The sequence below is a fragment of the Nocardioides szechwanensis genome, assembly GCF_900103935.1.
In the GTDB taxonomy this organism is placed as follows: Bacteria; Actinomycetota; Actinomycetes; order Propionibacteriales; family Nocardioidaceae; genus Nocardioides; species Nocardioides szechwanensis.
Map to the genome: position 1 here is coordinate 1 of NZ_FNIC01000013.1, position 56,333 is coordinate 56,333.

54 protein-coding genes and 1 pseudogene are annotated in these 56,333 nt (G+C 71.1%); 27 read left to right on the forward strand and 28 right to left on the reverse strand.

All coding sequences use genetic code 11. From position 1 onward, the window contains the following. The first annotated feature begins 50 nt into the window (after positions 1-50). Positions 51-960, forward strand: a pseudogene (locus BLR90_RS20035) (IS5 family transposase). A gap of 34 nt (positions 961-994) precedes the next feature. Here BLR90_RS20035 and BLR90_RS20040 read toward each other — a convergent pair. From BLR90_RS20040 to lpdA, 3 genes are all read right to left on the reverse strand, one after another. Beyond that, the gene (locus BLR90_RS20040; protein ID WP_091027009.1) at positions 995-2,005 is read right to left on the reverse strand and encodes an SGNH hydrolase domain-containing protein; all 1,011 of its coding nucleotides are present in this window, start codon (positions 2,003-2,005) and stop codon (positions 995-997) included. 22 nt (positions 2,006-2,027) lie between these two features. Then, positions 2,028-3,422 carry an NAD(P)H-quinone dehydrogenase gene (locus tag BLR90_RS20045; RefSeq protein WP_091027010.1) on the reverse strand — a complete coding sequence of 465 codons (1,395 nt, stop codon included), beginning with the start codon at positions 3,420-3,422 and terminating at the stop codon, positions 2,028-2,030. A 126-nt stretch (positions 3,423-3,548) separates the two neighbouring features. Beyond that, positions 3,549-4,952, reverse strand: a complete 1,404-nt coding sequence (gene lpdA, locus BLR90_RS20050) for a dihydrolipoyl dehydrogenase (protein ID WP_091027011.1) — start codon at positions 4,950-4,952, stop codon at positions 3,549-3,551. Between the two features lie 37 nt (positions 4,953-4,989). On the opposite strand from lpdA, the gene BLR90_RS20055 reads away from it, so the two are divergent. From BLR90_RS20055 to BLR90_RS20065, 3 genes are all read left to right on the forward strand, one after another. Next, positions 4,990-5,442: a gamma-glutamylcyclotransferase family protein gene (locus BLR90_RS20055; protein WP_091027012.1), complete on the forward strand. Its 453-nt coding sequence runs from the start codon at positions 4,990-4,992 to the stop codon at positions 5,440-5,442. Positions 5,443-5,661: 219 nt separating this feature from the next. Beyond that, complete coding sequence (locus tag BLR90_RS20060; protein WP_091027013.1) at positions 5,662-6,486, forward strand: purine-nucleoside phosphorylase; 825 nt, start codon at positions 5,662-5,664, stop codon at positions 6,484-6,486. Further along, positions 6,486-7,151: a TetR family transcriptional regulator gene (locus BLR90_RS20065; RefSeq protein WP_091027014.1), complete on the forward strand. Its 666-nt coding sequence runs from the start codon at positions 6,486-6,488 to the stop codon at positions 7,149-7,151. The genes BLR90_RS20060 and BLR90_RS20065 overlap by 1 nt, the downstream gene beginning before the upstream one ends. Here the strand turns inward: BLR90_RS20065 and BLR90_RS20070 are convergent. The 6 genes from BLR90_RS20070 to BLR90_RS20095 all read right to left on the reverse strand — a co-directional run bounded on the left by BLR90_RS20070 (position 7,141) and on the right by BLR90_RS20095 (position 14,091). Then, positions 7,141-8,505 carry an HtaA domain-containing protein gene (locus BLR90_RS20070; RefSeq protein ID WP_091027015.1) on the reverse strand — a complete coding sequence of 455 codons (1,365 nt, stop codon included), beginning with the start codon at positions 8,503-8,505 and terminating at the stop codon, positions 7,141-7,143. The genes BLR90_RS20065 and BLR90_RS20070 overlap by 11 nt on opposite strands. 30 nt (positions 8,506-8,535) lie before the next feature. Next, entirely contained in the window at positions 8,536-9,930 is a 1,395-nt protein-coding gene (locus tag BLR90_RS20075) for an HtaA domain-containing protein (protein ID WP_091027016.1), read from the reverse strand. Further along, positions 9,920-10,996 (reverse strand): hypothetical protein, encoded by a 1,077-nt coding sequence (locus BLR90_RS20080; RefSeq protein ID WP_091027017.1) that lies wholly within the window; start codon positions 10,994-10,996, stop codon positions 9,920-9,922. Before BLR90_RS20080 ends, BLR90_RS20075 begins: the two co-directional genes overlap by 11 nt. Continuing rightward, positions 10,981-11,763, reverse strand: a complete 783-nt coding sequence (locus tag BLR90_RS20085) for a heme ABC transporter ATP-binding protein (RefSeq protein WP_091027018.1) — start codon at positions 11,761-11,763, stop codon at positions 10,981-10,983. The genes BLR90_RS20080 and BLR90_RS20085 overlap by 16 nt, the downstream gene beginning before the upstream one ends. Positions 11,764-11,830: 67 nt before the next feature. After that, positions 11,831-12,928 (reverse strand): FecCD family ABC transporter permease, encoded by a 1,098-nt coding sequence (locus tag BLR90_RS20090; RefSeq protein WP_091027019.1) that lies wholly within the window; start codon positions 12,926-12,928, stop codon positions 11,831-11,833. After that, positions 12,925-14,091, reverse strand: coding sequence for a heme/hemin ABC transporter substrate-binding protein (locus tag BLR90_RS20095; RefSeq protein ID WP_245715429.1), 1,167 nt, complete (start codon positions 14,089-14,091; stop codon positions 12,925-12,927). Before BLR90_RS20095 ends, BLR90_RS20090 begins: the two co-directional genes overlap by 4 nt. 78 nt (positions 14,092-14,169) lie before the next feature. Here BLR90_RS20095 and BLR90_RS20100 point away from each other — a divergent pair, with 78 nt between their 5' ends. From BLR90_RS20100 to BLR90_RS20120, 5 genes are read left to right on the forward strand one after another with little or no spacing between them, the layout of a single operon-like run. Further along, a complete protein-coding gene (locus BLR90_RS20100; protein WP_091027020.1) occupies positions 14,170-14,826 on the forward strand; it encodes a biliverdin-producing heme oxygenase in 657 nt (218 codons plus the stop codon). 54 nt (positions 14,827-14,880) lie between these two features. Next, positions 14,881-15,684 carry an NAD-dependent epimerase/dehydratase family protein gene (locus tag BLR90_RS20105; RefSeq protein WP_091027021.1) on the forward strand — a complete coding sequence of 268 codons (804 nt, stop codon included), beginning with the start codon at positions 14,881-14,883 and terminating at the stop codon, positions 15,682-15,684. 27 nt (positions 15,685-15,711) lie between these two features. Continuing rightward, positions 15,712-16,746: a hypothetical protein gene (locus BLR90_RS20110; RefSeq protein ID WP_091027022.1), complete on the forward strand. Its 1,035-nt coding sequence runs from the start codon at positions 15,712-15,714 to the stop codon at positions 16,744-16,746. Positions 16,747-16,780: 34 nt separating this feature from the next. Continuing rightward, on the forward strand, positions 16,781-17,188 hold the full coding sequence (locus BLR90_RS20115; RefSeq protein ID WP_091027023.1) for a MerR family transcriptional regulator: 408 nt from the start codon (positions 16,781-16,783) through the stop codon (positions 17,186-17,188). 9 nt (positions 17,189-17,197) lie between these two features. Beyond that, positions 17,198-18,202, forward strand: a complete 1,005-nt coding sequence (locus BLR90_RS20120; RefSeq protein ID WP_091027063.1) for an aldo/keto reductase — start codon at positions 17,198-17,200, stop codon at positions 18,200-18,202. A 16-nt stretch (positions 18,203-18,218) separates the two neighbouring features. Here the strand turns inward: BLR90_RS20120 and BLR90_RS20125 are convergent, their stop codons facing one another. Together BLR90_RS20125 and BLR90_RS20130 are read right to left on the reverse strand one after the other, a co-directional pair. Further along, positions 18,219-18,653, reverse strand: coding sequence for an SRPBCC family protein (locus tag BLR90_RS20125; RefSeq protein ID WP_091027024.1), 435 nt, complete (start codon positions 18,651-18,653; stop codon positions 18,219-18,221). Beyond that, a complete protein-coding gene (locus BLR90_RS20130; RefSeq protein WP_091027025.1) occupies positions 18,650-19,219 on the reverse strand; it encodes a HEAT repeat domain-containing protein in 570 nt (189 codons plus the stop codon). Before BLR90_RS20130 ends, BLR90_RS20125 begins: the two co-directional genes overlap by 4 nt. 23 nt (positions 19,220-19,242) lie before the next feature. Here BLR90_RS20130 and BLR90_RS20135 point away from each other — a divergent pair, with 23 nt between their 5' ends. Continuing rightward, positions 19,243-20,898, forward strand: a complete 1,656-nt coding sequence (locus BLR90_RS20135; protein ID WP_091027026.1) for a phospho-sugar mutase — start codon at positions 19,243-19,245, stop codon at positions 20,896-20,898. 3 nt (positions 20,899-20,901) lie between these two features. Here the strand turns inward: BLR90_RS20135 and BLR90_RS20140 are convergent, their stop codons facing one another. Further along, positions 20,902-21,519 (reverse strand): hypothetical protein, encoded by a 618-nt coding sequence (locus BLR90_RS20140; RefSeq protein WP_091027027.1) that lies wholly within the window; start codon positions 21,517-21,519, stop codon positions 20,902-20,904. A gap of 53 nt (positions 21,520-21,572) precedes the next feature. Here BLR90_RS20140 and deoC point away from each other — a divergent pair, with 53 nt between their 5' ends. The 5 genes from deoC to BLR90_RS20165 all read left to right on the forward strand — a co-directional run bounded on the left by deoC (position 21,573) and on the right by BLR90_RS20165 (position 26,611). Next, positions 21,573-22,562 carry a deoxyribose-phosphate aldolase gene (gene deoC, locus BLR90_RS20145; RefSeq protein ID WP_091027028.1) on the forward strand — a complete coding sequence of 330 codons (990 nt, stop codon included), beginning with the start codon at positions 21,573-21,575 and terminating at the stop codon, positions 22,560-22,562. A 4-nt stretch (positions 22,563-22,566) separates the two neighbouring features. After that, positions 22,567-24,009 (forward strand): aldehyde dehydrogenase family protein, encoded by a 1,443-nt coding sequence (locus BLR90_RS20150; protein WP_091027029.1) that lies wholly within the window; start codon positions 22,567-22,569, stop codon positions 24,007-24,009. 64 nt (positions 24,010-24,073) lie between these two features. Continuing rightward, positions 24,074-24,943, forward strand: coding sequence for an aldehyde dehydrogenase family protein (locus BLR90_RS20155; protein ID WP_091027030.1), 870 nt, complete (start codon positions 24,074-24,076; stop codon positions 24,941-24,943). A 7-nt stretch (positions 24,944-24,950) separates the two neighbouring features. After that, positions 24,951-25,619 (forward strand): pentapeptide repeat-containing protein, encoded by a 669-nt coding sequence (locus BLR90_RS20160; protein ID WP_091027031.1) that lies wholly within the window; start codon positions 24,951-24,953, stop codon positions 25,617-25,619. 167 nt (positions 25,620-25,786) lie between these two features. Next, positions 25,787-26,611, forward strand: coding sequence for a hypothetical protein (locus tag BLR90_RS20165; protein ID WP_091027032.1), 825 nt, complete (start codon positions 25,787-25,789; stop codon positions 26,609-26,611). Here the strand turns inward: BLR90_RS20165 and BLR90_RS20170 are convergent. Further along, the gene (locus BLR90_RS20170; protein WP_091027033.1) at positions 26,551-27,945 is read right to left on the reverse strand and encodes a DUF222 domain-containing protein; all 1,395 of its coding nucleotides are present in this window, start codon (positions 27,943-27,945) and stop codon (positions 26,551-26,553) included. The genes BLR90_RS20165 and BLR90_RS20170 overlap by 61 nt on opposite strands. Positions 27,946-29,057: 1,112 nt before the next feature. On the opposite strand from BLR90_RS20170, the gene BLR90_RS20175 reads away from it, so the two are divergent. Further along, entirely contained in the window at positions 29,058-29,876 is an 819-nt protein-coding gene (locus BLR90_RS20175) for a hypothetical protein (RefSeq protein ID WP_143016288.1), read from the forward strand. Positions 29,877-29,931: 55 nt separating this feature from the next. Then, complete coding sequence (locus tag BLR90_RS20180; protein WP_143016289.1) at positions 29,932-30,360, forward strand: hypothetical protein; 429 nt, start codon at positions 29,932-29,934, stop codon at positions 30,358-30,360. Positions 30,361-30,375: 15 nt separating this feature from the next. On the opposite strand, the gene BLR90_RS20185 is transcribed toward BLR90_RS20180, so the two are convergent. The 3 genes from BLR90_RS20185 to BLR90_RS20195 all read right to left on the reverse strand — a co-directional run bounded on the left by BLR90_RS20185 (position 30,376) and on the right by BLR90_RS20195 (position 32,200). Then, positions 30,376-30,969, reverse strand: a complete 594-nt coding sequence (locus tag BLR90_RS20185) for a hypothetical protein (RefSeq protein ID WP_091027036.1) — start codon at positions 30,967-30,969, stop codon at positions 30,376-30,378. 104 nt (positions 30,970-31,073) lie between these two features. Further along, a complete protein-coding gene (locus BLR90_RS20190) occupies positions 31,074-31,637 on the reverse strand; it encodes a hypothetical protein (protein ID WP_091027037.1) in 564 nt (187 codons plus the stop codon). Next, on the reverse strand, positions 31,634-32,200 hold the full coding sequence (locus BLR90_RS20195; RefSeq protein WP_091027038.1) for a hypothetical protein: 567 nt from the start codon (positions 32,198-32,200) through the stop codon (positions 31,634-31,636). The genes BLR90_RS20190 and BLR90_RS20195 overlap by 4 nt, the downstream gene beginning before the upstream one ends. Positions 32,201-32,261: 61 nt before the next feature. On the opposite strand from BLR90_RS20195, the gene BLR90_RS20200 reads away from it, so the two are divergent. Both BLR90_RS20200 and BLR90_RS20205 read left to right on the forward strand, forming a co-directional pair. Beyond that, positions 32,262-32,873 (forward strand): ATP-binding protein, encoded by a 612-nt coding sequence (locus BLR90_RS20200; RefSeq protein ID WP_091027039.1) that lies wholly within the window; start codon positions 32,262-32,264, stop codon positions 32,871-32,873. Beyond that, positions 32,870-33,406 carry a hypothetical protein gene (locus tag BLR90_RS20205; protein WP_091027040.1) on the forward strand — a complete coding sequence of 179 codons (537 nt, stop codon included), beginning with the start codon at positions 32,870-32,872 and terminating at the stop codon, positions 33,404-33,406. Before BLR90_RS20200 ends, BLR90_RS20205 begins: the two co-directional genes overlap by 4 nt. Here the strand turns inward: BLR90_RS20205 and BLR90_RS20210 are convergent. Beyond that, positions 33,403-34,503 carry an adenosine deaminase gene (locus tag BLR90_RS20210; protein WP_091027041.1) on the reverse strand — a complete coding sequence of 367 codons (1,101 nt, stop codon included), beginning with the start codon at positions 34,501-34,503 and terminating at the stop codon, positions 33,403-33,405. The two genes, BLR90_RS20205 and BLR90_RS20210, sit on opposite strands and share 4 nt — an antisense overlap. A 51-nt stretch (positions 34,504-34,554) precedes the next feature. Between BLR90_RS20210 and BLR90_RS20215 the strand changes: the two genes are divergently transcribed. Beyond that, complete coding sequence (locus BLR90_RS20215) at positions 34,555-35,010, forward strand: MaoC family dehydratase (RefSeq protein WP_091027042.1); 456 nt, start codon at positions 34,555-34,557, stop codon at positions 35,008-35,010. Positions 35,011-35,161: 151 nt separating this feature from the next. On the opposite strand, the gene BLR90_RS20220 is transcribed toward BLR90_RS20215, so the two are convergent. After that, positions 35,162-36,451, reverse strand: a complete 1,290-nt coding sequence (locus tag BLR90_RS20220) for a thymidine phosphorylase (protein WP_091027043.1) — start codon at positions 36,449-36,451, stop codon at positions 35,162-35,164. Positions 36,452-36,494: 43 nt separating this feature from the next. Further along, the gene (locus tag BLR90_RS20225) at positions 36,495-36,881 is read right to left on the reverse strand and encodes a cytidine deaminase (RefSeq protein ID WP_218029491.1); all 387 of its coding nucleotides are present in this window, start codon (positions 36,879-36,881) and stop codon (positions 36,495-36,497) included. A 218-nt stretch (positions 36,882-37,099) separates the two neighbouring features. Here BLR90_RS20225 and BLR90_RS20230 point away from each other — a divergent pair, with 218 nt between their 5' ends. The 4 genes from BLR90_RS20230 (at position 37,100) to BLR90_RS20245 (ending at position 42,409) form a co-directional block, all read left to right on the forward strand. Continuing rightward, positions 37,100-38,194 (forward strand): BMP family lipoprotein, encoded by a 1,095-nt coding sequence (locus BLR90_RS20230; protein WP_218029489.1) that lies wholly within the window; start codon positions 37,100-37,102, stop codon positions 38,192-38,194. Positions 38,195-38,299: 105 nt separating this feature from the next. Further along, the gene (locus BLR90_RS20235; RefSeq protein WP_091027046.1) at positions 38,300-39,814 is read left to right on the forward strand and encodes an ABC transporter ATP-binding protein; all 1,515 of its coding nucleotides are present in this window, start codon (positions 38,300-38,302) and stop codon (positions 39,812-39,814) included. Next, on the forward strand, positions 39,811-41,049 hold the full coding sequence (locus BLR90_RS20240; RefSeq protein WP_170254408.1) for an ABC transporter permease: 1,239 nt from the start codon (positions 39,811-39,813) through the stop codon (positions 41,047-41,049). Before BLR90_RS20235 ends, BLR90_RS20240 begins: the two co-directional genes overlap by 4 nt. 64 nt (positions 41,050-41,113) lie before the next feature. After that, positions 41,114-42,409 carry an ABC transporter permease gene (locus BLR90_RS20245; RefSeq protein WP_091027047.1) on the forward strand — a complete coding sequence of 432 codons (1,296 nt, stop codon included), beginning with the start codon at positions 41,114-41,116 and terminating at the stop codon, positions 42,407-42,409. Here BLR90_RS20245 and BLR90_RS20250 read toward each other — a convergent pair. The 5 genes from BLR90_RS20250 to BLR90_RS20270 form a co-directional block, all read right to left on the reverse strand. Then, positions 42,406-43,608 (reverse strand): amidohydrolase, encoded by a 1,203-nt coding sequence (locus tag BLR90_RS20250; protein ID WP_091027048.1) that lies wholly within the window; start codon positions 43,606-43,608, stop codon positions 42,406-42,408. The two genes, BLR90_RS20245 and BLR90_RS20250, sit on opposite strands and share 4 nt — an antisense overlap. Before the next feature lie 50 nt (positions 43,609-43,658). Then, positions 43,659-44,639: a methylmalonyl Co-A mutase-associated GTPase MeaB gene (meaB, locus tag BLR90_RS20255; RefSeq protein WP_091027049.1), complete on the reverse strand. Its 981-nt coding sequence runs from the start codon at positions 44,637-44,639 to the stop codon at positions 43,659-43,661. Beyond that, on the reverse strand, positions 44,632-46,821 hold the full coding sequence (gene scpA / locus BLR90_RS20260) for a methylmalonyl-CoA mutase (protein WP_091027050.1): 2,190 nt from the start codon (positions 46,819-46,821) through the stop codon (positions 44,632-44,634). Before scpA ends, meaB begins: the two co-directional genes overlap by 8 nt. Next, positions 46,818-48,560 carry a methylmalonyl-CoA mutase family protein gene (locus BLR90_RS20265; RefSeq protein ID WP_091027051.1) on the reverse strand — a complete coding sequence of 581 codons (1,743 nt, stop codon included), beginning with the start codon at positions 48,558-48,560 and terminating at the stop codon, positions 46,818-46,820. The genes scpA and BLR90_RS20265 overlap by 4 nt, the downstream gene beginning before the upstream one ends. An 84-nt stretch (positions 48,561-48,644) precedes the next feature. Next, complete coding sequence (locus BLR90_RS20270) at positions 48,645-49,373, reverse strand: ribbon-helix-helix domain-containing protein (protein WP_091027052.1); 729 nt, start codon at positions 49,371-49,373, stop codon at positions 48,645-48,647. Between the two features lie 48 nt (positions 49,374-49,421). Between BLR90_RS20270 and BLR90_RS20275 the strand changes: the two genes are divergently transcribed. Next, complete coding sequence (locus BLR90_RS20275; RefSeq protein WP_143016290.1) at positions 49,422-49,838, forward strand: hypothetical protein; 417 nt, start codon at positions 49,422-49,424, stop codon at positions 49,836-49,838. A gap of 84 nt (positions 49,839-49,922) precedes the next feature. On the opposite strand, the gene BLR90_RS20280 is transcribed toward BLR90_RS20275, so the two are convergent. The 4 genes from BLR90_RS20280 to BLR90_RS20295 all read right to left on the reverse strand — a co-directional run bounded on the left by BLR90_RS20280 (position 49,923) and on the right by BLR90_RS20295 (position 54,494). Continuing rightward, positions 49,923-50,705, reverse strand: coding sequence for a succinate dehydrogenase/fumarate reductase iron-sulfur subunit (locus BLR90_RS20280; protein WP_091027054.1), 783 nt, complete (start codon positions 50,703-50,705; stop codon positions 49,923-49,925). A gap of 10 nt (positions 50,706-50,715) precedes the next feature. After that, complete coding sequence (locus BLR90_RS20285; RefSeq protein ID WP_245715430.1) at positions 50,716-52,587, reverse strand: fumarate reductase/succinate dehydrogenase flavoprotein subunit; 1,872 nt, start codon at positions 52,585-52,587, stop codon at positions 50,716-50,718. Beyond that, positions 52,584-53,369 (reverse strand): hypothetical protein, encoded by a 786-nt coding sequence (locus BLR90_RS20290; protein ID WP_091027055.1) that lies wholly within the window; start codon positions 53,367-53,369, stop codon positions 52,584-52,586. Before BLR90_RS20290 ends, BLR90_RS20285 begins: the two co-directional genes overlap by 4 nt. A gap of 105 nt (positions 53,370-53,474) precedes the next feature. Beyond that, complete coding sequence (locus BLR90_RS20295) at positions 53,475-54,494, reverse strand: LLM class flavin-dependent oxidoreductase (protein ID WP_091027056.1); 1,020 nt, start codon at positions 54,492-54,494, stop codon at positions 53,475-53,477. A 128-nt stretch (positions 54,495-54,622) separates the two neighbouring features. Here BLR90_RS20295 and BLR90_RS20300 point away from each other — a divergent pair, with 128 nt between their 5' ends. Then, positions 54,623-55,675, forward strand: coding sequence for a glycosyltransferase (locus BLR90_RS20300; RefSeq protein WP_091027057.1), 1,053 nt, complete (start codon positions 54,623-54,625; stop codon positions 55,673-55,675). A 7-nt stretch (positions 55,676-55,682) separates the two neighbouring features. Next, complete coding sequence (locus BLR90_RS20305; protein ID WP_091027058.1) at positions 55,683-56,312, forward strand: MBL fold metallo-hydrolase; 630 nt, start codon at positions 55,683-55,685, stop codon at positions 56,310-56,312. The last annotated feature ends 21 nt before the right edge of the window (positions 56,313-56,333 follow it).

Sequence of the window (56,333 nt, forward strand, 5' to 3'; positions counted from 1 at the left end):
CTAGGGCGTGTCTCCAATGTTGAGCGGGCTTCGGGCTTGATGCTGAGCGCATGACGCGGATGGCGGTGCTCAGCGATGCGATGTGGGACCAGATCGAGGCAGTTCTGCCGCCGGTGAAGGGCGCGATGGGCAGGCCGATGCGCGATCATCGCCTGCTCGTCGAAGGCGCGATCTACCGATACCGGACCGGTGTTGCCTGGCGCGATCTTCCTTCGGACTTCGGCCCGTGGCAGACCGTCTGGAAGCGTCACCATCGGTTCTCGACGGACGGCACGTGGGACAAGGTTCTGACTGCGTTGCAGATTCAGGCTGATGCGCGTGGGGAGATCGACTGGCGACTCTCTGTCGACTCGACCTCGGCGCGGGTTCATCAGCACGGCGCGACCGCTGCGAGGTCCCAGGGCGGGCCCAGTTCCCACACAGGGGGCAGGGTCGAATCACAAGGATCGGGCACCTCGCGCAGTCGAGCCTGAGGATCACGCGATCGGACGATCGCGGGGCGGGTTGACGACCAAGACCCACGCCCTGGTTGACGGCAACGGATTGCCGCTGGTTATCGCCCTCACTCCGGGACAGGCCAACGACTCCCCGGCCTTGCCGAAGCTCCTCGCTGAACTCCGCGTTCCCCGAGTCGGACCAGGCCGGCCACGGACTACACCTGCGGCGCTCCGCGCCGACAAGGCCTACTCCGCACGAGGCCACCGGGCCTACCTGCGCTCGCGGGGAATCGTCGCGGTGATCCCTGAACCTTCTGACCAGATCAGGCACCGTAAGAACAAGGGCTCGCGCGGCGGGCGACCTGTCGCTTTCAACGCCTCGGACTACAAGCAACGCAATGTCGTAGAGCGCGCGTTCAACCACATGAAGAACTGGCGCGGCCTCGCGACGCGCTACGACAAGCACGCAGTGATCTATCGAGGCGGGGTCGTCCTCGCCGCGATCATGCTCTGGCTCGCATGACTTCGGAGACGCGCCCTAGCTCAGGCTCCTCGTCTCAGGGCAGGACGTCTGCGACCACGTCGGCGAACAGCGGCAGCAGGGTCCGCGACCGGGTCGCGGTCAGGTGCTGCTGGTCGAAGAACGTGTAGATGCCGTCGCGGCGCCCGTAGCACCACGAGTCGTCGCAGATCTCCCCGTTGGGGTCGATGTAGCGGGCGTCGCCACCCAGCGGCCGCATCGCGTCGCGCACCCACGCGTCGGTCGCGGCCTCCTCCCGCAGCGCGTCCGCGCGCGGCAGCTTGCAGACGTACGGCGCGGCACACGGCGCGGGCTCGGGCACGCTCACCGTCTGCGCGATCACGTCGGTGTCGATCCCGGCCCGGCCGAGGGCCCGGAAGGCCTGGGGGGTGAACTCCTCGAAGAAGCCGGCCTGCTGCTGCTCGTACTCGTCGTAGTCGCCCGGGGTGGCGAGCACGTCGAGGTAGAAGCGCCAGTAGGCGCCGAGCACCACCTTGAGCGGCCGGCCCTCCCGGTCGAGACGCAGGACGTAGTCGAGCGCCGCGGTGGCGTTCTGCTCGCACTTGGTGCCTTCGCCCAGGGGCAGGCCGAGGTCCATCGGCGGGCAGCTGCCCATGACGAACCCGACCAGGTTGACCGGCAACTCGTCGACCGCGAGGCGCAGCACCGGGATGTGCTGCCAGGCGTGCGAGTCGCCCCACAGCACCACGGTGGGCCGGCTCTTCACGAACGCGGTGAGGAAGCAGGCGCCGGGCAGCTGCGGGATCTTCTCCTCGCGGCTCGCGCACTCCTGGGGCAGGCGCGGGTAGTCCAGCTCCGGCGGGACCGGCGGCAGGGTCATCGTCGGCGACGGGGTGGGCGGCACGGTTGCCGGGGTGGGGCTCGAGGAGCTGCTCGTGGGCGTGGTCGTGGGGTCGGCGGCACCCTTGGGATCACTGTCGGAGGCGCCCCCCGAGGAGCACGACGCGAGCGCCACGACCAGCACGGCGGCGAGCGCGACGGCGAGGAGGTGGGCGAGCCGGCTCGACCGGCTCAGGCGAGAAGACATGGGCGAATCGTGCCGTACTGCGTCAGACGCGGTGCAGGCGCCTGGCGGCCTCGGCGACGGACCCGCTCATCGACGGGTAGACGGTGAACGCCTGAGCGAGCTGGTCGGCGGTCAGCGACTCCGCCACGGCGATGGACACCGGGTGGATGAGCTCGCTGGCCCGGGGACCGACGATGACGCCACCGACGACGATGCCGGTGCCGGGCCGGCAGAACAGCTTGACGAAGCCGTCGTGGACGCCCTGCATCTTGGCCCGGGCGTTGCCCGAGAGGGGCAGCATCACGGCCTCCGCCTGGATCTCGCCGGCGTCGACGGCCTGCTGGCTCCAGCCCACGGTGGCGATCTCCGGGGCGGTGAAGACGTTGGAGGAGACCTTCTTGAGGTCGAGGGGGTGCACGGTGTCGCCGAGGAAGTGCCACATCGCGATCCGGCCCTGCATGGCCGCGACCGAGGCGAGCATGAGTACGCCGGTGCAGTCACCCGCCGCGTAGACCCCGCGGGCCGACGTACGCGAGACGCGGTCGACGTTGACGAAGCCGCCGTCCTTGAGGATCACGCCGGCCTCCTCGAGGCCGAGGTCGGTCGTGTTGGGCACCGAGCCGAGCGCCAAGATGCAGTGGGAGCCCTGGATGCTGCGGCCGTCGGTGAGGGTCACGGTGACGACGTCGCCGTCGCGGGTGACCGACTCCATGCGCGACTCGGACAGCAGCTTCATGCCGCGGCGCCGGGAGACCTCCTCGAGGACGTGCGAGGCGTCGGCGTCCTCGCCGGGCAGCACGCGGTCGCGCGACGACACCAGCGTCACGGAGATGCCGAGGGCGAGGTAGGCGCTGGCGAACTCGGCACCGGTCACCCCGGAGCCCACGACGATCAGCTCGGTCGGCATCTCGGTCAGGTCGTAGACCTGTTCCCAGGTGAGGATCCGCTCCCCGTCGGGCTGTGCGGTAGGCAGGACGCGCGGCGCGGCGCCGGTCGCGACCAGGATCGCGTCGGCCTCGAGCGTCTGGGCGCCGACGACGACCCGGTTGGGCCCGTCGAGGCGGCCGCGGCCCTGGATCACCTCGACACCCTCCTTGGCCAGGCGGCGGGCGATGTCGGCGGACTGGTCGGCCGCGAGCTGCATGACCCGCTCGTTGACCCGCGCCAGGTCGACCGAGATCGCGGCCGCGGGGTCGCCCTCGTGGTCGTGGAAGTTGACGCCCAGCTCCGCGGCGCCCGCGACGTCGGTCATCACCTCGGCGGTGGCGATCAGGGTCTTGCTCGGCACGCAGTCGGTGAGGACCGCCGACCCGCCGAGGCCGTCGGTGTCGACGACCGTGACCTGGGCGCCGAGCTGGGCGGCCACCAGGGCGGACTCGTAGCCACCGGGGCCGCCCCCGATGATGACGACCTTGTTGGACTCTGGTCCGCCGCTCATCTTGAGGTTCCTTTCATCTCACTGGGTCTCGTCACACCGGTCGCGACTTCGTCCCTCAGTTGCGCGGCTGCTCGACCTGGCCGGGACTCTTCTCGACCGCGACTTCGTCGCGGGCGAGAAGCCGGCTCAAAAGTTGATCATGTGGCCGGCGATGCCGTGGATGGCTTCCTTCACGGACTCACCGAGCGTCGGGTGGGCGAAGATGTTGCGGGCCACCTCGTCGGCGGTGAGGTCCCAGGTCTGGGCCAGGGTCAGCACCGGCAGCAGCTCGGTCACGTCGGGGCCGATCAGGTGGCCGCCGATGATCTCGTTGTGCTCGGCGTCGGCGACGATCTTGACGAAGCCGGCGGTGTCGCCGAGGCCCTGCGCCTTGCCGTTGGCCGAGAACGGGAACGTCGCCGTCTTGACGTCGTACCCCTTCTCCTGGGCCTGGGCCTCGGAGTAGCCGAACGACGCGATCTGCGGCTGGCAGTAGGTCGCCCGCGGGATCATGTCGAAGTTGATCTCCTGCGTCTCGGCGTCGGCGATCGTCTCGGCCGCGACGATGCCCATCGCCTCGGCGGCGTGGGCCAGCATCATCTTGCCGGTGACGTCGCCGATGGCGTAGACGCCGTCGACGTTGGTGCGGCCGCGTGCGTCGACCGCAATCGCGCCGCGCTCGGTGAGCTCGACCCCGGCCGCGTCCAGGCCGTAGCCCTCGACGCGGGGCGCGAAGCCGATGGCCTGGAGCACCTTGTCGGTCTCGAGGACCTCGGTGTTGCCGTCCTTGGAGACGGTGACCTTGACCTTGTCGCCGGAGTCGTCGATGCCCTCGACCTTGGTGCCGAGCAGCACCTTCACGCCGAGCTTCTTGTAGTGCTTCGCGAGCTCCTTGGACACGTCGGCGTCCTCGGTCGGCACCATCCGGTCGAGGAACTCCACGATCGTCACGTCGACGCCGAAGTTCTTCATCACGTAGGCGAACTCGACGCCGATCGCGCCGGAGCCGGCGATCACGATCGAGCCGGGAAGGTTCTCGTCGAGGATCTGCTCCTCGTAGGTCACGACCCGCTCGCTGAGCTCGGTGCCGGGCACGAGACGGGTCTTGGCGCCGGTCGCGATGATCAGGTTGTCGCAGGTGTACGCCCCAACATCGACAGTGTTGCCGTCCACTGTCTTTTTCACGTCCACCGCCTTCGGGCCGGTGAGCGTGCCCCAGCCGTCGATCTCGGTGATCTTGTTCTTCTTCATCAGGAAGTGGACGCCCTTGACGATGCCGGCGCTCACCTGGCGCGACCGCTTGTGGGTCGGCCCGTAGGACATCGTCGCGTCGCCCTCGATGCCGAACTTGTCCTTCTCGTGCGTGAGCACGTGGGCGAGCTCGGCGTTCTTCAGCAGCGCCTTGGAGGGGATGCAGCCGACGTTGAGACAGACACCTCCCCAGTACTTCTCCTCGATGACCGCCACGGACTTGCCGAGCTGGGCCGCGCGGATGGCGGCGACGTAGCCACCGGGGCCCGCGCCGAGGACGAGAACGTCGAAGTGAGTCACCCCGCCAGAGTAGTGCGGCGGCAGTTAACCTTCAGCCGTGACCCTGTACGCCGCCTACGGGACCAACCTGGACCCAGCACGCATGGGCGAGCGCTGCCCCCACTCCCCCATGCACACCACCGGCTGGCTCCAGGGCTGGCGGCTGACCTTCGGTGGCGAGGAGCACGGTTGGGACGGCTCCCTCTCCACGATCGTCGAGGACCCGATCGAGCAGGTCTTCGTCGCCGTCTACGACGTCACCGACCCCGACGAGTCCGAACTCGACGGCTGGGAGGCCGCCGACAGCGGCCTCTACCGCAAGACCAAGGTCCGGGTCTCCACCATGACCGGCGAGCTGACGGTCTGGACCTACGTGCTCGACGCCTACGAGGGCGGCCTGCCCTCCGCCTCCTACCTCGGCGTCCTCGCCTCCGCCGCCGAGTCCGCCGGCGCCCCCGACGACTACGTCGCCGCCATCCGCCGGCGCCCCTGTCGGTCCACCGGCCTCTGAGCCTTCCTTTCGACGGTGGTTGAGGTGCGAGGAGCGTCAGCGACGAGCCTCGAAGCCACCCCTGTCTGCGGGTGACTGGGGCCCGCTCGCTTAACGAACCGGGCCTCGCCGTCAAGGAGCGCAGACAGGGTCGTGTGCCTCACCGAGCGCGGGAGCGCACTCTCAGGCACACAACCCACCAAACCGAGCCGCAGAAGAGCCACGCCTTAGAGTGCTGCCGTGACTCCGACGACGCCTGAAGACCCCACCGACCGCTCGCCGTACGACCTGGCGGGCGAGGCGGCCACCAAGCTCGCCGAGCTCACCGGCGTCGCCCAGCACGACGTGGCCCTGGTGCTCGGGTCGGGCTGGCTGCCGGCGGTCGACGCGCTCGGCGAGGCGACGGCCGAGATCAACACGACCGACCTGCCCGGGTTCTCGGCGGCCGCGGTGGCCGGACACTCGGGCAAGATCCGCTCGATCCGGGCCGGCGAGCGCAACCTGCTCGTCTTCCTGAGCCGCACCCACTACTACGAGGGCAAGGGCGTCGCGGCGGTCGTGCACGGGGTGCGTACGGCGGCGGCCGCGGGCTGCAGGACGATCGTGCTGACCAACGGCTGCGGCGGTCTCAAGGAGACGTGGACGCCGGGCACCCCGGTGCTGATCAGCGACCACGTCAACCTCACCGGCCGCTCCCCCATCGTCGGCGCCAACTTCGTCGACCTCACCGACCTCTACTCCTCGCGGCTGCGCGCGATGTGCCGCGAGGTCGACGCCAGCCTCGACGAGGGCGTCTACGTCCAGTTCCCCGGCCCCCACTACGAGACCCCGGCCGAGATCGCCATGGTGCGCGCGATCGGTGGGCACCTCGTCGGCATGAGTACGACGCTCGAGGCGATCGCGGCCCGCGAGGCGGGCATGGAGGTGCTCGGGATCAGCCTGGTCACCAACCTGGCGGCCGGCATCACCGGCGAGCCGCTCAACCACGAGGAGGTCCTCGAGGCCGGCCGCGAGGCCGCGTCCCGGATGGGCGAGCTCCTGGGCCGGATCGTCCCGAGGATCTGATGCCCGGGAGCGCCGGCGGCGAGGAGACCCGCCAACGGCTGGTGGACGCCGCGGCCCGCGCGTTCGCCGAGAACGGCGTCCAGACGGCGTCGCTGCTGGAGGTCACCCGCCAGGCGGGCCAGCGCAACCGCGGTGCCGTGCACTACCACTTCGGCACCCGCGAGGGGCTGCTCGCGGCGGTGCTCGAGGAGCAGGTGGAGTTCCTCGCCCAGCGCGAGCGCGAGCTCCTCGCGGCCGCCCGAGGCCGTCCCGGCGACCTGGCCTCCGCGGTCGAGGCGTTCGTACGGCCGTCGGTCGAGCTGGCCGACCAGGGGTGGAAGGGCCGTTGCTACCTGATGATCCTGTGCGAGCTGGTCGAGGACGACCCCGACGCCACGCACCCCGACGTCCGCGACGCGCTCGAGCGGTCGGGCGGCTACGAGGCCTTCGAGCTGTTCGAGGAGCGGATGCCGGCGATGCCGGACCACCTGCGCGCCGAGCGGATGTCGCTGGCCACCTCGTTCATCCTGCGCGCCAGCGCCGACCGAGCGCGCGCGGCGGAGCGGGACGCCCCGAGCCGGCCGCAGCTGCCGGCCGAGGAGTTCATCACCAACCTGGTGTCGATGGCGGTGGGCATGGTCTCCGCCCCGGTGCCCGGGGCGGAGACCACCAGCGCTAGCGGGTGACCCGCAGCGCCAGCACCTTCGTGGCCGCGAGGTAGGTCGCAGAACCGGCGTACCGGAGGTTCACGTTCCACCGCCCGGCCACCAGCTCGGGCAGCGTCACGGTCGCGGCACCGTTGCGGAGCGGCTTGGTGAACGTCTTCTTCACCGCGCCGTTCCTCACGAGCTTGATGACGACCTTGCCGGTGGGCGTCGCGGCCGCCCCCTTGACCTTGATGGCGAGCTTGCCGGCCGTGCTGGTGGTCGGCTTCTTGACCCACGTGGCACTGACGGTCGCCTGGCTCCGCTGCTGCTCGAGGGCGCTCCAGTCGACCGTCACCGGGGTCTCGGTGTCCTGCGTGGTGTTGGAGTGAGCGTGTGCCTGCCAGGTGTAGACCGAGTAGTCGAGGCTTGGGTCGAGCTTGGCGGTCGGTGCGTGGAGCGCCGTGACGAACGAGCCGTCGGTGATCGCGTTCGCCGGCACCCAGGCCACCGCGGCGAAGAGCGCCATGTTCTCCTGCGAGGAGGTGTCGGGCAGCTCGCCCGACTCGGCCAGGCCGACGTAGACCCCGTCGTCGCCGGGGTTGGTGACGCCCGTGAAGTGCGCACCGGCCACCGACAGGTCCAGGCCGTTCGCGTACGACGCACCGGTGGTCGTCACGCCCACGGCCGGGGCGACCTGCGCGGTGAACGACGCGGGCGCCTTCTTGGCGTCCGAGCCGGAGCCACTGGCGTAGAAGTGCGCGCGGACACCGGAGGTGATCCCGCCGAGGAACGCCGGGTTGAAGGACTTGCCGTCGACCGGCTTGTCGGCGCCGATCCCGAGCGCGGCCGACTCGGGGCTGTTCGGCGCGAGCACGCCCGCCCAGTGCGGCGTGGCGCTCAGGCTCTGGAGGCCCGCGCCAGGGGTCCAGGTGCCGCTGTCGAACGTGGTCACGACCACCCGGGTGGGCGGCGTGCTCTCGGCCGGGCTGCCCATGCCCGCGGCGTTGGAGGCGGACACGACGGCAGTGATCTGGCCGTCACCGGACTCGTCGACCGTGACGATCGGGTCGGCGATCGTGACGGTGTAGTAGGTGACCGCCGCCATCGCGAAGGACCCGGCGACCGAGCCCTGGTAGGCGACGCTGGTGGTGCCGTCGCCGGCGTCGTAGGAGCCCACGCCTCCGGGGAAGGTGATGACGCCCTCCGCGCTCTCCTCGGCCCCGCCCGTGAGGACGTGCGTGGAGAGGTGGTCGTCGAACTGCTGCGAGATCTCCCAGGTCAGGACCGGCAAGGGCTCCGCGGCCTGGGCGGGTGCAGTCGCGACGGCGGCGAGACCGACCGCGGTGAGCGACGTGGCGACGAGCGTCGACAGGCCGCGCTTGAGGTGGTGCATGGGTGTTCCTTTCTCGGTGACGCCGTGGCGTCAGGGGGTCGTCCGGTCCGTGCGTGGACCGGAGGGGACGTTGAGGAGGGCGGCCGCTGCCAGGAGCAGCGCCGCGGCGGACCACCACAGCCAGGGGCGGTCGCCCGTGCTCGGCCCGGCGACCGGCCCGGACGTGAGCCGGACCTGCGTGACCGGCCGCGCGGCGGCGGTGGCCACAGCGGTCACGGGCACCTCGCCGGCGCCCGGTGGAGCGACGGGAGCGCTGGGCAGCGGAGCCTGTACGACGGGCGGGACGACTGTGGTCGGTGGCGCCTGGGTCGGCGGTGGCGTCGCCGTGGGCGGGTCGACGGGGTCCTGGGTGGACGGCGCCGTCGGGGTCGGCGGGGTCACGGTGCGCTCGGCGTCGTAGCTGACACCGAGCGGCAGGGCGACCTTGAACGGGTCGGTCGCGGCACCGCTGGAGTACCAGAACGCCGCGGTCCCCAGGACCCGCATGAAGTCGACGTAGGACTGCGGGAACGCGCCGCTGCTCGCCCCGTCCGTCTGCTGGGGTACGCCGGTCACGGCCACGCCGAGGTAGGCCGGCAACGACACGAAGCCGCGCGGGTCGTCGAGGTCGATCTGGGGCAGGTCGGCGACGGTGACCTGCCGGGGCGGCACCGGCTCCCACTGGGTCTGGTCCTCGACCGAGGACGCGAAGCCGCTGAGCGTCGCGGTCAGCCGGCCGCGGCCGTCGACAACGTCGAGCACAGGGTCGCTGAGGTAGAAGAACGACATCCCGGAGTAGTAGAGGACGGTCACGTCGCCGTCCCACTCGATGTGGGCGGTCCCCGCGGCCGGGTCGACGAGCCCTTCGCCGCCGGTGAACTCGAAGCGGTGGTTGCTGAACGTGCCGGCGGTGGGAGCACCCAGCGGCGTGCCGGCGCTGTCGGTGCCGAGCCCGGGCCAGGTGGCAGCGCGCCAGGCGGTGCCGTCCCACTTGCGCACCGACACCGCGCCGCTGCGCTGGCGCCAGTCCTGCTGCCGGATCGTGCGGCCGCCCTGGCCGGGGTCGGGCACCTTCCCGGCCGAGAAGAGGTTGAACGTGCCCGGCGCGAACGCTCGGTTGCTGGACTCGTTGTTGACGCCCCACGTCAGCACCGCGTCGTCGACCTCGACGCCGGTCGTCGGCTCGGCCGTCGGGGTGGGGGTTGGCGTGGGGGTGGGAGTCGGGGTGGGCGTCGGGGTGACCGACGGCGTCTCGGAGGGCGTATCCGACGGAGTCTCCGTGGGCGTCTCCGAGGGGGCGCTGGTGCTCGAGGTGGGCTCGCCGGCCGGTGCCCCGCTGTCGGCCCCGGCCGGGGTGACGACCAGTCCGGTAGCCGCGACGGCGGCGACGAGAGCGGCGGTTGCCAGCGCCGCCGACAGGCCCGCGCGCAACCGCTCAGGCAGCACGACGGCCTCCGCGGCGCAGGACCAGCAGTCGGACGACGACGACGAGCAGCACCAGGGCCGACCCGGCGAGGGCCAGTACGCCGGCCCGGTCGTCCGAGGCCCTGGCGGCAGCAGGCTCGGGCTCGGAGTCCCCCGCCGTGATCGCGAACCGCACCGACGGCGCGTCGGCGGTGCCGAACAGCCGCAGCTCGTGAGTGCCGCCCTCGACGTCCGCGGGCAGCGTGATCACGCCGCCCACGGTCCCGTCGCTGCCGACCACGAAGGGCCCGGCTCCCGCGACCCCGTCGTCGAGCACCGCGGACACCTGGGCACCGGCGGTCAGACCGGTCGCGCTGAACGCGAGCACGTGCCCGGCCTGCGCCGAGCCCCGGTCGACCTCGAGCGCCGGTGGGCCGCGGGGTGCCGCCGGCCCGGTCGTGACCGTCGTGCCCGAGGGGACGTCGATCGCGGGGGCGCCGGAGGGCACGTCGCCGGGCTCGGGCGTCTCCGACGGCGCCGAAGGGTCGGCGTAGAGGTCACCGACCGAGACCGGGGTGAACGACTCGTTGCGGGCGTTGGCGACCCCGTGGGCCCCGACGGTGATGACGCCGCAGGTGACCTGGCGGCAGTCGATCCGGCGCGAGCCCCCGTCGCGGTCGAAGGCCTGGAAGACGGCACCGGGGACGACCAGCGACGTGGACCAGGACCCGGACGCCGACATCGTGCCGCCGTTGGCCGACGACGCCGTGTCGGAGCCAGGGAACGCGACGAACCGCTGGAACCCCGCGTTGTCACGGGCCTCGCTGTCGGGCACGTAGAAGTAGTCCGCCCCGGTCGCCCCGCCCTGGCTCGGCCGCCACCCGCTCTGCACGGTGCCGAAGAAGACGTAGATCCCACCGTGTCCGCCGCGGATCGACTGGAAGCCGGAGCCGCTGAGCGTCAGCGTGGTGGCGTAGGCCGGGTCGATCCGGGCGTCGCCGCTGTCGTTGCCGACCGACACCCGTCCGTCGGCGTGGGCAGGGAACGTGGGCAGCAGCAGCGCCGCGAGCAGCGGCACCAGGGCGAGGGGGGTCAGGCGCGCATGCACGGGGCCTCCTGGCGCACGGGTACGACGACCAGGGACCCGGCGTGCTCGATCACGTCGACGGGGTGCTCGTAGACCTCGGACAACAGCTCCGAGGTGAGTACGACGGTCGGAGCGCCGTCGGCGCGTACCCGGCCCCGCGACAGCACGCAGACCCGGTCGGCATAGGCCGCCGCGAGCGAGAGGTCGTGGAGGACGACGACGACCGAGGCACCGTCGCGCGCGGCGTCGCGCGCCACCGACAGCAGTGCCTCCTGGTGCCGGATGTCCAGCGCCGCGGTGGGCTCGTCGAGCAGCACGATCGGGGTCTCCTGGGCGAGCACCCGGGCGAAGGACGTGCGGCCCTGCTCGCCACCGGAGAGGGTCGGGAAATGGCGCTGCGCCAGCCCGGCCACGTCGGCGCGCGCGAGCGAGTCGGCGACCACCCGGTCGTCGTCGTCCTCGCGGTCGGTGCGGTGCCACGGGGAGCGGCCCATGCGGACCACGTCCTCGACCCGGAAGCCGAAGGCCAGCCCCTGGTGCTGGAGCAGCACGGCCCGGCGCCGGGCCAGCGCCCGCGCGGAGTGCTCGGCCAGCGGCACGTCGTCGAGGGTGACCGTGCCGTGGGCGGGCTCGATGTCGCCGGACAACACGGCGAGCAGGGTCGACTTGCCGGCGCCGTTGGGCCCGACCAGCGCGACCACCTCGCCCTCGCCGACCGCGAGGTCGACCCCGTCGAGGATGCAGGCGCCGCCGAGCGTCACGCCGACGTCGTGGGCGACCAGGCTCATGCGGGGTCCCCGCGGCGTTGTTCGTCGGAGGAGCGAAGCGGGGGAGGCGAAGAACGCCGTGGGGTGCTCATGCCCAGCCCCCCGAGGTGCGGCGTGCGCGGCGCAGGAGCCAGAAGAAGAACGGGCCACCGACCAGCGAGGTCAGCATCCCGATCGGCAGGTCGGCGTAGGCGATGGCGGTGCGGGCCCAGAGGTCGGCCACCACGAGCAGCACCGCGCCGCCCAGGGCGCTCGCCGGCACCAGCAGCCGGTGCCCGGGGCCGGCGACCATCCGGATCAGGTGCGGCACCACGAGGCCGACGAACGCGATGATCCCGCAGAACGACACCGCGGCGGCGGTCAGCACCGCGACCACCACGATCGTGCCCAGCCGCAGCCGCTCGACGTCGACACCGACGTGGCGCGCGGCGCGGTCGCCGAGGGACAGCAGGTCGAGCTGGCGCGAGAGCAACAGTGCCGCCGCGATGCCGACACCCGCGAGCGGGGCGACGACACCGACGTACTCCCAGCGCGAGCCGTTGAGGCTGCCCAGGGTCCAGAACACGATCTCCTCGCGGGCCTGCTGGTCGCCGAGGAACATCAGGAACGCCAGCGCCGCGCTGGTCATCGCGTTGAGGGCGATGCCGGTGAGCACGAGCGTCACGACCTCGGTGCGGCCGCCGTCGCGGGACATGACGTAGACGAGCATCGTCGTGACCAGCCCACCGATGAACGCGCAGATCGCGATCGTCCAGGTGCCGGCGAAGTCGACGTCGAAGACGATGACCGACGCGGCGGCCACCGCGGCCCCGGACGACACCCCGACCACGCCGGGCTCGGCGAGCGGGTTGCCGAAGACGCCCTGCATGAGCGCTCCCGCCGTCGCGAGCGAGGCCCCGGCCAGGGCGGCCAGCGCCACCCGCGGGAAGCGGACCTGCCACAACGTGTCGTCACCACGAGGGTGGGTGGGCATGGGGCCCCAGTCGAGACCGATCCGGTGGAAGAACGAGCCGAGCACCTCGGCGGGCGCGATCGACAGCTGGCCGTGCCCGGCGCCGAGCACCAGGGCCACGACGAGCGCCAGGGTCAGGACGCCGAGCAGTCCGGCCCGCCCGGCGAAGCCGCGTACGACGGCCCGCCTGCGGCTGGGCGGCGCGGCGACGTCGTACGACGGGGCGGCGGTCACGACAGCGCCCCGGGTGCGTAGAGGGCGACGGCGAGAGCGTTGAGCACGCTGGCCGAGTCGGGGCCGAAGCCGAGGATCTCGGAGTCCGCCATGTCCACGAACCGGCGGTGCTCGCCGGCCGGGGTCTGCGCCAGGGCAGGCAGCCGCTCGAGCAGTCCGTCGACTCCGCCGACGGAGTCGAGCCCGCCGGTCATCATCAGCACCAGGTCGGGCTGGGCGGCGACGATCCCCTCGTCGGTGACGGGCTTCATCCCGCTCCAGCCGATCTCCTCAGCCACATCGTAGGCACCGAGCGCATCGATCAAGGAGTCGGCTCCGGACCCCTCACCGAACATGTAATACACGCCACTTTGGCCGCGGACGTAGAGGAAAACCGTGCGCAGCTGGTCCTGCACGTCGGACGGCGCGACGTCCGAGATCTGCTGCTGCACCTGGGCCAGCTCGGCGGTGGTGCGCTCGACCAGAGCCCGCCCGGCCTGGGGTACGCCGAGTGCTGCGGCGACCTGCCGGGTGAGGTCGTCCACGTTGTCGAGGCTGCGCTCGGAGTCGGTCACGACGACCGGGATGCCGGCGTCGCGCATCTGCAGGATGACGTCCCAGGGGCCGAGGGAGGTGTCGGTGAGGATCACCGTCGGGTCGAGGTCCAAGATCGCCTCGGCGGCCAGGTCGTGGCCGTTCTGGGTGACCAGCGGCAGGTCGGCGGCGTCGGGGAACTGGGTCGAGATGTCGCGGCCGACGACCGAGTCGCCGAGGCCGAGCTCGAAGACGGTGCGGGCGAGCGTGCCGTAGACGTCCAGCGCCAGGATCCGGCTGGTGTCGTTGATGGTGACCCTCGTGCCCTGCGCGTCCGAGAGCGTGACCGGCAGCTGGGGCCGGGCACCGCCGGCGACCGGGCGGACGTCGCAGCTGCCGAGCACGGGCGACGCGGGGCCGTCCCACGAACGCGGGTCGTCGAGGGCGTCGACCTCGGCGAGCACCGGCGCGGGGGTCCCGGCGCAGCCGCCGCCCTCGGGACCGTCGCTCCCCGCCTCCGAGGGCGACGAGAGGCCGCACCCGGCGGCCAGCAGGACCAGGACGACCAGGGAGACGAGGGCAGCCAGGCTCCGGGAGACGACGGGAGCCGCCGCATTCCCCCCCGGACGCTGCGGCCCCCTCTCGATCACAAAGGTTAGGCTACCATTAGTTAGGCAACCCTTCCTTTGGGTGGGGGCCAGGCCACCCTCGTCCTTCCAGGAGACCCGATGACCGTGCTCGACCCGCCCATCTCGACCCTCTCGGCCGCCATGCGCGAGGGCTCCAAGCTCGAGCACCAGGACGCCGAGGACTCCCTCTTCATGTCCGAGCTGCTCGGTGGGCGCGTCAACGAGACCGGCTACGCCGACTACCTGCTGCGGCTCCGCGGCATCTACGAGGCGATGGAGGAGACCGTCCGCCGGCACGCGGGCGACCCGGTCGTGGCCGCCGTCCACGACGAGGCCCTCGAGCGCCTCGGCGCCATCGACACCGACCTGGCCCACTGGGCGCCGGGACGCACGACCACTGTCGACTCCCCCGCCACCGCGGCCTACCGCGACCGGCTGCATGACGCCGGCGAGTGGGGCGGCCTGCTCGTCGCCCACCACTACACGCGCTACCTCGGCGACCTCTCCGGCGGCCAGGCGATCGGACGCATCCTCGACCGCACCTTCGGGCTCGACGGCGCCGGCATCGCGTTCTACGACTTCCCGGCCATCCCCAAGCCCAAGCCCTACAAGGACGCCTACCGCGCCCGCCTCGACGGGCTCGGCCTGAGCACGGGCGAGGTGCAGCGCGTCGTGGACGAGGTGAAGGTAGCCTTCCGGCTCAACCAGGCCCTCTTCACCGAGTTGGGACAGAACATAGATGGGTACCGTCGCTGACCTGAGGTCGCTCACCACCCCTGCTCCTCCTCCGGTCCCATTCTGGAACCACCGATGAGAGTGCTCGTCACCGGGGCCGCCGGCTCGATCGGTCAGGTCCTCGCCGTGGGTCTGGCCGACCGCGGACACACCGTGGTGGGGCTCGACCGGGTCCCCGGACCCGAGGGCACCGACGACGCCTGGCACGTCGCCGACTGCGCCGATCCCGACGCGGTGCTCGCGGTCTTCGCCGAGCAGCCGCTCGATGCCGTGGTCCACCTCGCGGGACATCCCGACGAGGCCTCGCTCCCCGACTCGCTGACCTCCCACGTCGTCACCACGGCCGCCCTGCTCGACGCCGCCGTCGCGCACGACGTACGCCGCTTCGTCTATGCGGGCTCCAACCACGCCGTCGGCCGCACCCCGCGCCCGGCCGACGCGTTGCTCGGGGTCGACGCCCGACCGCGGCCCGACACGTTCTACGGCGTCGGCAAGGTCGCCGCCGAGGCAGTCATGTCGCTCTACGCCGACCGCTACGGCATCGACGGCCTGTCGTGCCGGATCGGCTCGTTCCTGCCGCGGCCCGAGACCGTCCGCAACCTCAGCACCTGGCTCTCCCACGACGACTGCGTGCGGATGTTCGAGGCCTGCCTCACCACTCCGGCCCCCGGCTTCGCCGTGCTCTACGGCATCTCCGCCAACACCCGCGCCTGGTGGGACCTCCAGCCAGGCCGCGACCTCGGCTACGAGCCCCTGGACGACGCCGAGGAGTTCGCCGCCTCGATCGCGCCCGGGCCGGACGACGAGGCCGAGGCCGCCCACGTCGGTGGCCCCTTCGCCGGCGAGGCGTTCTACCGCCCGGCCCTCGACCTCGCATAGGGCGTGCGGTCCCGTACCGTCTCCCCAATGCCCCCCAGCGCCTCGCGACCTGCGCCGACCGCCCAGCAGCTGCTCGACCTTCAGGTGGCCTACCACCTGGAGCGGCTGGCGGGCGACCAGCTCGCCGCCACGGTGACCCGGCTGGCCGACGACCTGTTCACGGCCGCCGGACGGCACCAGGTCGAGGACCTCGTCGACCGCGAGGCGATCAAGGCCGTGGTCGGCCGGGCGCTCGCGACCGTGCCGGGCAGTGCCGCGGTGAGCGGCATCGTCGAGCTCGCCACGACGGTCGTGTACGACGGCCCGGACGAGCGCTACCGGCTCGGGGAGCTGATCGAGCGCGAGCGGGTCGAGGTGCTCCTCGACGAGCTGCTGGCGCTCAACCCCGTCCTCGAGCGCGGCCTCGAGCGACTGACCGACACCCCGCTGGTCGGCACCATGGCGTCGCGCTTCATGGGCCGCATCGTCGGCGAGGTGCTCCAGGCCAACAAGGCGGTCGCCGACAAGGTGCCGGGGCTGGGCTCGCTGATGTCGTTCGGGACCAACGCCGCGTCGAAGGTGATGGGCGCGGCCGACCGGCAGTTCGAGGGCCTGATCGGCGACACCGTCGGCAAGGGCGGGACCTTCGCCGTACGCCGCCTCAACCGCATCATCATCGAGACCCTCCAGGACCCCACGACCCGCGAGGCCGTGCTTCAGGTCTGGGACCTGGTCTCCGAGGCGCAGGTCGCCGGACTGAGCGACCACGTGACCCGCGACGAGATCACCGGCGTCATCGACGCCGTGCACGAGGTGGTCGTGACCACCGTCGGCACCGAGCACGCCGCCCGTCTCGGGGAGGCGATCGTCGACGGGTTCTTCGACCGGTTCGGCGGCTACACCCCGACCGAGCTGCTCAACGAGCTCGACCTCGCCCGCGACGACCTGGTCGCCGACCTGGTGCGGATCGCGCCCGGCGTCGTCGCCGCGCTGGAGGAGTCCGGCGACCTGGAGCGGCTGCTGCGCGACCAGCTCGAGCCGTTCTTCGCCTCGGCCGCGGTCCGGGACCTGCTCGACGCTTGACTTGGAGCGCACTCCAGGTCGGACACTGGGGCGCATGCCGCCCGTTCCCGGTCTGACCATCGCCGAGGCCGCCGCCCACACGGGGCTCTCGGCCGACACGCTGCGCTATTACGAGCGCGGTGAGCTCCTGCTGCAACCCGTCGGCCGATCCGCCACGGGTCACCGGCGCTACGCCGAGGGCGACCTGCGCTGGATCCAGATGGTGACCAGGCTTCGGGCCACCGGCATGCCGATCCGCGACGTACGCCGCTATGCCGCACTGGTGCGCGCCGGCGACGGCAACGAGACCGAGCGCCTCGAGCTGCTCCAGAGCCACCGACGCACGGTGCTCCAGCAGCTCGCCGAGGTGCAGGAGCACCTGGGGGCGATCGACGCCAAGATCGGCATCTACACCGACGCCGTGGAGCACCGGCTTGACCTGGAGCGCGCTCCAGGGGTTTGAGTGGGTGACATGACGATCTCACGACGCACCCTCGGCACCACCTCCCCGCTCGACGTCTCCGCCCTCGGCCTCGGCTGCATGGGCATGTCGGAGTTCTACGGACCCACCGACGACACCGTCGAGGCGGGAGGCATCGCGACCATCCACCGCGCGCTCGACCTGGGCGTGACCTTCCTGGACACCGCGGACATGTACGGCCCCTTCACCAACGAGCGGCTCGTCGGCAAGGCCCTCGCCGGCCGCCGCGACGAGGTCCAGCTGGCCACGAAGTTCGGCAACGAGCGCGGCGAGGACGGCAGCCGGCTCGGGATCAACGGGCGACCGGAGTACGTCCGGTCCGCGTGCGACGCCTCCCTCCAGCGGCTCGGCGTCGACCACCTCGACCTCTACTACCAGCACCGCGTCGACCAGAGCGTGCCGATCGAGGAGACCGTCGGCGCCATGAAGGAGCTGGTCGTGGCCGGCAAGGTGCGCCACCTCGGCCTGTCCGAGGCCTCGGCCGCCAACATCCGCCGGGCCCACGCCGTCCACCCGATCACGGCCCTCCAGACGGAGTACTCCCTGTTCACCCGCGACCTCGAGGACCAGATCCTCCCGACGATCCGCGAGCTCGGCATCGGCCTGGTCCCCTACTCCCCGCTGGGCCGCGGCCTGCTCACGGGCGCGATCACGTCGTCGGACACGCTGGCCGACGGCGACTCACGCCGCACCGGCTACTTCCCGCGCTTCCAGGGCGAGGCGCTCGACGCCAACCTCGCGCTCGTCGAGCGGGTCCGCGCGATCGCCGAGTCCAAGGGCTGCACCCCCGGCCAGCTGGCGCTGGCCTGGGTGCTCGCGCAGGGGGACGACGTCGTACCGATCCCGGGCACGAAGCGGGTGACCCACCTCGAGGAGAACGTCGGCGCCGCCGCCGTCACCCTGACCGAGGACGACCTGCGCTCGCTCGGTGCCGCGGTCCCGCGCGACGCGGTGGTGGGCGCGCGCTACGGCGACATGAGCCACATCGACTCCTGACGGCTCAGGTGACGGCTCAGGGCGCGGCGAGCCTCCGGCGCAGCCCGGCGACGCAGCTGGCCATCATCCGGTCGTGGTTCCAGCGCAGCAGCGGACCTCCGACGTACGACGCCAGAGCGAGCAGGCCCGACACGCTCACCGTCTGCTCGAACCGCATCAGGGTGCCGCCCTCGACGGGCTCGAGCCGCCAGCGCACGGTCCCGTCGAGGTCGCCGCTGACCTCCACCTCGAGCACCGGGCCGGTGCGGGACCGGGCGTGCAGCACCAGGTCGAGCGTGTAGGGCAGCGTCGAGCGGCACAGCACCCGCGCGTCGTCCGGCCCGAGGCTGACGACGGCGACGACCTGGGGCCACCAGTCGGGGTAGTGCTCGAGGTCGACCACCACGTCGCGGACGGCGTCGGGAGGTGCGGCGACGGTCCACTCGCCACCGAACTCGTGGACCGCCCTCACGGGATCGGCTCGAGATCGAGGCGCATGGCCAGGCGTTCGAGCGCCCGCGCGGCGGCCCGGCGCACGTCGGCGTGCTCGTCGTCCAGCCGCTCACGGACCACCTCGACGTGCTCGGTGTCGCCCACTGCGCCCAGCGCCCGCATCGCGTGGGTCCGGACCCGTGGGAGCTCGTGCGTGGCCAGCCGAGCGGCTCCGTCGCCCGCGCCACCGACCTCGTGACGGGCCGCGACCTTCAGGCACATCTCGGCCGGGCGCCAGTCGACGTCGCCGAGACCGGCCACGACGGCGTCCGAGGCCAGGTCGTCCCAGACATGCAGGAGCCCCCGGGCGCCCCAGGCGCGCACCCACAGGTCAGGCCACGTGTCCGGGTCGCGGGTGGCGTCGCCGTCGGCGAACGTGTGGCCCGTCAGGTAGGGCAGGACGAGCAGGTGCTCCCCGCGATCGGCTCCGCCGAGCAGGTCGGTGCAGACCGCGACGAACGGCGCTCCCCCGAGGTGTTCAACGAGCTCCCGCACCAGGACCGGGATGGGCGCCTCCAGGTCGCGCGGGGGCGGCAGACGGCTCACGGCGCTAACGCTACGGTGCGGCTATGACGTCCGACCTCACCTCGCTCCTCGACCGCGCCCGGGCCTGGGCCGCCGAGGACCCCGACGACGCGACCCGGGCCGAGCTCGAGCAGCTCGTCGCGCGAGTCGAGACCGGACCCGCCCCCGAGGACGTGGCAGACCTGGCAGACCGCTTCGACGGCACCCTGGAGTTCGGCACGGCCGGGCTGCGCGGCGCCCTCGGCGCCGGCCCCAACCGGATGAACCGGGTCGTCGTGCTGCGCGCCGCGGCCGGCCTCGCGGCGTACCTCCGTGAGCAGGGCACCGTGGGCCCCGTCGTGATCGGCTACGACGCCCGCCACAACTCCGACGTCTTCGCCCGCGACACGGCCGCGGTGATGACCGGCGCCGGGATGCCCGCCCGGCTGCTGCCACGGCCGCTGCCGACGCCGCTGCTGGCGTTCGCGATCCGCGAGCTCGGCTGCGTGGCCGGGGTGATGGTGACCGCGAGCCACAACCCGCCGCAGGACAACGGCTACAAGGTCTACCTCGGTGACGGTAGCCAGATCGTTCCGCCGGCCGATGCCGGGATCGCCGCCCACATCGCGGCCGTCGGCGCGCTCGCCGACATCCCGCGCGGGCCGGCCGGCAAGGTGCTCACCGAGGACATCATCGACCGCTACCTCGACACGGTCGCCGACCTCGCGGTCGACGGCCCGCGCGACCTCGACATCGTCTACACGCCGCTACACGGCGTCGGCGGCACGTCGGTGGTGCAGGTGCTCGAGACGGCCGGCTTCGGCCAGCCCCGCGTGGTCGCGCAGCAGGAGCAGCCCGACCCCGACTTCCCGACGGTCTCCTTCCCCAACCCCGAGGAGCCGGGGGCGATGGACCTCGCCATGGAGCTCGCCGCCCGCCACGGCGTCGACCTGGTCGTCGCCAACGACCCCGACGCCGACCGCTGCGCCGCGGCCGTCCCGAGCATCCACGGCTGGCGGATGCTGCGCGGCGACGAGGTCGGCGCGCTGCTCGCCCATCACCTTTTGCGCACCGGCAAGCAGGGCACCTACGCCACATCCATCGTGTCGTCCTCGCTGCTCGGCAAGATGGCGGCGGCCTCCGGCCAGCCCTACGCCGAGACGCTCACCGGCTTCAAGTGGATCGGCCGGGTCGAGGGTCTCGCGTTCGGCTACGAGGAGGCCCTGGGCTACTGCGTCGACCCCGAGCACGTGCGCGACAAGGACGGCGTCTCGGCGCTGCTGCTGCTCTGCGAGATCGCGGCGCTCGCCAAGGCCGAGGGCCGGGGTCTCCCCGACCTGCTCGACGACATCGCCCGCGAGTTCGGGTTGCACGCGACCGACCAGGTGTCGGTGCGCGTGCAGGACCTCGCCCAGATCGGTACGGCGATGGCGCGCCTGCGATCGACCCCGCCCACCGAGCTCGGCGGCCTCGCGGTGCTGGCTGTCGACGACCTGGCGCTGGGCTCCGCCACGCTCCCGCCCACCGAGGGGCTGCGCTACACGCTCGCCGAGGGCGCCCGGGTCATCGTGCGCCCGAGCGGCACCGAGCCCAAGATCAAGTGTTACCTCGAGGTGGTCGTGCCCGTGCAGCCCGACGACGGGGTCGAGGCCGCGCGGATCTCCGCCGCGGGGCGGCTCGACGCGCTGGGCGCCGGGATCAAGGCCGCCGCCGGCATCTGAGGGTCAGACGAGGATCGTGACCACGAGGGCGACGGTCAGCACCACCAGGGCGACGATCTCGGGCCAGGCCGGCTGACGTCGTACCTCCTGGGCGAGGGCGAGCTGCTCGGCCGAGCCGGCGCGGATGCCGCGGGCGGCCCGCTCGTCCTCCATCCGTTGGCGGATCCGCTGCTCGGCGAAGTCGGCGAAGTCGACGGTGGTCCGCGCGTCGGCGGGCTTGCTGCGCAGCCGGCCGGCCACCGCGCCCGAGCCGAACGCGGGACGCCCGCGCAGCTGACGGCGCGACTTGCCCAGCGCCGGGCACAGGAACCGCCTGTCACCGGCACGTACGGCGAGCAGCTGGCGCACCGCCAGCTCCTCGATCGCGGCCAGCGGGATCAGGTCGGTCCCGAGCATGTTGCGCAGCTCGAGGTGCTCGCCCACCAGGGACACCCGCGGGCGCAGCACCGCCGCCCACACCAGCACTCCCCCGAGGGCGGCGAACGCGATCACCCAGTCGGCGAACCCCAGGTCGGGGTCGGCCAGGCCGAAACCGACCACGCAGACGGCGAGCAGGAGCCCCACCACGCCCATCACACGACCGCTGGTCGGCGCGAACCGCTCCGGCTGCTCGTCGCTCACACTGTCTCCTCGTCGGTTGCTGCCTCGCTGCCCGCCAACCCTATGCTGGGGGGATGCCTCCAACCCCCGCCGCCGCGACCTCTCAGGGTCCGGCCTGGGACTTCTCCGACGTCACGCACTCGGATGCCTCCCTGCGCCGCTTCCTGCACGGACTTCCCGGGGTCGACCAGGTCGGCGCCGACGCGCGCGCCGCCTCCCTGGGCACCCGGTCGATCAAAACGACGGCCAAGGCCTACGCCCTCGACCTCGCCATTCGGATGGTCGACCTGACCACCCTCGAGGGCCAGGACACCCACGGCAAGGTCCGCGCGCTCGCCGCCAAGGCGATGCGCCCCGACCCCGCCGACCCGACCTGCCCCGCGACCGCCGCGGTCTGCGTCTACCCCGACATGGTGGCGACGGCCAAGGACGTCCTCGGCGACAGCGGTGTCAACGTCGCCGCCGTGGCCACGGCGTTCCCGAGCGGCCGCGCCGCGCTCGACATCAAGCTCGCTGACACGCGTGACGCGGTCGAGGCCGGCGCCGACGAGATCGACATGGTCATCGACCGGGGTGCGTTCCTCTCCGGGCGCTACCTCCAGGTCTTCGAGGAGATCGTCGCGGTCAAGGAGGCCTGCGCCCGACCGGATGGGCAGAGCGCACACCTCAAGGTGATCTTCGAGACCGGTGAGCTCCAGACCTACGACAACGTCCGCCGGGTCAGTTGGCTGGGCATGATGGCCGGCGCCCACTTCATCAAGACCTCCACCGGCAAGGTGCAGCCGGCAGCCACGCTGCCGGTGACGATGGTGATGCTCCAGGCGGTCCGCGACTTCCGCGAGGCCACCGGCCAGATGGTCGGCGTCAAGCCCGCCGGCGGCATCCGCACCAGCAAGGACGCCATCAAGTACCTCGTGGTGGTCAACGAGGTGGCCGGCCCCGACTGGCTCGACCCCGACTGGTTCCGCTTCGGAGCCTCCACGCTGCTCAACGAGCTCCTGATGCAGCGCACCAAGATGACGACCGGGCGCTACTCCGGTCCCGACTACTTCACGTTGGACTGATCCCATGACCTTCGAATACGCACCGGCCCCCGAGTCGCGGAGCATCGTCGACATCAAGGCGTCCTACGGCCTGTTCATCAACGGTGAGTTCGTCGACGGCCGGGGCACGTCGTTCAAGACCATCAGCCCCTCCACCGAGGAGGTGCTCTCCGAGATCGCCGAGGCCGACGAGGCCGACGTCGACCTGGCCGTCAAGGCCGCCCGCCGGGCCCACGCCCGCGTCTGGGGCCGGATGCCCGGTCGCGAGCGCGCCAAGTACCTCTACCGGATCGCCCGGATCATCCAGGAGCGCGGCCGCGAGCTCGCGGTGCTGGAGTCGATCGACAACGGCAAGCCGATCAAGGAGTCGCGCGACGTCGACGTACCCGTCGCCGCCGCCCACTTCTTCTACTACGCCGGCTGGGCCGACAAGCTCGAGTACGCCGGCTACGGCGACCGCTCCCTCGGGGTCGCCGCGCAGGTCATCCCCTGGAACTTCCCGCTGCTGATGCTGGCCTGGAAGATCGCGCCCGCGCTCGCCGCCGGCAACACGGTGGTGCTCAAGCCCGCCGAGACCACGCCGCTGACGGCGCTGCTGTTCGCGGAGATCTGCCAGCAGGCCGACCTGCCGCCGGGCGTCGTCAACATCATCACCGGCGCCGGCGCCACGGGGCAGGCCCTCGTGAGCCACACCGACGTCGACAAGGTCGCCTTCACCGGCTCGACCGAGGTCGGCAAGGCGATCGCGCGCGCGGTCGCCGGCACGGACAAGAAGGTCACCCTCGAGCTCGGCGGCAAGGCGGCCAACATCGTCTTCGACGACGCGCCGATCGACCAGGCGGTCGAGGGCATCGTCGACGGCATCTTCTTCAACCAGGGCCACGTGTGCTGCGCCGGCTCGCGTCTCCTCGTGCAGGAGTCGGTCGCCGACGACGTGCTCGAGCGGCTCAAGCGCCGGATGTCCACGCTGCGGATGGGCGACCCGCTCGACAAGAACACCGACATCGGCGCGATCAACTCCGGTGAGCAGCTCAAGCGCATCCGCGAGCTCTCCGAGGTCGGCGACGCCGAGGGCGCCGAGCGCTGGGAGGTCGCCTGCGACCTGCCCACCAAGGGCTTCTGGTTCCCGCCGACGCTGTTCACCGGCGTCACCCAGGCCCACCGCATCGCCCGCGAGGAGGTCTTCGGGCCGGTGCTGTCGGTGCTGACGTTCCGCACCCCGGCCGAGGCGGTCGAGAAGGCCAACAACACGCCGTACGGTCTCTCCGCCGGTGTGTGGACCGACAAGGGCTCGCTGATCCTGAAGATGGCCTCCCAGCTCCGCGCCGGCGTGGTCTGGGCCAACACGTTCAACAAGTTCGACCCGACCAGCCCCTTCGGTGGGTACAAGGAGTCGGGCTACGGCCGCGAGGGCGGCCGCCACGGCCTGGAGGGCTACCTACGAACACCCCACGAAAGCGCGCGATGAGCGCGCTTCGCGCGGCGGACGCACGCTTCCGCGGGGACCCCGTTCTTCACGTGAGGATGATCAAGTGAGCAGGATCGACGTCCGCAAGACCTACAAGCTGTTCATCGGCGGCGCCTTCCCGCGTTCGGAGTCGGGCTACTCCTACGCCGTCAACGACACGAAGGGGGCCTTCGTGGCCAATGCCGCCCTCGCCTCCCGCAAGGACGCCCGCGACTCGGTCGTGGCGGCCCGCAAGGCCTTCCCGGGCTGGGCCGGCAAGACCGCCTACAACCGCGCGCAGATCCTCTACCGGGTCGCCGAGGTCATGGAGGACCGCCGGCCGCAGTTCGTGCAGGCCGTCCGCCAGTCCGAGGGCCTGACCGCCGCGCGTGCCGAGAAGGTGCTCGACGAGGCGATCGACCGGCTGGTCTGGTACGCCGGGTGGGCCGACAAGCTCACCCAGGTGATCGGCAACGCCAACCCCGTCGCCGGGCCGTTCTTCAACCTCTCGACGCCCGAGCCCACCGGCGTGGTCGCGGTCCTCGCTCCGCAGGAGTCGTCGCTGCTCGGACTCGTCAGCGCGATCGCGCCCGTCATCGTCACCGGCAACACCGCGGTCGTCGTGTCGTCGTACGACCGTCCGCTCCCGGCGGTCACCTTCGCCGAGGTCCTCTCGACCTCCGATGTTCCCGGTGGTGTGGTCAACATCCTGACCGGCTCGGCCGCCACGATCGCCCCGTGGCTCGCCTCGCACATGGACGTCAACGCCATCGACCTGACTGGCATCGCCGGTGACACCGAGCTCGCCACGTCGCTCGAGGTCGCGGCCGCCGACAACCTCAAGCGCGTACGCCGTGCCCCCGCCGCCGAGCCCGACTGGAGCGTCGACCCGGGACTGGACGCGATGACCGCGTTCGTGGAGACCAAGACGGTCTGGCACCCGATCGGCAGCTGACGGGCGCATGGCCAAGCCCCGCGCCTCCACCGTCGCTCCTTCGATCGACTCCGTCGTCCACCCCGAGCTGACGTCCGGCACCCCGGACCAGCTCGTCACCGACGCCGACCTGCACGGCCTCTCGTTCACCGACCTCGACACACCTCAGCTCTCCCTCGGCGGCGCCACCGTCGACGGGTGCAGCTTCGTCCGCGTGGTGGCACGCGAGGCCGACTGGCGCTCCACCCGACTGCGCGAGACCACGTTCGACCGCCTCGACATCCCCATCGTCCGCGCCCCGCGTGGTGTCTGGCGCGACGTACACGTCTCCGGAGCCCGTCTGGGCTCGGTCGAGGCCTACGAGACGGAGTGGCACTCGGTGCACTTCGTCGGCTGCAAGCTGGGCTTCGTCAACCTGCGGGCCGCCGAGCTCCTCGACGTCGCCTTCACCGACTGCGTGATCGAGGAGCTCGACCTCCTCCAGACCAACGCCCGCCGGGTCAGCTTCCGCGGCACCCGGGTCTCCCGCCTCAACCTCCACCAGGGCAAGCGCGAGCACGTCGACCTCCGTGGCGCCGACTTCGAGGAGATCCACGGCCTCGACGGCCTCCGCGGCGTCACCATCAGCCCGGCTCAGCTCGACCTCCTCGCACCGCTCCTCGCCCGCGAGAAGGGCATCAAGGTCGAGGACGCCTGACCGGTGGGCGCCGGCCGGACCACCTCAGGGCAGAGTGATGACGTGGACGTCCCGGAGAGCACCTCGTCGGCCAGCTTGATGGGCTTCGACGGCTGGGACCGGTTCGAGCCGCTCACGGGCGGCCGAGGCGGCGCCAGGCTGGCGTGTAAGGACGGGCTCGCTACGTCGTGAAGGTCTACCCCTCCGACGACAGCTTCGCGGGGGCCCGCGAACGGGCGGCACTGCGTGCGCTCGCCGGCGCTGCCTTGCTGCAATGGGCGGAGGCACTCAGCCTCCTCCATGCTGCGGGCACGCCCGAGACCCGCGTGGCCTTCACGAAGGCGCTGGCCGAGCGCGCGCCCGGCCTCGGGCCCCGATCCCTGGCTGCCGACTTCGCGGTCGCCGCGGAGCGGTACGCCGGCGTGTTGGAGCAACTCGGCCTGCCACCGCACCAGGAGGCCCTGGAGGACCTGCGCACACTGCCGTCGAGGTTGGGCGACCCGCGCCAGGAGGTCTTGAGCCCGGCGGACACCTGCCCTGACAACAACGTGCTCGCCTCGGACCGCCTGCACCTGATCGACTTCGAGCACGCGGAGCTGCGTCACCGCGCCTGGGACGTCGCCTACCTCCGCGCACCCTGGCCCAGTTGCTGGTGCGCCTGGTTGCTCCCCGACGAAGTGGCGGAGGCCGCTGTCTCCAGGTACTGCCATCAGGCTGGGGGCGTCGCCGCCGACCCGAGCTTCGCCGCCGACCTGGAGCTGGCCACGCTCGGGTGGCAGGCGATGACTCCGGCCTGGTTCATCGCCGGCGCCCTGACCAACGACGACCGGGCCGCCGGCCCTGAGCGCCCAAGCCGCCGAGCCTTCGTGCTCCACCGCCTGACCGCCGTCGCCCGCAGCGACACACACCCCGCACTCGCGGCGATGGCCGCCGAGCTGCACTCCACGCTGCGTCACCCCTGGGGCGACGTACCGCTCGAGCTGGCGCCGGCGTTCCGCGGCACGGGCTCCTGAAGCGCTCGGGCGCCGAGACGTCGACTGGCAAGCGATTGGGCGCGCCGGTGACCCCGCCGATGGTCGGGGTGTGGGGCGGTCAGGGTCGTCGACGACCTGGGGCGTCGACCGGTTCGGTGCCGGTGTGGTCCCGGCGGAACAGGTGCCCGTGGGGGGTGTGCCAGAGGTAGGTGCCGCGGTCCAGGACGTCGTAGGTCCACCCGCCGTGCGTCTTCAAGCGATGGTGGGCTCGACAGAGCGGGGCTGTGTTGCAGGAACACGTGGATCCGCCCTCGCCGTACGGAACGGCGTGGTCGCAGTCGCACCGGGCCGCTGGTCTGGTGCACCACGGGAACACGCAGTGCAGGTCCACGAGAGCGTCTTGCTCGGCCAGCCGGGTCAGGGACCTCGTAGGCGGCGACATGGATGTGGTCGGCCAGGTCCTTCACGGGCTTCACGATGATCGTGGTGTGGGGGTTGCCGCACCACTCCCGGATCGTCTCGGCCAGGAGCGGGGTGCGGGTGTTGTCGCAGCGCCCGACGTTGGCCTCGGGGTTGGGATTGCCGAAGACGGTGTCGCCGTGGATGTGGAGCACGACCGGCCGGGCCCGGTCGTAGTCGAAGGTGGCCTGCCCTCTGGCGAGGTCACCAACCGCCATCGCGCGCCTCACGTCGAGGGACTCCTCGCAGCCGAGGTCGCGCAGCCCCGCGGCACGGGCGGAGAGGGCCGCGTCCAGGTCGAGGGCATCAGGCAGGTCCAGCGTCCCCGACACCGGCACCGTGCCGGCCGGGGACACCGCGTCCTTGTGGATGTCGAAGCACCGCCGGTCGGCGTCGTGACGCCGGGCCTTCTCGGCGGCGTCGGGGTCGAACCGCAGCTGGGCGGCGTCGATCTGGCGTTGGAGCTCGGCGTAGCCGATCTTGTGCGCGACGAACGCGACCCGTTGGTCCACGAACGCCGCCCCGGCTTCGGGGAGGCACATGGTGCGTTCCGCGATGAGCCGCGCCTTCCAGAACGCCAGATCACCCGACGCGACGCGCTCCCACAGACGCGGGAGCCGGTAGCGGACCTCGAGCGCGGCGCCGACGTACCGCTTCGCCGAGTCCGTCGAGACCCCGAGCGCAGTGCCGAGCTCCATCACCGCGAACTCCGAGACCCACGGCGCACCGTCGCCGGCCAGGGGGATGCCGTGGTCACCGAACGCGGCGGCGTCCTCGTCGTCGGTCTGATGCAGGACGCACCAGTCGAGGACGTCGTTGAGGATCGCGATCTCCGCCCGGTCGCGGACCGCGCGATGCTCGCGCAGCGACGTCAGCACCTGGGTGCTGTCGTCGGGTCCGGTCGGGCTGGTCATGAAGTCAAGTCAAGCAGGGGGCACCGACACTAAGAGGCCTCAGAACCCTGTATCCACAGGGGATCTGAGAATCTTCTGAGACTTTACCTTCGGGTTCGAGGAATGGCGGCGCCCTAGAACTCGACGGCGGTGTCGTCCACGGGGCCAGCACCCAGACCTTCCGCCCCAGTACTTGTTGCAGCACCTGCTCGACCACGCGCTCGTCCTTCAGGTGAGCAGGTCCTCCTGCGCCAGAATGAAAGCGACCTCATCGCGCGACGGCGGCAGCGTACGGAGGTCGCCGTCGTACCCAGCGAGAAAGAACGCCACGCACGGCAGTTCTCTGTCCGACATTGAACATGGCAAGACCCTAGACGGGGACGTGCGACCTCGGCAGGACCGCGCACAACGCGGCATTTGCGTGCGCTTCTGGAGGGCACCAACCTGCGGACTTGGCTCGGCGCCTAAGTGCGTAGCGTCCGAATGCCCAATGCGATTGCTACCAACAGAGCGCCGATGAATAGGGTTCCAAGCCCTACCCAACTAGGGATCGAGTCGGCGGGGCCCCAAGCCATCAGTGCCCCAAGGACCATGAGGGCCAGTCCCCCTCGCAACGCGCCGATGGGTGCGAACTTTGCCTCCGGAGATGCCATGCCGCCGACCATAACGGACAGTTGGAAGCGCCATCGCAGCGGCAGAAGCGTGCGTCTTCGAGCGCACGCTACGCGGCAGAAGCGTGCGTCTTCGAGCGCACGCTACGCGGCAGAAGCGTGCGTCTTCGAGCGCACGCTACGCGGCAGAAGCGTGCGTCTTCGAGCGCACGCTACGCGGCAGAAGCGTGCGTCTTCGAGCTCTCAGCACATGCCCTTCAAGGTCGTGCGCCACAGCGTGAACCCGCTCGGGAGCACGAACGGGCCCATCCCGCACACACCTGAGGGTGCGTGATGACCCCCAATACGTCCAAGACGCAGTTTTCTGGCTCGGCTACGACCACACTGCGGTCCATGAAGAACCTCCGACCGGCCGCGGCCGCCACCGTGCTCGCGCTCGTAGCCATGACCGGCTGCTCGTCCAGCACCGACTCGACGCCCGCCACCGACCCGAAGTCCAGCGCGAGCCCGACGACGACCCTCGTGGAGCCGGTGCTGACGAAGCCGAACCCCTCGGAGAAGCTGCTGTTCGTCGCCCGGTCACCCGAAGCCACCCTCGATCTCGACGAGAACGGCGAAGGAACGCTGATCTTGTCCTCGACGCCGACGATGACGTGGTTCGCTGACCGACCCAACCACGACGCTGGCACGACGACTACCGCCGACGCGTTGGCGGCCTTCGGGTGGAAGGCAGATGACGATGACCTCGGGGACGAGCCCCCGAACGCGGTGCTGACCGGCAACGAACTCACCGACGCCGTTGTGATCGAACTCCTCACGGCTGGCCTGGACGGCGATGCACTCATCTTCACCGTGAAGGCCGTCAACGACGTCCCCGCCGCGGAGCGCAACGTCGAGGTCACCCACGCCGACCTGTTCATCGACGACGTCAGGCCCACCATCATCGGCACGCCTGCCGCCTCCCAGTCAGGCATCGGCCTCTGCGGGCTTCACCCGATGGGCATCTTCTGGGTCAAGTGGGAATACCTGCTGATGCCAGACGGCACCCGAGGCGCCAACGTCTACGGGAAGAACACCTACAAGGACAACACCAACGGCTGGTATGTGTCGAAGTGGTGGTCGGGGACGCTGACCACGGCGACCCCGGAGTTGAAGCTCTTCAACAGCTACCTCGGTGACCTCAGTGACCCCGAACTGGACAAGCCCCGACTCGGCATGTGGAACGGGAGCGACAACAAGACCTTCCAGCTCGACCCCGAAAGCGGAAAGGTCACAGCGGGCGCCAACTGCAACGGCACCGACTACGGACTGCCCTTCGTCACAGGCACCCCTCCGTACTGATGCAACCCGGTCAGACCGGGTGCACGAGCGCGCCCGACCCGGACACATGGAGTGCATGAGCACCCAGACGCCCGCCTTGTCGTTCACTGCCACCGTCGAAGTCCAGTACGCCCGTGAGCTCCGCCTGAAGGGCAGCCTCTCCGACAACGAGATCCGCAGCGACTTCGTCCAGTCGATCTCCGACGAGCGCGTGCAGGTCGAGCGGGCCAAGGCCGCGATGACTCGTCGCAACTGGGAGCGGGACGCGATCGAGACAGCCGTTGGTGGCGTCGTGCGTGCCTTGCTCGCTGAAGGCGGAGAGCTTCGCTACGACGACGACGTGCACGAGTTCGCCATCGACGGCGGACCCATCCGCGACCTCGAAGGCGTCACCATCACCGTCAGCATCACGGACCTGGTCGCGACCTCCACGCTCACCGTCCCAGTCGCTGGCGGACGTCCGCGAGGACCGCACATCGGCATGACCGACCGCTTCGCGGCATAAGCGGACGAGGGCCTCCTACCTGCGAACTGCTCGGATCCGTATGCCGTCGCCGACTCGCTGCCTACCCTCTCGCCAGCCTTGGCAGTAGGTGAGGTCCGAACTGGGAACTCGGACCACGCCCTCGATGGTCGGGGTGATCCGCATGAGGATCTGCCGGTTTCCGCTCAATTCGAATTCGATAGGTTTGCCGCCGATCGGCTCAAGCGTCGCGCAGTGCTGATCGGCTCCCGCCGCATCCACGGACCCAATGCTTCCACCGCCGATCCGCTCGGGGATGCATACGAAATGCTCGATTTCCGCTCGCGCGCTGTTGCGCTCGATAACTGGCTCGGCGTCTTGGAGTGTGATCCATCCCGACTCCTGGCCGTATGTGACCCCGACGTAGATGGCCTTGCCAACCGGCCACGAGTTGGCGCTCTGGCCGATCCCGCCCTCCGCGTCGCGGAAGGCGTGGGGGTGACGCCATTCCCAGGCAAGCACACCGAGGGCCACCACGACACCCAGTGCCAGCGTGGCGGCAAGGACGATGCGCCAGTGGCGGACCAGCGTTCGCTGACGCGGCTTGGGCGACTGAGTATCACTGCCAGGTTCCGGGAGGGACGCGTTCACGGGCCCTCAACGCCCCGGCAGCGTGGGGGGTTACGAGAAGAGCGAAAGCGACTAGACATCCGCTCATCGGCATGAGCGTGCGTTTCGACCACCGACGCGCGAGCTCAGCCCACCCCCGCTGACATCTCCTGAGCCAACAGGGCGACCTCGCGCGCACTGCCGCCGGCGCGGTCGGGCGGGGCGGTGAGGATGAGGGTGACCACGGCGCGACCGTCGTCGGTGACGAAAGCGCTGGCGTTGCCGACGAGCTCGTCGACGGTCTCGACAGGCCCATCGCAGCCGCCCTCGGAGTCGCCCTTCACGCCACCCTCGGTGCCCGGGTGGAGTGCGGTGCAGGCGAGGTCGAGCATCGTCGAGGTGCGCTCGTCGGCGGCGCGGCCCTCCTCCTCGACGAGGGTGAGCACGGTGAGGGTCAGCCGGACGTCACCGGACGCACTGGCCGCCGCGCAGACCGTGAGCTCGTCGCGCTCGCCGGTGACCGTCTCTGGCGCCAGCACGCTGAGCCCCCAGCGGCCGGCCACGGCCGACAGGGTGCCCTCGCAGAAACCGGACGGGACGGTCACGGCCCCGCGCGGCGACGGGTCCGCGGTGGCCAGGCCGGCACCGACCACGGCGGCGGCGCCGACGGCGAAGCCGAGGCTGCCGACGAGCCACCCGGCCGCGGTCACCACACCACCTCGGCGGCCGCGACCAGCGATGACAGGCCCTCGTGCAGCCGGTCGACGCTGGTCAGGTCCAGCTGGAGCACCCGGATCTCGACCACGTGGTGCTCGGCGGTCAGCACGACCACCTGGGAGATGCCCTGGCCGGCGACCGGCGTACGCACGCAGGTCCCAGGAGGTGACGGCGGCAGCCATTCAGGGGACCGCTCGACGTCGGCGCTGTCGTCGGCCAACAGGCCGCAGGCGACCTCGAAGCTCTGTCGCGCCGCGACCGGCAGGTCGGCGGCCTTCCCGCCGGTGAGCAGCGGTCGGCGCGAGACCAGGATGTCGCGCGACCCCAGGATCACCTCGCACTCGTTGCGCCCGGTCAGCACCGGCTCCGCGACGATCCCGAGGCTCTCCATCGCCGAGGTCGGTACGGCGGTCGCGCACTGGCGCGCCGTCACGTCCTCGGTCAGGACGGCCGCCGTCAGGTCAGCTTCGTCGCGCTGTTCGACCAGGGCCATGGCCACCCCGGACGTCGCTGCCCCCAGTACGACGCCCACCCCCACGAGGGCGAACAGGTTCACCGCGCGATCGTCCCACACCCGGGCCCAACACACCCCGACAACGGTGCGGCAGACTGGGCGGATGCACGCGGAGGTGATCGTCCTCGCCGGCCCCTCGGGAGCCGGCAAGTCACGGCTCGCCGAACGGATGGGACTGCCCGTGCTGCGCCTCGACGACTTCTACAAGAGCGCCGGCGACCCGACGCTCCCCCTGATCACCACCGGCGCCAACGCCGGCCTGGTCGACTGGGACCACCCGGACTCCTGGCACCCCGACGACGCGACCGCCGCGGTCCGCGCCCTGTGCGAGACCGGGCAGGCCGAGGTGCCCATCTACGACATCGCCCACGACGGTCGGTGCGGCTGGCAGACCCTCCACCTCGACGGGCACGCGCTGTTCGTCGCGGAGGGCATCTTCGCGCAGGAGGTCGTGCCGCGCCTGCGTGACGAGGGCTGGCTGGCCGCGGCCTACTGCGTGCGCCAGCACCCCGCCGTCACGTTCTGGCGCCGCCTCAACCGCGACCTGCGCGAGCACCGCAAACCTCCACTCGTGCTCGTACGTCGGGGTCTCGCCCTGCTGCGTGCCCAGCGCCGCGTGGTCCAGCGCGCCGTCGACCTGGGCTGCCAACCCGTCTCCCCGCACGAGGCCTGGGAGCTGCTGCAACGGCTGGCGGCGGAGCGGGCACGCCCGTGACCGACCCGCTCGGCCTCCTGCGCGGCCTGCGTCAACCGGACCGTCGTAGCTGCGGCGCCAGCGTGGTCGTCGCCGCGCGGATGCTCGCCGACCCGTCCTATGCCGAGTCGATGACCCCCGACCGCTTCGCCGACGAGGCCCTGGTCACCCATCGCCGGGTGACCGCGCGCGACCTCGGCGGCCGGTTCCAGGTCCCGTGGCCGCGGGCGCTCGGCACCCCGCCGTGGGCGGTGGCCCGCGAGCTCGGCCCCCACCACGTCACCCGGCTCGCGTGGCCGGACCCCGGAGCGCGTTTCGACCGGACCCTCGCGACCGTCCGCGCCGGCCAGCCGGCCGCGCTCTACGTCGGCAACCGCTGGTGCCCGCGCCACGTCGTGCTGGCCGCGGCCGCTCCCGAGCCCGGCACCCTGCTGGTCTACGAGCCCGCGACCGGGCGGGTGCTGCCGGTCGACCGGCGCTCGGTCGTCGAGCACCGGATGAGCCTCGCCGGGTGGGACCGGCTGTGGTTCGTCGTCCACAGCCGATCGGGCTAGCGCGACTCCCCCAGCGCGGCGTAGCCGGGCTTGATCACCGAGTCGATGATGGCCAGCCGCTCGTCGAACGGTAGGAACGCCGACTTCATCGCGTTGATGGTGAACCACCGCAGGTCGGTCAGCGTGTAGCCGAACCCCTCGACCAGCTTGGCCATCTCGTCGGTCATGGAGGTCTGGCTCATCAGCCGGTTGTCGGTGTTGACCGTGACCCGGAACCGCAGGTCGGTGAGCAGCCCGATCGGGTGCTCGGCGACCGAGTCGGCCGCTCCGGTCTGCACGTTGGAGGAGGGGCACATCTCGAGCGGGATCCGCTTGTCGCGCACGTAGGACGCCAGGCCACCGAGCGTGACCGTGCCGTCGTCGGCCACCGTGATGTCGTCGATGATGCGTACGCCGTGGCCGAGCCGGTCGGCGCCGCACCACTGGATCGCCTGCCAGATCGACGGCAGCCCGAACGCCTCACCGGCGTGGATCGTGAAGTGGGAGTTCTCGCGTTGGAGGTACTCGAACGCGTCCAGGTGGCGGGTCGGCGGGTAGCCCGCCTCGGCGCCGGCGATGTCGAACCCGGCCACGCCCCGGTCGCGCCACGCGACCGCGAGGTGGGCGATCTCCATGGAGCGAGCCTGGTGCCGCATCGCGGTCAGCAGCTGGCGTACGACGATCCGTCCACCCGCCGCCTCGGTCGCCTCGTCGAAGCCCAGCTGGACCGCCGCGACGACCTCGTCGAGGGTCAGCCCCTGGGAGACGTGCTGCTCGGGGGCGTAGCGCACCTCGGCGTAGACGACCCCGTCGGCGGCCAGGTCCTCGACGCACTCGCGGGCCACCCGGGTCAGGGCGTCACCGGTCTGCATCACGGCGACCGTGTGGTCGAAGGTCTCGAGGTAGCGCACGAGCGACCGCGAGTCGGCCGCCTCGGCGAACCAGCGCCCGAGCGACTCCGCGTCCTGGACCGGCAGCTCGTGCCCGATCTCGCCGGCCAGCTCAATGATGGTGGCCGGCCGGAGCCCACCGTCGAGGTGGTCGTGCAGCAGGACCTTGGGAGCCTGCCGGATCTCGTCTCGCGTGGGGGCGATAAGTTCCGAAGGAGTGGCGCTCATCCCGCCATCCAACCACCAGGCTCAGGACCCCAGCCCGCAGGAGGCTCAAGCATGCGCGTGTTCACCAGCTTCGACGAGATCGGTGAGGCCGTCGGCGAGGAGCTCGGCACCAGCGACTGGGTGGCCATCGACCAGGAGCGGGTCAACACCTTCGCCGACGCGACCGGCGACCACCAGTGGATCCACGTCGACGAGGAGCGCGCGAAGGCCGGGCCGTTCGGCGGCACCATCGCCCATGGCTACCTGACCCTCTCGCTGATCCCGTGGCTCGGCAGCCAGGTCTTCTCGATCGAGACCCCGGGCGCGAAGCTCAACTACGGCCTCAACAAGGTACGTTTCCCCAACCCCGTGCTCGTCGGGCAACGCCTCCGGCTGACGGTCACCCTGGGCGACGTCGTCGACCTCCCGGCCGGCAAGCAGGTCTCGCTCAAGCACGTCATCGAGATCGAGGGCGCCGACAAGCCCGCCTGCGTGGCCGAGTCGATCGTGCTGCTGCTCAAGCCTTGATCCAGCGGTAGGCGGCGTCGCGAGCGTCACCAGACTGGCGTGATGGCAAGGCGCCGGCGCGACGGCGTCCTGGTTGTCCATCGAGCGTCGGTAACGCAGCCAGCGCGCCTGGATGGTGGCGCGTAGCAGCCGCATATCGTTGTATCCAGGCTTAGCTGATCCGGTCGATCACCAGCGGCGAGGCGGAGTACGACGCCGCGTCGCCGATGTCGTAGCCACCCTCGAGCGAGGCCAACGCACGGTCGAAGCGCTCGGGCTCGTCGGTGAGCAACGTGAACAGCGGCGCCCCCTCGGTGACGGTGTCACCGGGGCGGGCGTGCCAGACCACACCGGCTCCGGCCTGGACCGGGTCCTCCTTGCGGGCGCGCCCGGCACCGAGGCGCCACGCGGCCAGCCCGACCGCCATGGCGTCGAGCCGGGTCAGGGTGCCCGAGGTGGGAGCGGTCACGACGTGCGACTCGCGCGCGGTCGGCAACGTCGCGTCCGGGTCGCCGCCCTGGGCGCGGATCATCGCCTTCCAGGCGTCCATCGCGGACCCGTCGGCGAGCCGATCGGCGGGGTCGACGTCGTCGCGCCCGGCACCGGCGAGCATCTCGCGGGCCAGGGCGAGGGTCAGCTCGAGCACGTCCGCGGGGCCACCACCCGCCAGCACGTCCACCGACTCGGCGACCTCGATCGCGTTGCCCGCGGTGAGACCGAGCGGGGTGCTCATGTCGGTCAGCAGGGCGACGGTGTGGACGCCGGCGTCCTTGCCCAGCGCGACCATCACCTCGGCGAGCTCGCGCGCCTTGTCGAGGTCCTTCATGAAGGCACCGGTGCCAACCTTGACGTCCAGGACGAGGGCGCCGGTGCCCTCCGCGATCTTCTTGCTCATGATCGACGAGGCGATCAGCGGGATCGCCTCGACGGTGCCGGTGACGTCACGCAGCGCGTAGAGCTTCTTGTCGGCGGGCGCCAGGCCGTCGCCGGCGGCGCAGATGACAGCGCCCACGGACTCCAGCTGCGCGAACATCTCGTCGTTGGACAGCGCCGCCCGCCAGCCGGGGATCGACTCGAGCTTGTCGAGCGTGCCGCCGGTGTGGCCGAGGCCGCGTCCGGAGAGCTGGGGCACCGCCACACCGCACGCCGCGACCAGCGGCGCGAGCGGCAGCGTGATCTTGTCGCCGACGCCCCCCGTGGAGTGCTTGTCGGCGGTGGGCCGCGACAGGCTGGAGAAGTCCATCCGCTCACCTGACGCGATCATCGCGCCGGTCCAGCGGGCGATCTCGCGCCGGTTCATCCCGTTGAGCAGGATGGCCATCGCGAGCGACGACATCTGCTCGTCGGCGACGGCGCCGTGGGTGTAGGCGTCGATCACCCAGTCGATCTGGCTGTCGGAGAGCTCACCGCGCTCTCGCTTCGCGATGATCACCTCCACCGCGTCATGCTGCTCGGCGCCCATGTGCCCTCCCCTTCTCCACAGCACCCACGCTAGCGCCGGCCGGTCAGCCCAAGTCGGCGGGGCCGAACGCCTGCGGCAGCACGTCGGCCATCGTGCGCACGCCCTCGGGCGTCATCACCAGCAGCCCGGGCGCCGCGTGCTCCGAGAGCAGCTGGCGGCACCGGCCGCACGGCATGATCACGTCGCCGTCGCCGTTCACGCACACGAACCGCGTCAGCTTGCCGCCCCCGGTGGCCCAGAGCTGGGAGACCAACCCGCACTCGGCGCACAACGTCACGCCGTACGCGGCGTTCTCGACGTTGCAGCCGGTGACCAGGCGTCCGTCGTCGACGCGCGCCGCGGCACCCACCGAGTAGTGCGAGTACGGCGCGTAGGCATGCCTCATGACGTCCGTGGCCGCCGCCTGGAGCGCCGACCAGTCCTCGTCCACCTCGGTCATGCGTCCTCCTTGTTCAGTCGTGCGCGGAGGCTCACCCTGGCCCACCTGAGCACGTGTCCGCAAACACACCGCAAACGACTGACACCGCCCGGTTCGGGGAGGAAGGTCGCAAGTGGATAACGGTGCGGCAACTGCCCGCATATCAGTGCCCGATTCGATAACGTGCTCAGGCGCCCCGCACGTGGCGGTGCGCAGACTTGGAGGCAACAGTGAATAACTTGAGGAAGGCCGTTGTCGGCGGCATTGCTGCGCTTGCAGCGTCCACGGCGCTCACCGCGTGTGGCGACGCCCCGGACGACAAGTCGGGCGACGGCGGAGAGAAGACGACTGACTTCCTTCCCTGCATCGTCTCCGACGCAGGCGGGTTCGACGACAAGTCGTTCAACCAGCTCAGCTACGAAGGTGTCGAGCAGGCAGCCGACGAGCTGGGAGCCGAGTTCAAGGGCGTCGAGTCCCAGAGCGAGAACGACTACGGCCCCAACCTGGAGAGCCTGGTCGCCGAGGGCTGCGACGCCATCGTGACCGTCGGCTTCGCCCTGTCGGCAGCCACCGTCGAGTCGGCCAAGGCCAACCCCGACATCGAGTACATCCTCATCGATGACGCGGCCGACAACGACTTCGACGGCACCAAGGACGCGGACAACATCAAGCCGCTGCTCTACGACACCGCCCAGGCCGCGTTCCTCGCGGGCTACGCCGCGGCTGACTACACCACGACCGGTGTCGTCGGCACCTACGGCGGTATGCCGTTCCCGACCGTCACGATCTTCATGGACGGCTTCAAGCAGGGTGCGGAGTACTACGCCAGCGAGAAGGGCAAGGAGATCAAGGTCGTCGGCTACGAAGGCGGCGAGAAGGGTCTCTTCACCGGTGGCTTCGAGGCCAACGAGACCGCGACCACCACGGCCAAGGGCATCCTCGACCAGAACGCTGACGTGATCCTCCCGGTCGGCGGCCCGATCTACCAGGGTGCGCTCACCGCGATCGACGACTCGGGCAAGGACGTCGCCATGCTCGGCGTCGACGCCGACTTCTTCGAGACCGACCCGAACACCCAGGAAGTGGTGCTCACGTCGATCCTGAAGAACATGAAGGTCTCGACCTACGAGGCGATCCTGGCCGCAGGCAACGACGAGTTCGACGCCGAGGCCTACGTCGGCACCCTGGAGAACGACGGCGTCGGTATCGCCCCGTTCCACAACTTCGAGGGCAAGGTCTCGGAGTCGCTCCAGGCCGAGCTCGACGAGGTCAAGGCCGGCATCATCGACGGCTCGATCACGGTCACGTCGTACCTCAACCAGTGACACACCTCAGCCTCGGCTGAACAGAGGGGGGCCGGCACCTGCCGGCCCCCCTTCTGCTCTCGCTAGCCTGACCTCGTCACCGTCCACCAGCATCGAGGACCACGCATGACTCTCACCCTGCGCGACATCACCAAGCGGTTCGGCACCCTGGTCGCCAACGACCACATCTCGCTCACGGTCGAACCCGGTGAGATCCATTGCCTGCTCGGGGAGAACGGCGCCGGCAAGTCGACGCTGATGAACGTCCTCTACGGCCTCTACCCCGCCGACGAGGGCGAGATCCTGCTCGACGGCAAGGTCCAGCACTACTCCGGACCGGGCGACGCGATCGCCGCCGGCATCGGCATGGTCCACCAGCACTTCATGCTCATCCCCGTCTTCACGGTCGCCGAGAACGTCATGCTCGGTCACGAAGCCACCGGGTTCCTCGGAACCCTCGACCTCGACGCCGCCCGCCGCCGCGTCCGCGAGATCTCCGACCGGTTCGGGTTCGACGTCGACCCCGACGCGGTCGTCGAGCACCTCCCCGTCGGCGTCCAGCAGCGCGTCGAGATCATCAAGGCCCTGTCCCGCGACGCCAAGGTGCTCGTCTTCGACGAGCCCACCGCGGTGCTCACCCCGCAGGAGACAGACGACCTGATGAGCATCATGCGTCAGCTCAAGGAGGCCGGCACCGCGATCGTCTTCATCACCCACAAGCTGCGCGAGGTGCGCGAGGTCGCCGACCGGATCACCGTCATCCGCCGCGGCGCCGTCGTGGGTGAGGCCAGCCCCACCGCCACCAACGTCGAGCTCGCCGCCCTCATGGTCGGCCGTCCGGTCGAGCTGACCGTGCACAAGGAGCCGGCCAAGCCCGGCCCGGAGGCGATGGTCGTCCGCGACCTGACGGTGACCGACGCAGAGGGTCACGTCGTCGTCGACGGGATCAGCTTCACCATCGACACCGGCGAGATCCTCGGCGTCGCCGGCGTCCAGGGCAACGGCCAGACCGAGCTCACCGAGGCGATCCTCGGCCTGCAGGCCCACGTCACCGGCTCGGTGGTGCTCGACGGCACCGAGCTGGTCGGCCGCTCGGTCCGCCGGGTGCTCGACGCCGGAGTCGGCTTCATCCCCGAGGACCGTCAGGCCGACGGCCTGGTCTCCGGGATGACGATCGCCGAGAACCTCATGCTCAACCGCAGCCACGGCAAGCCGTTCGTGAGCGCCGGGTCGCTTCGCCTGAAGGACCTCGCGGAGTTCGCGCAGGAGAAGCTCGTCCAGTACGACGTCCGCGCGCAGAGTGTCGAGACCCTGGCCGGGCAGCTGTCCGGCGGCAACCAGCAGAAGGTCGTCGTCGCCCGTGAGCTCTCCCGCGACCTGCGCCTGCTCGTCGCGGCGCAGCCGACCCGAGGCGTCGACGTCGGGTCCATCGAGTTCATCCACAAGCAGATCGTCGCCGCCCGCGACACCGGCGTACCGGTGCTCCTGGTGTCGACCGAGCTCGACGAGATCGCCGCGCTGTCGGACCGGATCATGGTCCTCTACCGCGGCCGGATCGTCGGCATCGTCCCCTCTGACACCCCGCGCGACGTCCTCGGCCTGATGATGGCCGGCGAACGTCCGGAAGGAACCGCCGCGTGAGCACCGACCAGACGCCCACTGGGACCCCTGAGACCCCCGAGGCCCCCGAGAAGCAGGCGCCGCCGTCACCCAGTCGCTGGCACCAGGCGCTGCGCGAGATCGCCGCCGGCCAGGTGCTGGTCGCCCTGCTGTCGGTGCTGCTGGCCGTGATCGTCGGGTCGGTGCTGATCCTGCTCACCGACGAGAACGTCCGCGAGACCGCCAGCTATATCGGTGCCCGGCCCGGAGACTTCTTCCAGGCCGTCTGGGACGCCATCACGGGTGCCTACTCCGCGCTGGTCCGTGGCGCGATCTGGAACAACCGGGTCGACACCTTCGAGCAGCAGATCCGGCCGCTGACCGAGACGCTGAAGTTCGCCGCGCCGCTCATCACCGCCGGACTCGGCGTCGGGCTCGCGTTCCGCGCCGGCATGTTCAACATCGGTGGCCGTGGCCAGATGCTGCTGGCCGGCGCCGCCGCCGGCTGGGTCGGCGTGGGCGTCGACCTGCCCATGGCCATCCACCTGCCGCTGGCGATCGTCGCCGGCATGGCAATCGGGGCGCTCTGGGCGGGCCTGGCGGGTCTGCTGAAGGCCCGCACCGGCGCGCACGAGGTGATCGTCACGATCATGCTCAACTACGTCGGCTACTACCTCGTCTTCTTCGCGCTCACCAAGCAGGAGCTGCTTCAGGCGCCCGGCACCATCAACCCGAAGTCCGCGGCGATGCCCGAGTCGGTGGTGCTGCCGAAGATCCTGGGTGACAAGTTCAACCTCCACCTCGGCTTCCTGCTTGCCCTCGTCGCCGTGGCCTTCGTCTGGTGGCTGCTCAACCGCTCGGCGATGGGCTTCCGGTTGCGCGCCGTCGGCGAGAACCCCGACGCCGCACGCTCCTCGGGCATCGACGTCGGCCGCACCTACGTCGTCGTCATGCTGATCGCCGGCGCCCTCGTCGGGCTGGCCGGCGTCAACCAGGTGCTCGGCACGGTCACCAGCGGCGTTGCTGGTGACCTCGACGCCGGCATCGGCTTCGACGCGATCACCGTCGCCCTGCTGGGCCGGTCCCGACCCCTCGGCATCCTCGCCGCCGGGCTGCTGTTCGGCGCCTTCAAGGCCGGCGGCTTCGCCATGCAGGCCTCGCAGGGCATCCCGGTCGACATCGTCCTGATCGTCCAGTCCCTCATCGTGCTGTTCATCGCCGCTCCCCCGTTGGTGCGCGCCATGTTCCGGCTGCCCGCCAAGGAGGCCACGGCATGAACACCCCACTCGATTCTCCGCTCCCCCGCTGCGCTCCTCCGCAGACAATCGATCGGGGACCCCGATGACGATCACGCCCACCGTCCGTCCCGACGAGCCGCCCGTCACCGCGCTCGAGCCCACCGCGACCCCGCCGGGGCTCTGGAAGACTCCGGTGCTGTTCGGCGTGTTCGCCGTGCTGATCGCCCTGCTCCCGCTCCTCAAGACGCGCGCGGGCGACACCACCTTCCGGCTCGCGGCCGAGACCGACTTCGTCAAGCTGCCCGAGCTGAAGGCACCCTCGGACGCCATCACGTGGACGACGGTCGTGCTGATGCTGCTCGGCGCCGGCTACGCCGCCTGGTGCGCCCGCTCCGGCCGCCGCACCCCGCTCTGGCTGGTGGCGCTTTTCGGCGTCGCCGCCATGACCGGCTTCCTCGGCTGGGCGGCCGCCGACGAGACCATCTCGGTGATCTTCCTTCTCGGGGGCGCCCTCGCCCTGGCCGTACCGCTCGTCTTCGGCGCCCTCGGCGGGGTCCTCGGCGAGCGCGCGGGCGTGGTCAACATCGCGATCGACGGCCAGCTGCTCTTCGGCGCGTTCGGTGCCGCCCTGATCGGCTCGGTCACGGGCTCGCCCTGGGTCGCGCTCCTCGCCGCGATGTTCGCCGGCGCCCTGGTCGCGCTGGTGCTCGGCGTCTTCGCCATCACCTACTACGTCGACCAGGTCATCGTCGGCGTGGTGCTCAACGTGCTGGTCATCGGCATCACCAGCTTCATGTTCAGCCAGGTGCTCGCCCCCAACGCCGCCGCCCTCAACAGCCCGCCCCGCTTCGAGCGGATCCCGATCCCGCTGCTGGGCGAGATCCCGATCGTCGGCCCGATCCTGTTCCGCCAGACGATCCTGGTCTACCTGATGTACGTCGCCGTCGCGGTCATCAGCTGGGCGCTCTACCGCACCCGATGGGGCCTTCGGGTCCGGGCCGTCGGTGAGCACCCGATGGCCGCCGACACCGTCGGCATCAAGGTCAACCTGACCCGCTACCGCACCGTGCTGCTGGCCGGCCTGATCGCCGGCGCCGGAGGCGCGACGTACACGCTCGTGTCGGTCTCGCAGTTCAACCGCGAGCTGACCGGCGGTGCCGGCTACATCGCGCTCGCGGCCGTCATCTTCGGCAAGTGGGACCCACTCCGGGCGACCCTCGCGGCCTTGCTGTTCGGCTTCGCCCAGAACCTCCAGAACGTGCTGTCGGTGATCGGGTCGCCGGTGCCGAGCCAGTTCATGCTGATGCTGCCCTACGTCGTCACCATCTTCGCGGTGGCGGGGCTCGTCGGTCGGTCCCGACCACCGGAAGCCGACGGCATCCCCTACATCAAGGCTTAGGCCTGGGCGGGCGCGTCGCTCGCCTCGGTCGCCATCACGGCGATCGTGGCGAGCACCCGCGCGCCGATGGCGATCGCCCGCTCGTCGACCCTCAGGTCGCCCTGGTGCAGGTCGTACGTCGGTCCGCCCGGCAACCGCGTGCCCAGGCGGAGCATCGCGCCCGGCACCTGCTCGACGTACCAGCCGAAGTCCTCGCCACCGAGGCTCTGCGGGACCGTGGTCGACCCGTGGGTGCCGAGGACCGATCGCACCGCTGAGATCGCCAGCGCGTTGGCGGCCGGGTCGTTGACGACCGGCGGGACCCCCTGGAGGTAGTCGACGCTGGCGGAGACGCCGTAGGGGCGCACGATGTCGTGCACCGCCTCGCGGATGATCGGCTCGCACAGGGTCCAGGCCACGGCGTCGAGGATGCGCACCGTGCCCGCGACCTCGCCGCGGTCGGGGATGACGTTGGCGGCGGCGCCCGCGTGCACGGTGCCCCACACGACCGAAACCCCGGAGCGGGGGTCCATCCGCCGGCTGAGGACGGCGGGGAGCTCGTTGATCACCTTCGCCAGGGCGAAGGTCAGGTCGCCGGTCAGGTGCGGCCGGGACGTGTGGCCGCCGGTGCCCTCCAGGTGGACGACGATCTTGTCGGCGGCGCTGGTGAGTGCGCCACTGCGCAGCCCCACCCGGCCGACGTCGACGGCGGGGTCGCAGTGCAGGGCGAAGATCTGGGCCACGTCGTCGAGGGCGCCGGCGAGGATGAGCTGCCGGGCGCCACCGGGCATGACCTCCTCGGCCGGCTGGAACAGCAGGCGGACGCGGCCGGGGAGCCGCCCGGCCTCGTCCAGCGCCGCTAGGGCCAGGGCTGCGCCCATCAGGCAGGCCACGTGGACGTCGTGGCCGCAGGCGTGGGCGATGCCGGGCGTGGTCGAGGCCCACGGGTCCACCGTCAGGTCGGTGACCGGCAGGGCGTCGATGTCGGCGCGCAGCGCGATCACCCGGTCACCCTCACCGAGCTCGGCGATCAGGCCGGTGCCGGGCAGCCGGTCCACGCGCCAGCCGGCCAGGGCGAGCCGGTCGGCGACCACCTTGGTCGTGCGCACCTCGGTCCACGAGAGCTCGGGGTGCGCGTGGAGGTCGCGGCGCAGGTCGACGAGCTCGACGTCGTGCTTCTCGACGATGTCGGCGATCAGGGTGGAGAGGTCGTTGGCCATTGCTCGCAGGTTAGTTGACGCGACCCTGGTCGCGGCACCTGGCTCGGCCCTCAGACGTCGCCGTCGTAGGCGGCGAGGAGCCGGTCGGCGGCCACGGTGGCGGGCAGCTCGCCGGCCAGCACGGCGGCGCTGACCTGCTCGCGGATCGCCCGCACGCCGGGCGAGTGACGCAGCCGCTGGTCGAGCTCGTCGCGCACCAGCGACCACGTGAAGTCGAGCTGCTGGGCGGCGCGCTTGGCGGCCAGCCCCTCCTCGCCGAGGTGCGCCCGGTGGGCGAGCACCCACTCCCACAGGTCATCGACGCCGACGTCGGTGAGACCGGAGCAGGTCACCACGGGTGGCGCCCACTCGGCCTTGCCGCGCACCAGCCGCAGCGCCCCGGCCAGCTCACGGGCAGCGGTCCGGGCCTCCAGCTCCCGATCACCGTCGGCCTTGTTGACCGCGATCACGTCGGCGATCTCGAGGATGCCCTTCTTGATGCCCTGGAGCTGGTCACCCGTGCGGGCCAGCGTCAGGAACAGGAACGTGTCGACCATCCCCGCGACGGTGACCTCCGACTGCCCGACGCCGACCGTCTCGACCAGCACCACGTCGTACGACGCCGCCTCGAGCACCGCCATCGCCTGCACGGTGGCCCTGGCGACGCCGCCGAGGGTGCCGGCCGACGGTGAGGGCCGGATGAAGGCGTGGGGGTCGGCGGCCAGTCGGGACATGCGGGTCTTGTCGCCCAGCACCGAGCCGCCGGTGCGCACCGAGCTCGGGTCGACGGCGAGCACCCCGACGCGGTGCCCGGTCGCCGTGAGCCGGGTGCCGAGCGCCTCGATGAACGTGGACTTGCCGACGCCCGGGAGCCCGGAGATCCCGACCCGGACCGCGGCCGTCCGGGCGCCGTCGCCCGCCAGCTCGGTGAGCAGCTCGCGGGCCTGGAGCCGGTGCTCCCGGCGCGAGGACTCGACGAGCGTGATCGCCTGGGAGACCGACGCCCGTCGGCCCTCGCGGATCCCGGTGACCAGGGCCGAGACGTCAGGCACCGTGACCGAGCTGGTCCCGCAGCTTGGCGAGCAGGTCGAGGGCGGACTCCGCGATCACGGTGCCGGGCAGGAAGACCGCGGCGGCACCCATCTCCCGGAGCGTGGGCACGTCATCGGGCGGGATCACGCCACCGATGGTGACCATGATGTCGGGGCGTCCCTGCTCGGCCAGCGCGGCCTTGAGCGCCGGCAGCAGCGCGAGGTGGCCGGCCGCGAGCGACGAGACCCCCACGACGTGCACGTCGGCGTCGACGGCCTGCTGCGCGACCTCCTCGGGCGTCGAGAACAGCGGGCCCACGTCGACGTCGAAGCCCATGTCGGCGAACGCCGAGACGACCACCTTCTGTCCGCGGTCGTGGCCGTCCTGGCCCATCTTGGCGACCAGGATGCGAGGACGGCGTCCCTCGGCCTCCTCGAACTCCGCGGTCTCGTCGAGGACCCGCTGCACGAGGCTGCCGTCGCCCGACTCTTCCCTGAACACGCCGCTGATCGTACGGATCACGGCCTGGTGGCGGCCGTAGACCTTCTCGAGCGCGTCGGAGATCTCGCCGACGGTCGCCTTGGCCCGGGCCGCGTCGACCGCGAGGGCGAGGAGGTTGCCGGACAGGTCGTCGCTCTTCTCCGCCCCCCGCTCTGCCGAGCTGGTCAGTGCCTCGAGCGAACGGCGTACGTCGTCGTCGTTGCGCTCGGCGCGCAGCCGCTCGAGCTTGGCGATCTGCTGGCGGTAGACGTCGTCGTTGTCGACGCGCAGCACGTCGAGCTTGTCCTCGGCCGCGAGCCGGTAGGTGTTGATGCCGATGACCTTCTGCGCGCCGGAGTCGATCCGGGCCTGGGTGCGGGCGGCGGCCTCCTCGATGCGCATCTTGGGGATGCCCTGCTCGATGGCCTTCGCCATGCCGCCGGCGGCCTCGGCCTCCTGGATGTGGGCCCAGGCCCGCTCCGCGAGGTCGTGGGTGAGCCGCTCGACGTAGTAGCTGCCGGCCCAGGGGTCGATGGTGCCGGTCGTCCCGCTCTCCTGCTGGAGCAGCAGCTGGGTGTTGCGGGCGATCCGCGCCGAGAAGTCGGTCGGCAGCGCGATCGCCTCGTCCAGGGCGTTGGTGTGCAGCGACTGGGTGTGCCCCTGCGTGGCGGCCATGGCCTCGATGCAGGTGCGCCCCACGTTGTTGTAGACGTCCTGGGCGGTGAGCGACCAGCCGCTGGTCTGCGAGTGCGTGCGCAGGCTGAGCGACTTGGGGTTCTGCGGGTCGAAGTCGCGCACCAGCCGGGCCCACAGGGCGCGGGCCGCGCGCATCTTGGCGATCTCCATGTAGAAGTTCATGCCGATCGCCCAGAAGAACGACAGCCGCGGTGCGAACTGGTCGATCGTCATGCCCGTGTCGAGGCCGGCGCGGATGTACTCGACGCCGTCGGCGAGCGTGTAGGCCAGCTCGAGGTCAGCCGTCGCCCCGGCCTCCTGGATGTGGTAGCCGGAGATCGAGATCGAGTTGAACCGCGGCATCTTCGCCGAGGTGTAGCTGAAGATGTCGGAGATGATCCGCATCGACGGCGCCGGCGGGTAGATGTAGGTGTTGCGGACCATGAACTCCTTGAGGATGTCGTTCTGGATGGTCCCCGCGAGCTGCTCCGGCTTCACCCCCTGCTCCTCGGCCGCCGCGATGTAGAGCGCGAGCACCGGCAGGACGGCGCCGTTCATGGTCATCGACACCGACATCTCGTCGAGCGGGATGCCGTCGAACAGGGTCCGGGTGTCGTAGATCGAGTCGATCGCGACCCCGGCCATGCCGACGTCGCCGCGCACCCGGGGGTGGTCGGAGTCGTAGCCGCGGTGGGTCGCCAGGTCGAACGCGACGCTGAGCCCCTTCTGGCCGGCCGCGAGGTTGCGGCGGTAGAACGCGTTGGACTCCTCGGCGGTCGAGAACCCGGCGTACTGCCGGATCGTCCACGGCTGCGTGGTGTACATCGTCGGGTAGGGGCCTCGCAGGAACGGGCTCAGGCCGGGCATCGTGTCGAGCGCGTCGAGTCCCTCGAGGTGCTCGGGTCCGTAGACCGGGAGGATGTCGATCCCCTCCGGGCTGGTCCACGCCTCGCCACTCTCGCCGGTCGAGCCGGGCGACGAAGGAGCCCGTGTCGAGACCCCGTCACCGGTGAGCGACAACCCGGAGAAGCTCTTGGGAACACTCATGTCAGCTTCTCCCTTGTCCGGGTCAGGAAGTCCAAGGCGTCGACGCCCATCGCGCAGGAGTCGTCGACGCCGTCGACGGGCTTGCCCGCGATGATCACGTGCGTGGCGCCCGCCTCGCGCAGGGCGGCCGCGGCGGTGCTGCCCCACTCGGCGTAGGTCGGGTCGCTGCCGGCCAGGCACACGACCCGCTGACCGCCGTACGCCGCCACCAGGTCGTCGACGCCGGACGTCGCGCCGGCGACCTCGGTGGCGATCCCGCCGGCGGCGAAGAGGTTGGCGGCGAACGTGGCCCGAGCCGTGTGGGAGGCGATGGTGCCGAGCGTGGCGAGGAAGACCGGCGCCTTGGCCGGCTCGTCACGCAGGGCCTCGAAGCTGGCGCCGTAGCTGCGGACACCGTCGAACGCGCCGTCCGGCTGTCGCTCGGGCAGCACCTCGGCGAGGTTGGGGAACTCGGTGAGACCGGTGATCGGGCGCTTGCGCTTGGCGACCTCGGTCTCGCGGTGGTCGACGGTCTCGGCGATGCGCTGCTCGAGCGCCGCGAACCCGTCGTCCTCGAGCCGTCCGAGCTCGGCCCAACCGGCCAGCGCGAGGTCGTCGGTGAGCTTCTCGACGGCGTACGCGCCACCGGCGGGGTCGGCGACCTTGGCGACGTGCGACTCGGCCATCAGCAGCGCCGAGGTGTTGCGGGCGACCCGGCGGCCGAGCACCTCGGGACTTCCCAGCGGGGCGTCGAAGGGCAACACCGTCACGGAGTCGGCCCCACCCACGCCAGCGGCGAAGCCGGCGACGGTCGTGCGCAGCATGTTGACGTAGGGGTCGTACCGGCTCATCATCGGTCGGCTCGTCACCACGTGCTGGCGCTGCTCGATCGGCGCGCCTCCGCTCAGCTCGACCACCCGGGCCCACAGGCGCCGCGCGGCACGCAGCTTGGCGATGCTGAGGAACTGCTCGTCGGTGGCGGCGTAGCGGAACTCGAAGAGCCCCAGCGCCTCGTCGAGGTCGATGCCCGCGTCGGTGAGGCGTCGCAGGTAGGCGGCCGCGGTGGCCATCGACCAGCCCAGCTCCTGGACGTCGGACGCCCCGCGGTCATGGACACGGGTGGCGTCGACGACGACGCCGAGCACCCCGCGCTCGAGCGCGAGCCGGGCCACGTCGACCAGGTCGTCGTCAGTGCCGCCGAGGTTGGTGCCGGGCGCGGGGGTGGTGTCGCCCAGGACGTCGAGGAAGGCACGGGCGATCGCGGCCTGGGCACCGGACGGGGCCTCCAGGACGACCGGAGCCAGGTCGAGCAGCACGCCGTCGAGCAGGGTCGCGAGGTCGGTGTCGGCACCGACCTGCAGCCACAGCGACGTGACGCCGCCGTCCAGGTCGACGAGTGCGGTCTCGTTGAGCGCCTTGGCGTCGGTGCCGGCGAGGTGTGCGCGGATGTCCCAGTCGCCGGTGCGGGTGGGGCGTCCGCTGGTCTTCAGGTCGTCGAGAGCGGCGGCGGTGCCGAGCGGGGGGATCGTGATCCCGTCGAGCGTCTTGCGGCCGAGCTTGTCCCAGACCAGGGAGTCCGGGTCGTCCGCGGTGAGCCTGCGGGCCTTGCGGAGCACGGCAGCTGCGGCCGCCTCCCAGTCGGCGACGGCGGCCTGGTCTCCAGGGCCGGTCAGCTCGAGCGAGCCCGGTGTGGGCGCCAGCTCCTCGGGTTCGTCCAGGCCGCCGGCCACGGTGCCGGACGCACTCCCGTCAACACTCATGCTCGAACCATAGAAGTAGGCGGCTGGTGCCTACCAGCCGGTGTGACTTTAGTGATGGGCCGGTGGGACCTACGTCCTGGTTGGTCAGGATGCGTCGTGGCGGAGGTACTGCTCGATCGCGGTGGCCGCGAGGTCGTCTCGCGAGCGGCCGGTAGCAGCCGCTCGGCGGTCGAGCTCTGCGACCAGGCCCTCCGGGACGGAGACCTTCTCGACACCCTCCGGACCGGGGCCGAACTTGGCGAGCGCCGCGACGACGACGGTGCCCAGCACGTCGAGGATGGCGATCACGCCGACCGCGCGGGCCACGTAGTCCTCGTCGGGGGCACCACCCAGCACCAGCGCACTCAGGATGGCGGCGAGCAGTCCCGCCAGCACCAGCGTGAGTGCGAGCAGGACCCGGACCACGGGGCCCTTCCGGTGCGCGATCGCCAGCAGCAGACAGGCCTGCGCGAGCGTGCCGGCCACGATCGCCCCGACACCGAAGGCCTGGAAGACCGCCTCGTCGTTGGAGCGGAGCCGGTCCTCCGCCCAGATGAGCACCAGGGCGGTCCCGAGGGGGACCAGCACCGAGACCCCGCCGAGCACCCCGACCAGCTGGAACGACGTACCGGCGGTGCTGAGGTAGCAGAGCACCCCGATGCTGACGACCCCGACGGTGACCGTCGTGAGCAGGACCCGGACCTGGGTGTCCCCGAAGTCACCGCCGAGCAGCGCCAGCACCCCGAGGAGCGCGGCCACCGAGAACGACACGATCGTGACCGTGACGATCGCGCGGCGGACAGGGGCGTGCTGGGTGGGCTGGGTCGTGGCCATCCGGCATGGTGGCACGGCGGCGGCCTCCGCGATGCCTAGCCTGTGCGGGTGAAGGTGAAGGATCCGTCGGGGCAGACCTGGCGCGTGACCCGTCGCTGGGTCCCCTGGCGCCGCCGGCTCAAGGGCGTCCTGCCCAACATGCCCACGGGCGTGGGGAGCCTCGGCGACAACCCGATCAGCCTCGTGATCGGCATCATCTTCCTGATCATCGCGATCCCGTTCATCCTGCTCGCGATCGTCGCCGCCCTCGAGCTGCTGCTGCTCTTCCTGGTCATCCCGTTCGCCCTGCTGGCTCGCGCGCTGTTCGGGCAGCACTGGACGGTCGAGGCCCGCCGCGGCTTCCACATCTGGTACGACGAGCCGGCCGGCGACTGGCAGGCCAGCGGGATCCGCATCCACGCGCTCGCCGACCAGATCCGCCACGGCGACACTCCCCCGCAGACCGTCGGCGACGGCCCCGGCTGACGGGCGCTCTCCCTATGGAGTGACGAAGTCACTCCACGCGGCGGGAGTACGAGCGAAGCGAGTACTCCCTATGGAGTGACGAAGTCACTCCACGACCTCGGTGCGGCCCTCGTTGTCCTTCGTACGCAGCCCGATCTTGTTGCCGAGCCAGACCAGCGGGTCGTACTTGCGGTCGACGACGCGCTCCTTCATCGGGATGATCGCGTTGTCGGTGATCTTGATTCCCTCGGGACAGACCTCGGTGCAGCACTTGGTGATGTTGCACATCCCGAGGCCGGCGGCGCCCTGGGCGAGCTCGCGCCGGTCGTGGGTGTCGAGGGGGTGCATGTCGAGCTCGGCGTAGCGCAGGAAGAGGCGCGGGCCGGCGAAGGCGGGCTTGTTCTCCTCGTGGTCGCGTACGACGTGGCAGACGTTCTGGCAGAGGAAGCACTCGATGCACTTGCGGAACTCCTGGCCCCGCTCGACGTCGACCTGCGCCATCCGCCGCTTGTTGTCCTTGTCGCGTGGCGGCGGCGCGAACGACGGCAGCTCGCGCGCCTTCTCGTAGTTGAACGACACGTCGGTGACCAGGTCGCGGATCACCGGGAACGAGCGCATCGGCGTGACCGTGATGGTCTCGCCCTCGTCGAAGTCGGAGAGCCGGGTCATGCAGAGCAGCCGCGGCTTGCCGTTAATCTCGGCGCTGCACGAGCCGCACTTGCCGGCCTTGCAGTTCCAGCGGATCGCCAGGTCGCCGGCCTGGGTCGCCTGGACCCGGTGCAGTGCGTCGAGCACGACCTCGCCCTCGGACACCTCGACGGTGTAGTCGCCGAGGTCGCCGCCGGACTGGTCGCCACGCCACACCCGCATCTTCAGCTGGTAACCCATGGTCGTCCCCTCACTTGCTCTCGAAGTACTTCTTGAGCTCGTCCGGCATCTCCGGCAGCGGCTTCTCGGTGAGCTCCACGCCGGTGCCGTCGGCGTCGAGGTTGACCACGAGGTTCTTGGTGCCCCAGACGGCGTCCGGGCCGGGGAAGTCGTCGCGGGTGTGACCGCCGCGCGACTCCTCGCGCGCCAGCGCCGCCTTCGCGATGGACTCGCTGACGATCAGCATGTTGCGCAGGTCGAGCGCGAGATGCCACCCGGGGTTGTACTGGCGGTGGCCCTCGACCTTCATCGCGGCCGCGCGCTCCTTGAACGCCGCGATCTCGCGCAGCGACTGCTCGAGCTCGGGGGCGGTACGGATGATGCCGACCAGGTCGTTCATCGACTCCTGGAGGTCGGACTGGATGGAGTAGGGGTTCTCGCCGCCCTCGACCTCGAACGGCGCCAACGCGCTCACCTCGGCGGCCTTCACGTCGGCCTCGACGACCTTCGGCCGGTCGCTGCCGAGCGAGGTCGCGTACGCCGTGGCCGCCTCGCCGGCGCGCTTGCCGAAGACCAGCAGGTCGCCGAGCGAGTTGCCGCCCAGCCGGTTGGAGCCGTGCATGCCGCCGCTGCACTCGCCCACGGCGTAGAGCCCGGTGACGGCGCTCTGCTGGGTGTCGGCGTCGACCTCGACCCCACCCATGACGTAGTGGCAGGTCGGGCCGATCTCCATCGGCTCGGCGGTGATGTCGACGTCGGCGAGCTCCTTGAACTGGTGGTACATCGACGGCAGCCGCTTGCGGATGAACTCCGGCGAGCGCCGCGACGCGATGTCGAGGTAGATGCCGCCGTGGGGCGTGCCGCGGCCCGCCTTGATCTCGGAGTTGATCGCGCGGGCGACCTCGTCACGCGGCAGCAGCTCCGGTGGCCGGCGGTTGTTCTTCTTGTCGTCGTACCAGCGGTCGGCCTCCTCCACGGTGTCGGCCGTCTCGCTCTTGAAGAACTCCGGGATGTAGTCGAACATGAACCGCTTGCCCTCGGAGTTCTTCAGGATGCCGCCGTCGCCGCGCACCGACTCCGTGACCAGCAGCCCCTTGACCGAGGGCGGCCAGACCATGCCCGTCGGGTGGAACTGCACGAACTCCATGTTGATCAGCGAGGCGCCGGCCCGCATCGCGAGCGCGTGGCCGTCGCCGGTGTACTCCCACGAGTTGGAGGTCACCTTGAACGACTTGCCGATGCCGCCGGTCGCGAGGATGACGGTCGGGGTCTCGAACATCACGAACCGGCCGGTCTCACGCCAGTAGCCGAAGGCCCCCGAAACTTTGGACTCCCCGGCTCCCTTGTCCAGCATCAGGTCGGTGATCGTGCACTCCATGAACACGTCGATCCCGAGCGCCACCGCCCGCTGCTGAAGCGTGCGGATCATCTCGAGGCCGGTGCGGTCGCCGACGTGGGCGAGCCGGGCGTACTTGTGGCCGCCGAAGTCGCGCTGCGAGATCAGCCCGTCGTCGGTGCGGTCGAACAGCGCGCCCCAGTCCTCGAGCTCCATGACCCGCTCGGGCGCCTCCTGGGCGTGGAGCTGGGCCATCCGCCAGTTGTTGAGCATCTTCCCGCCACGCATGGTGTCGCGGAAGTGCACCTCCCAGTTGTCCTCCGGGTAGACGTTGCCCATGGAGGCCGCGATGCCGCCCTCGGCCATCACGGTGTGGGCCTTGCCCAGCAGGGACTTGCAGACGATCGCCGTACGCGCTCCGGCGTCCTGCGCCGCGATCGCCGCTCTCAGCCCGGCGCCGCCGGCGCCGACCACGACCACGTCGTACTGGTGGCGCTCCATGCCGCCCTCGGCGGACCCGGACATCTCGTTGCCCGTCATCGGGTGCCGGTCGTTGGGGGTGCTCAAAAGAATTTCACGTCCTCGATGGTGCCGGTGGCGAGCAGGTAAATGTAGAAGTCGACGATCGCCACCGAGAACAGGGAGTACCAGGCGTAGCGGCCGTGGTTGACGTTGAGCTTGGAGACCCAGGTCCAGAGCTTGTAGCGGACCGGGTGCTTGGAGAAGTGGCGTAGCCGGCCGCCGACGGTGTGGCGGCACGAGTGGCACGAGAGCGTGTAGAGCCAGATCAGGACCACGTTGATGAGCATCAGCAGCGTGCCGAGGCCCATGTGGCCCCACTCGTGGTCCTCGTTGCGGAAGGCCAGCACGACGTCGTACGTCAGGATCAGGCCGACCAGGATCGCGGCGTACCAGAAGTAGCGGTGGACGTTCTGGATCAGCAGCGGGAAGCGGGTCTCACCGGTGTACTTGGTCTTGGGCTCCGCGACGGCGCACGCCGGCGGCGAGAGCCAGAAGGCCCGGTAGTAGGCCTTGCGGTAGTAGTAGCAGGTCATCCGGAAGCCCAGTGGGAACACCAGGATGAGCAGCGCCGCGGACAGCGGCCACGCCTGGAACGGCTGCCCGAAGTCGGAGGCGCCCTCGACACAGTCGCCGAGGCAGGGCGAGTAGAAGGGCGAGAGATACGGCGATGCGTAGTAGTCGACGCCCATGAAGGCTCGCACCGTCGCGAAGACCACGAACCCCGAGAACACCACGAACGTGGCGAGCGGCGACAGCCACCATCGGTCCGGACGCAGAGTCTTCTCGTCGATCCGGGCCCTGGTTGGCCCGTGCACGCCAGTCGTCATGCCCACCTCCGTGGAGAGTCGGGCCCGAGTCTGCACAAAGCCCCGCCAATGTGAAAGGGGCCACACCGTCAGACCTCGGCCGACCTGACTACCTCGGCGAGCGCGTCACCGCCAGCCGAGGCCCGGGGCGAGGTCGCTCAGCACCGTCTCCAGGACGTGCGCGCAGTAGTCGACACCGAGCTGGTTGGGGATCGTGAGCAGCAGCGTGTCGGCGGCAGCGACCGCCTCGTCGCGGGCCAGCTCCTCCACCAGGCGGTCGGGCGTTCCGGCGTACGTCTTGCCGAACCGGGCCTTCCCGCCGTCCAGATAGCCGACCTGGTCACCGCCGCCGCCCTCGTGGCCGAAGTAGGCGCGGTCGAGGTCGCTGACCACGGGGAAGATGCTGCGGCTGACCGAGACCCGGGGCTCCCGGGTGTGGCCGGCGTCGGCCCACGCGGTGCGGAAGCGCTCGATCTGCTCGGCCTGGAGCTGGTGGAAGGGCACGCCCGTGTCCTCGCTCAGCAGCGTCGAGCTCATCAGGTTCATCCCCTGGTACGCCGTCCACTCGGCCGTCTGCCGGGTTCCGGCGCCCCACCAGATGCGCTCGCGCAGGCCCTCGGAGTGCGGCTCGATGCGCAGCAGGCCCGGCGGGTTGGGGAACATCGGGCGCGGGCTGGGTTCCGCGAAGCCCTTGCCCTCGAGCACCTCGAGCAGCACACGCGTGTGCTCGCGGGCCATGTCGGCGTGGTCCGTGCCTTCGGGGGGCACGTGGCCGAAGTAGCGGTAGCCGTCGACGACCTGCTCCGGTGACCCGCGGCTGATCCCGAGCTGGAGCCGGCCGTCCGAGATCAGGTCGGCCGCGCCGGCGTCCTCGGCCATGTAGAGCGGGTTCTCGTAGCGCATGTCGATCACGCCGGTCCCGATCTCGATCCGGCTGGTCCGGGCGCCGACCGCCGCGAGCAGCGGGAACGGCGAAGCCAGCTGCTGCGCGAAGTGGTGCACCCGGAAGTAGGCGCCGTCGGCCCCCAGCTCCTCGGCGGCGACCGCGAGGTCGATCGACTGGTGCAGCACGTCGGCGGCCGACCTGGCCTGGGAGTGCGGCGAGTCGGACCAGTGGCCGAACGACAGGAACCCGATCTTCTTCATGTCCAGCGCAACACTGGTTGAACCTTCAAACTTCCCCGTGCCAGACCAGGGACAGACCTGGGCCACTGTTCACCGGTCGGCCACCCGGGCGCAGCACCGTGGTCGCGCGGGCCACCCAGCCTGGGTGCATGCGGATCGCTCTCGTGACCGAGAAGTTCTATCCCGCCGTCGACGGCACCACGACCACGCTGAAGGCCGTGGCCGACCGCCTCGTCGACACCGGGCACTCGGTCCGGATCATCGCCCCGGCCCCCGGCCTGACCACCTACCGCGGCTGTGACGTGGTGAGGGTCCGCCCGCTGGAGCCGGTGGGCGCGCAGGTGCGCGCCGCGCTCGACGACTTCGCCCCGGACCTGGTCCACGTCACCTCGCCCGGCTCGCTCGGTCGCAAGGCGCTGAAGCACGCTCAGCGCACCGGACTCGCCTCGCTCGTGGTCGAGCAGTCGGCGGTCCTCGACCTGACCTCGGACTACTGGCGCGCCAAGGTGGCGGCCCGTGCCGACCGGGTCCTGGTCACCTCGTCCTGGATGGTGGACCGCGCCGCCGAGTTCGGCGTCGAGGCCGGCCTCTGGCGCCCCGGTGTCGACACCGCGGCGTTCACCCCTGCCCTGCGCGACGACTGGCTGCACTCCTCCTGGTCGCGCTCCCGCTCGCGCGACGTGCCGCTCGTGGTCGTCGGCTACGTCGGCAGCCTGCACAAGCGCCACGGCGTACGGCGGCTCGCGTCGCTGGCGTCCCTGCCCGGCATCCGGCCGGTCGTCATCGGCGACGGACCCCAGCGCGGGTGGCTCGAGGAGCGGCTGCCCGACGCCAAGTTCACCGGGACGCTCGCGACCGGGGACCTGACCGTGGCGCTGCCCACCCTCGACGTGCTGTTGCACCCCGGCGAGCACGAGACCTGCAGCCACGCGCTGCGCGAGGCCGCCGCCAGCGGCGTACCCGTCGTCGCACCCCGCTCGGGAGGTGCGACCGACGTGGTCCGCAACCTGGAGACGGGGCTCCTGCACGAGCCCGGCGACGCCGCCTTCCTGCGCGCCGTCGAGGCCGTCGCGGCCGATCGCCACCGCGGTCTGCTCGGCGCGCGCGGCCGCGAGCTCGCCCTGGAACGGTCCTGGAGCGACGCGGTCGACGAGCTGGTCTCGGTCATGTCGCAGGTAAAGAGCGCGTTTTCACCCATATGATGCCCGCGTGCGTGAGATCGCGCCTGGAGTTCAGCTCCTGGGGGGGCGCCCGCCCCACATGGTCAACTGTTACCTGGTCGGCGACGTCCTCGTCGACGCAGGCACCCCCGGCGCGCGCCGGCGCCTGCTGAGGGAGCTCTCGGGCCACCGCGTCAGCGCCCACGCCGTCACCCACGCCCACCCCGACCACTTCGGCTCCAGCCGCGCGGTCTGCGAGGCCATGGACCTGCCGCTGTGGTGCGGCGCCAAGGACGCCGAGGCGATCGAGACCGCCACCCCGGTGATCGGGCCGGGGATCGTGCCCAAGCTGCTGGCGAAGATGCCCAAGGTCCCGTCGTACGCCGTGTCGCGCGGCCTGGTCGAGGGAGACGAGGTCGCGGGGTTCGAGGTGCTCGACGTACCCGGCCACTCCCCCGGCCACATCGCCCTGTGGCGCGAGTCCGACCGGGTGCTGATCGCCGGCGACGTGTTCTTCCACTTCGGCCGGGTGAGCGCGCCCTGGTCGTTCCTGACCGCCGACGTGGCCGTCAACCGCGAGTCGATGCGCCGGCTGGCGTCGCTGCGCCCGGCGATCGCGCTGTTCGGCCACGGGCCGCCGCTGCGCGACCCCGACGTACTCGAACGAGTGGCCCAGTGATGGGCACAGCGGTGAGGCGCC

Excerpts from the sequence above, each read along its gene's own strand:
- BLR90_RS20170 (WP_091027033.1), bottom strand. The coding sequence starts at position 27,945 with ATGACCAGCCCGACCGGACCCGACGACAGCACCCAGGTGCTGACGTCG.
- BLR90_RS20295 (WP_091027056.1), bottom strand. The coding sequence starts at position 54,494 with ATGAAGAAGATCGGGTTCCTGTCGTTCGGCCACTGGTCCGACTCGCCG.
- BLR90_RS20105 (WP_091027021.1), top strand. The coding sequence starts at position 14,881 with ATGAGAGTGCTCGTCACCGGGGCCGCCGGCTCGATCGGTCAGGTCCTC.
- BLR90_RS20235 (WP_091027046.1), top strand. The coding sequence starts at position 38,300 with ATGACTCTCACCCTGCGCGACATCACCAAGCGGTTCGGCACCCTGGTC.
- BLR90_RS20115 (WP_091027023.1), top strand. The coding sequence starts at position 16,781 with ATGCCGCCCGTTCCCGGTCTGACCATCGCCGAGGCCGCCGCCCACACG.
- BLR90_RS20265 (WP_091027051.1), bottom strand. The coding sequence starts at position 48,560 with ATGAGTGTTGACGGGAGTGCGTCCGGCACCGTGGCCGGCGGCCTGGAC.
- BLR90_RS20100 (WP_091027020.1), top strand. The coding sequence starts at position 14,170 with ATGACCGTGCTCGACCCGCCCATCTCGACCCTCTCGGCCGCCATGCGC.
- BLR90_RS20210 (WP_091027041.1), bottom strand. The coding sequence starts at position 34,503 with ATGAGCGCCACTCCTTCGGAACTTATCGCCCCCACGCGAGACGAGATC.
- BLR90_RS20245 (WP_091027047.1), top strand. The coding sequence starts at position 41,114 with ATGACGATCACGCCCACCGTCCGTCCCGACGAGCCGCCCGTCACCGCG.
- BLR90_RS20085 (WP_091027018.1), bottom strand. The coding sequence starts at position 11,763 with ATGAGCCTGGTCGCCCACGACGTCGGCGTGACGCTCGGCGGCGCCTGC.
- BLR90_RS20070 (WP_091027015.1), bottom strand. The coding sequence starts at position 8,505 with ATGCACCACCTCAAGCGCGGCCTGTCGACGCTCGTCGCCACGTCGCTC.
- BLR90_RS20180 (WP_143016289.1), top strand. The coding sequence starts at position 29,932 with ATGAGCACCCAGACGCCCGCCTTGTCGTTCACTGCCACCGTCGAAGTC.
- BLR90_RS20065 (WP_091027014.1), top strand. The coding sequence starts at position 6,486 with ATGCCCGGGAGCGCCGGCGGCGAGGAGACCCGCCAACGGCTGGTGGAC.
- BLR90_RS20135 (WP_091027026.1), top strand. The coding sequence starts at position 19,243 with ATGACGTCCGACCTCACCTCGCTCCTCGACCGCGCCCGGGCCTGGGCC.
- BLR90_RS20045 (WP_091027010.1), bottom strand. The coding sequence starts at position 3,422 with ATGAGCGGCGGACCAGAGTCCAACAAGGTCGTCATCATCGGGGGCGGC.
- BLR90_RS20120 (WP_091027063.1), top strand. The coding sequence starts at position 17,198 with ATGACGATCTCACGACGCACCCTCGGCACCACCTCCCCGCTCGACGTC.
- scpA (WP_091027050.1), bottom strand. The coding sequence starts at position 46,821 with ATGAGTGTTCCCAAGAGCTTCTCCGGGTTGTCGCTCACCGGTGACGGG.
- BLR90_RS20040 (WP_091027009.1), bottom strand. The coding sequence starts at position 2,005 with ATGTCTTCTCGCCTGAGCCGGTCGAGCCGGCTCGCCCACCTCCTCGCC.
- BLR90_RS20160 (WP_091027031.1), top strand. The coding sequence starts at position 24,951 with ATGGCCAAGCCCCGCGCCTCCACCGTCGCTCCTTCGATCGACTCCGTC.
- BLR90_RS20250 (WP_091027048.1), bottom strand. The coding sequence starts at position 43,608 with ATGGCCAACGACCTCTCCACCCTGATCGCCGACATCGTCGAGAAGCAC.
- deoC (WP_091027028.1), top strand. The coding sequence starts at position 21,573 with ATGCCTCCAACCCCCGCCGCCGCGACCTCTCAGGGTCCGGCCTGGGAC.
- BLR90_RS20220 (WP_091027043.1), bottom strand. The coding sequence starts at position 36,451 with ATGGGCGCCGAGCAGCATGACGCGGTGGAGGTGATCATCGCGAAGCGA.
- BLR90_RS20215 (WP_091027042.1), top strand. The coding sequence starts at position 34,555 with ATGCGCGTGTTCACCAGCTTCGACGAGATCGGTGAGGCCGTCGGCGAG.
- BLR90_RS20300 (WP_091027057.1), top strand. The coding sequence starts at position 54,623 with ATGCGGATCGCTCTCGTGACCGAGAAGTTCTATCCCGCCGTCGACGGC.
- BLR90_RS20200 (WP_091027039.1), top strand. The coding sequence starts at position 32,262 with ATGCACGCGGAGGTGATCGTCCTCGCCGGCCCCTCGGGAGCCGGCAAG.
- BLR90_RS20280 (WP_091027054.1), bottom strand. The coding sequence starts at position 50,705 with ATGGGTTACCAGCTGAAGATGCGGGTGTGGCGTGGCGACCAGTCCGGC.
- BLR90_RS20290 (WP_091027055.1), bottom strand. The coding sequence starts at position 53,369 with ATGACGACTGGCGTGCACGGGCCAACCAGGGCCCGGATCGACGAGAAG.
- BLR90_RS20110 (WP_091027022.1), top strand. The coding sequence starts at position 15,712 with ATGCCCCCCAGCGCCTCGCGACCTGCGCCGACCGCCCAGCAGCTGCTC.
- BLR90_RS20270 (WP_091027052.1), bottom strand. The coding sequence starts at position 49,373 with ATGGCCACGACCCAGCCCACCCAGCACGCCCCTGTCCGCCGCGCGATC.
- BLR90_RS20150 (WP_091027029.1), top strand. The coding sequence starts at position 22,567 with ATGACCTTCGAATACGCACCGGCCCCCGAGTCGCGGAGCATCGTCGAC.